Annotated in this window: 39 protein-coding genes; 1 reads left to right on the top strand and 38 read right to left on the bottom strand. The window is 28.9% G+C overall.

From position 1 onward, the window contains the following. Positions 1 to 261: 261 nt before the first annotated feature. Genes HZY83_RS03720 through malQ form a run of 4 tightly spaced genes read right to left on the bottom strand, consistent with a single transcriptional unit; the run spans position 262 to position 6,486 of the window. A complete protein-coding gene (locus tag HZY83_RS03720; RefSeq protein ID WP_179942730.1) occupies positions 262 to 1,842 on the bottom strand; it encodes an alpha-glucoside-specific PTS transporter subunit IIBC in 1,581 nt (526 codons plus the stop codon). Between the two features lie 14 nt (positions 1,843 to 1,856). Beyond that, entirely contained in the window at positions 1,857 to 2,648 is a 792-nt protein-coding gene (locus tag HZY83_RS03715) for an endonuclease/exonuclease/phosphatase family protein (protein ID WP_179942729.1), read from the bottom strand. A gap of 26 nt (positions 2,649 to 2,674) precedes the next feature. Then, on the bottom strand, positions 2,675 to 4,936 hold the full coding sequence (glgP, locus tag HZY83_RS03710) for a glycogen/starch/alpha-glucan family phosphorylase (protein ID WP_179942728.1): 2,262 nt from the start codon (positions 4,934 to 4,936) through the stop codon (positions 2,675 to 2,677). Between the two features lie 11 nt (positions 4,937 to 4,947). Next, positions 4,948 to 6,486, bottom strand: coding sequence for a 4-alpha-glucanotransferase (malQ, locus tag HZY83_RS03705; protein WP_228098455.1), 1,539 nt, complete (start codon positions 6,484 to 6,486; stop codon positions 4,948 to 4,950). A gap of 142 nt (positions 6,487 to 6,628) precedes the next feature. Here malQ and HZY83_RS03700 point away from each other — a divergent pair, with 142 nt between their 5' ends. Further along, a complete protein-coding gene (locus HZY83_RS03700) occupies positions 6,629 to 7,336 on the top strand; it encodes a UTRA domain-containing protein (protein WP_179942726.1) in 708 nt (235 codons plus the stop codon). 30 nt (positions 7,337 to 7,366) lie between these two features. Here the strand turns inward: HZY83_RS03700 and HZY83_RS03695 are convergent, their stop codons facing one another. The 34 genes from HZY83_RS03695 to HZY83_RS03535 all read right to left on the bottom strand — a co-directional run bounded on the left by HZY83_RS03695 (position 7,367) and on the right by HZY83_RS03535 (position 46,677). Then, positions 7,367 to 7,591: a KH domain-containing protein gene (locus tag HZY83_RS03695; protein WP_179942725.1), complete on the bottom strand. Its 225-nt coding sequence runs from the start codon at positions 7,589 to 7,591 to the stop codon at positions 7,367 to 7,369. Positions 7,592 to 7,601: 10 nt separating this feature from the next. After that, entirely contained in the window at positions 7,602 to 10,031 is a 2,430-nt protein-coding gene (leuS, locus tag HZY83_RS03690) for a leucine--tRNA ligase (protein ID WP_179942733.1), read from the bottom strand. 71 nt (positions 10,032 to 10,102) lie between these two features. Then, positions 10,103 to 10,696: a beta-class carbonic anhydrase gene (locus tag HZY83_RS03685; RefSeq protein ID WP_179942724.1), complete on the bottom strand. Its 594-nt coding sequence runs from the start codon at positions 10,694 to 10,696 to the stop codon at positions 10,103 to 10,105. An 8-nt stretch (positions 10,697 to 10,704) separates the two neighbouring features. Next, the gene (rho, locus tag HZY83_RS03680) at positions 10,705 to 11,976 is read right to left on the bottom strand and encodes a transcription termination factor Rho (protein WP_179942723.1); all 1,272 of its coding nucleotides are present in this window, start codon (positions 11,974 to 11,976) and stop codon (positions 10,705 to 10,707) included. 31 nt (positions 11,977 to 12,007) lie between these two features. Beyond that, positions 12,008 to 12,898, bottom strand: a complete 891-nt coding sequence (locus tag HZY83_RS03675) for a DMT family transporter (RefSeq protein WP_228098454.1) — start codon at positions 12,896 to 12,898, stop codon at positions 12,008 to 12,010. A 2-nt stretch (positions 12,899 to 12,900) separates the two neighbouring features. After that, entirely contained in the window at positions 12,901 to 14,253 is a 1,353-nt protein-coding gene (locus tag HZY83_RS03670) for a hypothetical protein (protein WP_179942722.1), read from the bottom strand. A 23-nt stretch (positions 14,254 to 14,276) separates the two neighbouring features. Beyond that, entirely contained in the window at positions 14,277 to 15,053 is a 777-nt protein-coding gene (locus HZY83_RS03665) for a 6-phosphogluconolactonase (protein WP_179942721.1), read from the bottom strand. Positions 15,054 to 15,230: 177 nt separating this feature from the next. After that, positions 15,231 to 16,670, bottom strand: a complete 1,440-nt coding sequence (locus HZY83_RS03660; RefSeq protein WP_179942720.1) for an amino acid permease — start codon at positions 16,668 to 16,670, stop codon at positions 15,231 to 15,233. A gap of 193 nt (positions 16,671 to 16,863) precedes the next feature. Continuing rightward, on the bottom strand, positions 16,864 to 18,306 hold the full coding sequence (locus HZY83_RS03655; protein ID WP_179942719.1) for an amino acid permease: 1,443 nt from the start codon (positions 18,304 to 18,306) through the stop codon (positions 16,864 to 16,866). A 311-nt stretch (positions 18,307 to 18,617) separates the two neighbouring features. Beyond that, entirely contained in the window at positions 18,618 to 20,273 is a 1,656-nt protein-coding gene (locus HZY83_RS03650) for a formate--tetrahydrofolate ligase (RefSeq protein WP_179942718.1), read from the bottom strand. Between the two features lie 64 nt (positions 20,274 to 20,337). Then, positions 20,338 to 21,642: an adenylosuccinate lyase gene (purB, locus tag HZY83_RS03645; protein WP_179942717.1), complete on the bottom strand. Its 1,305-nt coding sequence runs from the start codon at positions 21,640 to 21,642 to the stop codon at positions 20,338 to 20,340. A gap of 73 nt (positions 21,643 to 21,715) precedes the next feature. Continuing rightward, on the bottom strand, positions 21,716 to 22,951 hold the full coding sequence (gene purD / locus HZY83_RS03640) for a phosphoribosylamine--glycine ligase (protein ID WP_179942716.1): 1,236 nt from the start codon (positions 22,949 to 22,951) through the stop codon (positions 21,716 to 21,718). Continuing rightward, a complete protein-coding gene (gene purH / locus HZY83_RS03635) occupies positions 22,951 to 24,471 on the bottom strand; it encodes a bifunctional phosphoribosylaminoimidazolecarboxamide formyltransferase/IMP cyclohydrolase (RefSeq protein ID WP_179942715.1) in 1,521 nt (506 codons plus the stop codon). Before purH ends, purD begins: the two co-directional genes overlap by 1 nt. Then, positions 24,468 to 25,034, bottom strand: coding sequence for a phosphoribosylglycinamide formyltransferase (gene purN, locus HZY83_RS03630; RefSeq protein ID WP_179942714.1), 567 nt, complete (start codon positions 25,032 to 25,034; stop codon positions 24,468 to 24,470). The genes purH and purN overlap by 4 nt, the downstream gene beginning before the upstream one ends. Further along, the gene (purM, locus tag HZY83_RS03625) at positions 25,031 to 26,035 is read right to left on the bottom strand and encodes a phosphoribosylformylglycinamidine cyclo-ligase (protein ID WP_179942713.1); all 1,005 of its coding nucleotides are present in this window, start codon (positions 26,033 to 26,035) and stop codon (positions 25,031 to 25,033) included. Before purM ends, purN begins: the two co-directional genes overlap by 4 nt. Next, positions 26,028 to 27,485, bottom strand: coding sequence for an amidophosphoribosyltransferase (gene purF, locus HZY83_RS03620; RefSeq protein WP_179942712.1), 1,458 nt, complete (start codon positions 27,483 to 27,485; stop codon positions 26,028 to 26,030). The genes purM and purF overlap by 8 nt, the downstream gene beginning before the upstream one ends. Further along, positions 27,472 to 28,179 carry a phosphoribosylaminoimidazolesuccinocarboxamide synthase gene (gene purC, locus HZY83_RS03615; RefSeq protein ID WP_179942711.1) on the bottom strand — a complete coding sequence of 236 codons (708 nt, stop codon included), beginning with the start codon at positions 28,177 to 28,179 and terminating at the stop codon, positions 27,472 to 27,474. The genes purF and purC overlap by 14 nt, the downstream gene beginning before the upstream one ends. After that, positions 28,180 to 31,854 (bottom strand): phosphoribosylformylglycinamidine synthase, encoded by a 3,675-nt coding sequence (locus tag HZY83_RS03610; protein ID WP_179942710.1) that lies wholly within the window; start codon positions 31,852 to 31,854, stop codon positions 28,180 to 28,182. Then, positions 31,847 to 32,890, bottom strand: coding sequence for a 5-(carboxyamino)imidazole ribonucleotide synthase (locus HZY83_RS03605; RefSeq protein WP_179942709.1), 1,044 nt, complete (start codon positions 32,888 to 32,890; stop codon positions 31,847 to 31,849). Before HZY83_RS03605 ends, HZY83_RS03610 begins: the two co-directional genes overlap by 8 nt. Continuing rightward, entirely contained in the window at positions 32,887 to 33,363 is a 477-nt protein-coding gene (gene purE, locus HZY83_RS03600; protein WP_179942708.1) for a 5-(carboxyamino)imidazole ribonucleotide mutase, read from the bottom strand. The genes HZY83_RS03605 and purE overlap by 4 nt, the downstream gene beginning before the upstream one ends. 420 nt (positions 33,364 to 33,783) lie before the next feature. Continuing rightward, positions 33,784 to 34,242, bottom strand: a complete 459-nt coding sequence (gene rpoE / locus HZY83_RS03595) for a DNA-directed RNA polymerase subunit delta (RefSeq protein ID WP_179942707.1) — start codon at positions 34,240 to 34,242, stop codon at positions 33,784 to 33,786. 15 nt (positions 34,243 to 34,257) lie between these two features. Beyond that, positions 34,258 to 35,895, bottom strand: a complete 1,638-nt coding sequence (argS, locus tag HZY83_RS03590; protein ID WP_179942706.1) for an arginine--tRNA ligase — start codon at positions 35,893 to 35,895, stop codon at positions 34,258 to 34,260. An 11-nt stretch (positions 35,896 to 35,906) separates the two neighbouring features. Beyond that, positions 35,907 to 36,287: a DUF1934 family protein gene (locus HZY83_RS03585; RefSeq protein WP_179942705.1), complete on the bottom strand. Its 381-nt coding sequence runs from the start codon at positions 36,285 to 36,287 to the stop codon at positions 35,907 to 35,909. Then, the gene (locus HZY83_RS03580; RefSeq protein ID WP_179942704.1) at positions 36,287 to 38,203 is read right to left on the bottom strand and encodes an ABC-F family ATP-binding cassette domain-containing protein; all 1,917 of its coding nucleotides are present in this window, start codon (positions 38,201 to 38,203) and stop codon (positions 36,287 to 36,289) included. The genes HZY83_RS03585 and HZY83_RS03580 overlap by 1 nt, the downstream gene beginning before the upstream one ends. A gap of 150 nt (positions 38,204 to 38,353) precedes the next feature. Continuing rightward, positions 38,354 to 38,710 carry a TM2 domain-containing protein gene (locus tag HZY83_RS08580; RefSeq protein ID WP_370520044.1) on the bottom strand — a complete coding sequence of 119 codons (357 nt, stop codon included), beginning with the start codon at positions 38,708 to 38,710 and terminating at the stop codon, positions 38,354 to 38,356. A gap of 322 nt (positions 38,711 to 39,032) precedes the next feature. Beyond that, positions 39,033 to 40,349, bottom strand: a complete 1,317-nt coding sequence (gene eno / locus HZY83_RS03570; protein WP_179942703.1) for a phosphopyruvate hydratase — start codon at positions 40,347 to 40,349, stop codon at positions 39,033 to 39,035. Positions 40,350 to 40,376: 27 nt separating this feature from the next. Further along, positions 40,377 to 41,132, bottom strand: a complete 756-nt coding sequence (gene tpiA / locus HZY83_RS03565; RefSeq protein ID WP_179942702.1) for a triose-phosphate isomerase — start codon at positions 41,130 to 41,132, stop codon at positions 40,377 to 40,379. 14 nt (positions 41,133 to 41,146) lie between these two features. Beyond that, positions 41,147 to 42,343 (bottom strand): phosphoglycerate kinase, encoded by a 1,197-nt coding sequence (locus HZY83_RS03560; RefSeq protein WP_179942701.1) that lies wholly within the window; start codon positions 42,341 to 42,343, stop codon positions 41,147 to 41,149. A 92-nt stretch (positions 42,344 to 42,435) separates the two neighbouring features. Then, complete coding sequence (gene gap, locus HZY83_RS03555) at positions 42,436 to 43,443, bottom strand: type I glyceraldehyde-3-phosphate dehydrogenase (RefSeq protein ID WP_179942700.1); 1,008 nt, start codon at positions 43,441 to 43,443, stop codon at positions 42,436 to 42,438. 26 nt (positions 43,444 to 43,469) lie between these two features. Then, positions 43,470 to 44,174, bottom strand: a complete 705-nt coding sequence (locus tag HZY83_RS03550) for a sugar-binding domain-containing protein (RefSeq protein ID WP_370520045.1) — start codon at positions 44,172 to 44,174, stop codon at positions 43,470 to 43,472. A 14-nt stretch (positions 44,175 to 44,188) separates the two neighbouring features. Next, positions 44,189 to 44,512: a hypothetical protein gene (locus tag HZY83_RS08440; protein WP_228098453.1), complete on the bottom strand. Its 324-nt coding sequence runs from the start codon at positions 44,510 to 44,512 to the stop codon at positions 44,189 to 44,191. A 173-nt stretch (positions 44,513 to 44,685) separates the two neighbouring features. Then, positions 44,686 to 45,291 carry an exonuclease SbcC gene (locus HZY83_RS03545; protein WP_179942699.1) on the bottom strand — a complete coding sequence of 202 codons (606 nt, stop codon included), beginning with the start codon at positions 45,289 to 45,291 and terminating at the stop codon, positions 44,686 to 44,688. A 170-nt stretch (positions 45,292 to 45,461) separates the two neighbouring features. Then, entirely contained in the window at positions 45,462 to 45,635 is a 174-nt protein-coding gene (gene rpsU, locus HZY83_RS03540) for a 30S ribosomal protein S21 (protein ID WP_135156913.1), read from the bottom strand. Between the two features lie 139 nt (positions 45,636 to 45,774). Beyond that, on the bottom strand, positions 45,775 to 46,677 hold the full coding sequence (locus HZY83_RS03535; protein WP_179942731.1) for a class I SAM-dependent methyltransferase: 903 nt from the start codon (positions 46,675 to 46,677) through the stop codon (positions 45,775 to 45,777). Between the last annotated feature and the right edge of the window lie 14 nt (positions 46,678 to 46,691).

Genomic DNA, 46,691 nt, shown 5'->3' with positions numbered 1-46,691 from the left:
CTAATATAGTATAACTGTATTTATTATATATTATTGATTTATTTTTTATCATATTTTATTCTCACGTTTATATATTTATTTTAGGACTAAATCCTATCAATATCTTACTAACCAAACATAACATAAAAAAAGAATTTACGCAATATAAATTTATATTTAAACTATTTTTGTATGAGCTAATAATTTTTAAATTACCAATAAACAATTAAAAAAGTGATAATACAAAAGTATTATCACTTTTTATTTGGTTAGAAATATTTACTATAACAATTTCTCAAATTCTTCTCGAACTTGACCTACAGAGAATCCTATTATTACTTGAATAGCTTTATCGTTACGTGCTACTCCTAGAGCACCAGACTGTTTTAAGAAATTATCATCTTTTACTAAAGTTTCATCTTTAACATTAACTCTAAGACGTGTAACACAGTTTGTTACCTCTGCAATATTATCTTTACCTCCAAGACCTTCTAAAATAATTGCTGCTTGATCGGCATGTGTTGCTGAATCATCTTTAACAATAGTTTTATCTTTTTTACTATCTTTATTTCTGTAATCTTGTTTAGTATATAATTTAGTTTCACTATCTTCAGATTCACGCCCCGGTGTATTTAAGTTTAATTTTAAAATCAAGAATCTAAATACAAGGAAGTAAATTACTGAGAAAGTAAGACCTACTCCAATTTGAATAAACATTTGGCTAGAGTGGTTAGAGAACATTGGCAACCAGTTTAACGATAGGAAGTCTATTAATCCACTTCCGAAGTTACCAACAACTCCTAACGCATACATAATACTAGACATCAATGCTCCTAACACTGCGTGAGCTATGAATAATACAGGAGCCGCAAATAAGAATGTAAATTCAATTGGTTCTGTTATTCCTGTTAAGAATCCAGTAAGTGCTGCTGGTAATAATAATCCCGCAACTATTTTTTTCTTTTTATCTTTAGCTGTCACATACATAGCTAAAGCTGCTGCTGGCAATCCAAATACTTTAGAGTTACCATGTAGAGAGAATCCTCCTTGTGAGAATTGCTCTTTTAATGGAGCTGTATTGTTAGCAAACTCTTGAATATGAGTTGCCCAGTAAGCTGTAATTCCATTTTCTACTACTGCTGGTCCAAACATAAATGGTCCATAAATAAAGTGATGTAATCCAGTAGGAATTAATAACCTTTCTAGTAGTGTATACAAGAATACTCCTATTACTCCAGAAGCTTTTAATAATCCTTGTAAAGCTGCAATTCCTAATTGAACTTTTGGCCAAAGTAATGCTGTTAAAAATGCAACTGGTAACATTATTAAGAAACCTACTATAATAACAAAAGATGTACCTTGGAAAATTCCTAAAAGTTCTGGTAACTTTTTGTCAAAATATTTATTATGAATCCATACTGCTATAGAAGCAATTACAATAGAACCAATAATTGATGTATCTAATGTAGTTACTCCACCAATTTGAGTAAGTCCTGTAGGTAATTTTCCTTCTTTTGGTATTTCTATACCGAAGAATGTAAATTGTGTTAAGAAAGCATTTATAAAATAATTAAATGTCATATAAATAACAAATGCCTCTAACGCTGCACGACCATTTGCTTTTTTAGCAAGTCCTATAGGAATACCTAGAGCAAAAACTATTGGCATTTGATTAAATAATGTCCATCCCCCTTGCTCAACTACAAACCAGAACTTAAACCAATTAGTTCCCTCTTGTGCTATACTACCTACTAAGTCAGGATTTTTTAAAATAGACGTCAGTCCTACGACCAACCCGGCAAAAGCGAATAAAACTGATGGCATCAGCATCGCTCCACCAAAACGTTGTAATTTTTGTAACATTGTAATGTTCTCCTTTATTTTATTTTTATTCTTATTTCTAATCCATAGTGATCTGATACTACATTATAATTATATCCATTAAATATAACTTTACTATATTCTACATCTATTAATCTATTAGTAAATATATAGTCTAATCTTTTTTCTCCTTTACTATCTTTCCAACCATCTATATTATGACCAACCGTAACTCCTGAACATTTTTCTTCTGCTAAATTATACGTATCATAAATACCTAAATTTAAAATATTAGTATAAGCTTGTTTATTACTTAGTGCATCTGTATTGAAATCACCCATGAAAAATTTCAATTTGTTATCAGTTGTTCTACTTATAATATTAGTAATATTATCAAGCTGATTTTCTTTTTTACTAGTAGGAAGATTAATATGACAACTATAAAATTCAACACTTTCTCCTTCATAACTAAATGAAGCAGAAACTATTTTTCTAGCTTCTATAGAATTAATATCTGTAATTTTTGTGCAATAAAATTCATCATAACTAGCATTATGTTTAGTCAAAATCGCTATACCTTCATCATATTTATCATAACCTATATGAGAATTGCTCCAAAAATATTTATATGTAGTATCTGTATATTTTTTCAAGAATTCAAGAAGTACAAATAAATAATTATCTTTTTTTAAATTATTCTCAACTATTTCTGCTGTTATAGTTTGATTAACTTCTTGCAAAGCTATAACATCATAGTCATTATCTGCTATTGCCCTTGCTAAAGTGTCTATCTTTTCTAATTGATTATCTTCTAACCAAGCATGAACGTTTAATGTTAATAATTTCATATTTGTACTTCTTACTCCTTTTCAATTTATTTTGTTTTCCAAATTTCTTCGTCATATTGAGATATAGTTCTATCTGATGAGAAGAAACCAGCTTTTGCAATATTATTTATTACTTTTTCATACCATAAATCTTGGTTTTCATAATCTTCTAGCATTTTTTCTTTAGTTTTAACATACTCTTCAAAATCTATTAGTGTCATAAACCAATCTTTATTTATAAGTTCATTATAAAGTCTCGTAAGTCTCTCTTTACTACCAAGGGCTACAAGTTTTTCATCAACAATAAAATCAACTACTTTTTTAATATTATCTTTTTCATAGTACTCTTTAGATTTATAAGCTTCTTTTTCATATAAATCTATTATGTGATCACTATCTTTACCAAAAATATAAATATTATCTTTACCAGCTAATTCTGCAATTTCTACGTTGGCTCCGTCCATTGTTCCAAGAGTTAATGCACCATTTAACATAAATTTCATATTACCTGTACCACTTGCTTCTTTTGAAGCTAACGATATTTGCTCTGATATATCAGAAGCAGGTATTAATTTTTCTGCAACAGTTACATTGTAGTTTTCAACTAAGAAAACATTTAAATATTTATTAACTTCTGGATCATTGTTTATTAATTCTGACAAGCACAATATCAAATGAATAACATCTTGTGCTATTGTGTAAGCTGGAGCTGCCTTTCCTCCAAATATAATAGTTACTTTGCGTTTAGGTAAATTACCATTCTTAATATCTAAATATTTATTTATCACATAAAGTGCATTCATTTGTTGACGTTTATATTCATGGAATCTCTTAATTTGAGTATCAATTATACTATTCTCGTCTAATTCTATATTTTTGTTATCTTTCAAATATTTTTTCAAAATTAATTTATTATCATATTTAATTTTTTGTAATTTTTTATGAACTTCTTTATCATTAACGTAGGCAAGTAATTTTTCTAATTCTGTAGCATCTTCTAGATACTTGTCACCAATTAACTCTTTAATATATTCAGCTAACTCTTGATTTGAAAATTCTAACCATCTTCTAAATGTTATACCATTAGTTTTATTATTGAATTTTTCTGGATAAATTTCATAAAAGTGTTTTAATTCACTATTTTTTAAAATATCTGTATGAAGTCTTGCCACACCATTTACACTATTTGAAAAATGAATATCCATATGAGCCATATGAACTCTATTATTGTTATCTATTATTTGTAGATTTTCTTCACTATATTGCTCTCTAACAAGCTTATCAAGTTGTTTTATAATATCTACAATTTGCGGAACAACTTCTTCTAAATAGTCTAATGGCCATTTCTCCAATGCTTCTGCCAAAATAGTATGGTTAGTATAACCTACCATATTTTTAATAATTTCACAAGCCTTTTCAAAAGAAATGTTATGCTTTGTTGTTAATAATCTTATTAACTCTGGAATTACCATACTAGGATGAGTATCATTTATTTGAATATAAGCATAATCTGCTAAATCAAGTAAATTACTTCCTTTTTCTAATGCTTCATCTATAATTAACTGAGCTGCATTAGATACCATAAAATACTGTTGATAAATACGTAATAATTCTCCATTTTTATCACTATCATCGGGATATAAAAATAAAGTTAAATTTTTGTCAATTTCTAATTTATCAAACTCTATTCCATTTTCTATAAGTTGGTAATCTACACTTTCTAAATCAAATAGATTCAAGTAATTTTTTGTATCTTTATTATAACCTAATACATCTATTCTTTTTAATTTTGAACGTAGTGTAAAATTCTTAAACTGTACATCATAACTAATACCTGTATCTTTTAACCAACTTTCTTTCTCTATCCAAAAATTAGGAACTGCTGTTTGTTGATTCTTGTCAAATACTTGTTTAAACAGTCCGCAATGATAGTTAAGTCCAACTCCCTCTCCATTTATTCCTAGAGATGATATAGAATCAATAAAACATGAAGCCAATCTACCTAAACCACCATTCCCTAGTGATGGTTCTAATTCTACATCTTCAACTTCACTTATATTTTTGCCTGCTTCTGCTAGTTCTTTTTTTACTTCATCATATACACCTAAATTAATCAGATTATTTGATAAAAGTTTTCCTATTAAAAATTCAGCAGATATGTAATATACTTTTTTCTTAGAAGTATTTTTTTTCTTATTTTCTGCTCCTTCTTTAACGAAATTTAATAACTCTACATATATTTCTTCATTAGTTAATTTTTCTAAATTCTTATTTTTTTCTTTTAAATATGTTGTAAATTTTTTAGTCATTTAGTTTACCCCTAACGTTCTCTTTTATATAATATTGTTATTTCTTTCAAAAACTCTTTTTTATCTTGAGTTAAATCTTCTTTTTTCATTCTCCATCTCCAGTTTTGACCAACAGTAGAAGGAAGATTCATTCTTGAAGATTTATCTTTGTCTAGTAAGTCTTGCATAGTCGCTATTGCTGTATTACTGACACTAGAATATAATGTGCGTAACATAGCCTTAGTTATAGGCTCGTCTTTATGTCTATTTATATATTTATCTACATATTTTTTCGTTTCTTCTGATTGTTCTTCGTACCAACCATTAATAACGTCGTTATCATGTGTCCCTGTATAAGCAACACTGTTTGCAGTATAGTTATGTGGCAAATCAAAACTATCTTCTCCTCCAAATGCAAATTGTAATATTTTCATTCCTGGATAGCCACTATCTTCCAACAGTTTTTCAGCTTTAGCATCAATAAATCCTAAATTTTCTGCAATTATAGGTAGATTACCTAAACGTTCTTTTATTTTTTCAAATAATTCAATTCCTGGACCTTCTTGCCAACTTCCATACTTGGCACTCTGTGAATTTCTATCTATTTGCCAATAATCCGAAAATCCTTTGAAATGATCTATTCTTAAAACATCATAAATTTTGAAACTTTCTTCTATACGATATATCCACCATTCATAAGATGTTTCTTTATGTTTTTCCCAGTTATACAAAGGATTTCCCCATAATTGTCCCTCTGGACTAAAATCATCTGCTGGGCAACCAGCAACTGCCAAAGGTTCATTATTACTGTCAACTTTAAATAAATGAGGCATAGTCCACATCTCAACACTATCAGCAGATACATATATAGGCATATCTCCTATAATTTTTATTCCTTTCGAATTAGCATATTTTTTTAAATTTAAATATTGTTCAAAAAAGAAATACTGTGTAACCTCGTAATATAATATTACATTTTTTAAAGTATCCCTGTATCTTTCTAATGTATTAAAATCTCTATTTTTAGCTCGTAAATCTGGCCACTTCTGTAATGCAGCATGATTAAAGTGCTCTTTAATAGCCATATATTCAGCATAATCTACTAACCAATTTCTATTTTTATCTCTAAAATCATTTAACTTAGTTATGTTATCTTGAATAGATAAAAACTTAGAAACTGCTTTGTCTAAAATAGGTCTTCTAACTTCAAAAAGTAATCCGTAGTCTATATCTTCTACATTACTACCAAAATTTACATCAATATAGTCATCTTTGTCTAGTAAACCTTGTTCTGCTAGCAATGTAAAATCAATTAAATTAGTATTTCCTGCTACAGCAGAAAATGATTGATAAGGAGAATCTCCATAACTAGTAGTAGTAAGAGGTAATAGTTGCCAATAAGTTTGTTTCGTTTCATCAAGAAAATCTACAAAATTATAGGCTTCTCTCCCAAATGTTCCTATACCAAATTCTCCAGGTAAAGACGTAATATGCATTAAAACTCCACTCGTTCTAGATTTCATATTACTTATCTCCTTTCTATAATCTTTAATTACAACTATATTATACAACAATAAAATAACAAAATCAATAGTTTTACGTAAAACTATTGATTTTAAATAATATATTTACGTATTTATATGCGAGATTTACTTTTTTATTGTTATTTAGAAAAAAAAGTTATATAATGAAGAAGAAATTTAGGAGGGAATTATGAGTAAATATAAAAAAGTTTATAATGATATAAAAAATAAAATTGATAATAATATTTTGAAACGAAATGATGAACTTGCAAGTGAAAACGAACTAATGGTTGAGTACGGATATTCAAAAGATACTATAAGAAGAGCATTATCTCTTCTTGAAACAGATGGATATATCCAAAAATTAAGAGGTAGAAATTCCACAGTATTAGGTAGAGGGCGTACGAAAAACAACTATATTGCAGAACTCAAAACATCTTCTGAATTAAATAAAGATGGTAGATATAATATATCTACAAAATTATCAAATTTATACATAGTACAAGGAGAAGAAAAATTAATGTCTATCTTTAAAGTTTCAGATAGCGTTGATTTTTATCGTGTTTCTAGAACACGTGAAATTAATGGAGAAAAACTAGAATATGAAGTATCATATTTCGACAGAAGGATAGTTCCTTTTTTAAATAAAGAAATAGCTGAAAATTCTATATATAACTACTTAGAAAATGAACTAGGATTAAAGATAGCTCATTCGCGTCGTGAAATATCCTTTAGATACGCTACAGAAGAAGAAAAACAAAATATGGATTTACTTGATTTCGATATGGTTGCTGTTGTAGAAAGTACAACTTATTTATCTAATGGCACTATATTTCAATATGGATCTGTAAGTTATCGTCCAGACAAATTTACATTTGTAACAATAGCAAAAAGATAAAGAGAGCTGAAACTTCAGCTCTCTTTATCTTTATTCAACTATATTAAGATAAACTTTTTTTGAAAAATTTGTAGAATTTATTACTGTTCTTATTGCATTAATAGTCATCCCTTTTTTCCCTATAATACGACCACAATCATCTGGATTAACTGTAAGTAAATAATGTTCTCTTCCATTTTTTATATATTTATCTATTTTTATATCTTCTTTGTGTTCTACTATTTCACTCACAATATTATAAATTAACTCTTCCATAATATACTCCTTATTTTACAACTAGATTTACTAATCTATTAGGCACCGAAATTACTTTTACTAGCTGTTTTCCTATTATTAAATTTTGAATATCTTCATTTGCAAGTACAACTTTTTCTAACTCTTCTTTTGTTAAATCTTTTGTTACTTCTAATTTAGCTCTAACTTTCCCTAAAACTTGAACTACTATTTCTACGCTATTACTTACTAACTTGCTCTCATCATAACTTGGCCATGGCACATAAGATATTGTTTCATTGTTACCATAGATACTCCACATTTCTTCTGCTAAGTGTGGTGCAAAAGGTGCAAGTAGTTGAATAAATCCTAATGCGTATTCCCTAGGTATATACTCAGCCTTGTTACAATCATTTACAAATACCATTAATTGAGATATAGCTGTGTTGAACTGTAGATTTTCTATATCTTCTCCTACTTTTTTAACTGTAAAGTTATATGATACTTCTAAATCTTTATTATCTTTGTCAATAACTTTATCATTAATTGTATTAGTTTCTTCGTCGACAAATAATCTATAAACTCTATCCAAAAATCTTCTAGATCCATCAAGACCGTTTGTACTCCAAGCTATTGAAGCATCTAAAGGTCCCATAAACATCTCATAAACTCGTAATGTATCTGCACCATGCGATTTTACTATGTCATCAGGATTAACTACATTACCTTTTGATTTAGACATTTTTTCTGCTTTTCCATTTTTACTTTCTGCTAAAATCATTCCCTGATTAAATAATTTTTGGAATGGTTCTTTTGTAGGAACAAGCCCTAAATCATAAAGAACTTTATGCCAAAATCTCGCATATAAAAGATGTAATACAGCGTGTTCAGCACCACCTATATAAATATCGACTGGCAACCAATATTTTAATTTTTCATAATCTGCAAATACATTATCATTATGTGGATCTATATAACGTAAATAGTACCAACATGATCCTGCCCATTGTGGCATAGTATTTGTTTCTCTTTTACCTTTCATTCCAGTTTTTGGACAAGTAACATTTACCCAGTCAGTTAAATTCGCTAATGGAGATTCTCCTGTTCCTGAAGGTTTTATATTGTCTGTAATAGGTAACAACAGTGGTAATTCATCCTCTGGAACAGTTGTCATAGTTCCATCTTCCCAAATAATCACAGGAATAGGCTCTCCCCAATATCTTTGACGTGAGAACAACCAATCACGTAACTTGTAGGTAATTTTTCTTTCTCCTGAATTATCTTTTTCTAGATGTTCTATAGCTACTTTAATTGCTTCGTTAATATCTAAATTATTTAAAAATCCGGAGTTAATATGTTTTCCATCTCCAGTGTAAGCAGATTTTTCTAAGTCGCCACCTTCTATGACTGGTATTATTTCTAAATTGAACTTTTTAGCAAACTCATAATCTCGTTCATCGTGCGCAGGACAAGCCATTACAGCACCTGTTCCATAAGAATTTAATACATAATCTGCTATCCAAATAGGAATTTTTTTCTTAGTAAATGGATTTATAGCGTACGCCCCGGTAAATACACCCGTCTTATCTTTATTAAGGTCTGTTCTTGCTAAATCAGATTTTCTTTTTACCATTTCAACATAAGAATTAACTTTTTCTTTTTGATCTTCTGTAGTTATTTTTTCTACCAATTTGTGTTCTGGAGCAAGCACACAGTAAGTTGCTCCAAATAATGTGTCTGGTCTTGTAGTAAATGCTTTGAAATCTAAATCTGTATCCGCCACATTAAAGAATATTTCTGCACCTTCAGATTTTCCTATCCAATTACGTTGCATAGCTTTTAGACTTTCTGGCCAGTCTAAATCATCTAAATCATTAAGCAATCTTTCTGCATATTCTGTTATTTTCAATACCCATTGACGCATAGGACGACGTTCAACAGGATAGCCACCACGTTCAGATACTCCATCAATTACTTCTTCATTTGACAATACCGTTCCTAAAGCTTCACACCAATTTACAGGTACTTCATCTACATAAGCAAGTCCTTTATTATAAAGTTGGATAAATATCCATTGTGTCCACTTATAATAATCAGGATCTGTTGTATTTACTTCTCTATCCCAATCATAAGAAAATCCCAATTCTTTGATTTGTCTACGAAAAGTATCTACGTTTATTTTAGTAAATTCTCTAGGATCATTTCCAGTATCTAAAGCATATTGTTCTGCTGGTAAACCAAATGCATCCCATCCCATAGGATGTAACACATTATAGCCCTTGGCCCTTTTGTATCTACTTAAAATATCCGTTGCAGTATATCCTTCCGGGTGTCCTACGTGTAGTCCTGCTCCAGATGGGTAAGGGAACATATCTAAGGCATAAAACTTTTTCTTGTCTTGGTTATCTTCTGTTTTAAAAGTTTTATTTTCTTCCCAATAATTTTGCCATTTTTTCTCTATTACTCTATGGTTAAACACTATTTTCACTCCATTCAATAATTATTTTTTAATTATAACAATTTTTTTAGTCATTATCAATATGGCATAGTTATCTATGCATTTAATTGTGCATCGTTAAACCTTCTGTCATATCCATTTTCTACTAAATCAACTTTCCCCGTTTGAGGATCAATTACCAATCCATGAACATAAACATTTTTAGGTATTAGAGGATGATTCACTATAATATCTATATCATGCTTTACACTCTCTTTAACTTCATCAAAACCATGTAACCATTCTTTTAAATCTATTCCAGAATATTTCAATATCCTAAATGTTTCTGAAGTTACTCCTCTTTCCCACATTTCTTTTATTAATAAATTAGTATCAACATTTTGCATACCACAGTCATAGTGACCCATAACTATTATTTCATCTGCTTTTAACAAATAAACTGCTATTATTAAACTACGTATTATAGATCCATAAGGATGACTTAGTATGGCTCCTGCATTTTTTATTACCTTAACATCACCACTACTAAGGTTAAGTGATTTTGTAGAAAGTTCTACTAATCTTGTATCCATACAAGTTAGCATTACTACTTTTTTTGCTGGATATTTATCTTCCGTTTGGTATTTTTCATACTCTTTTTGTTCAACAAATTTTTTATTATACTCTAGTATTTCATCTAATAATCTCATTACATCTCCTAATCTTTATTAACAAATTTTATTAATTCTTCTACATATTCTAAATTTGAACTGTATTTTTTTAGGTGATTTAATACTCCTATCGTCGGTTCACTCACATTAGATAATTTATATCTAGTTTGAGACATTACTAAAGATTCAGCATTTGATAATAATAAAGCATCTTTTCTTGTAGAACTTTTAGCAAAGTCTATTGCAGGAAATACTCTTTTTATCGCTAATTCAGGAGATAAAAATAATTCCATATTCCCTGTACCCTTAAATTCTTCAAAAATCAAATCGTCCATTCTTGATCCCGTTTCTATCAATGCCGTAGCAATTATAGTTAAACTTCCGCCTCCTTCGACATTCCTTGCTGCTCCAAAAAATGACTTAGGTTTTTGTAAACTGTAAGGATCAACCCCTCCTGATAAAACTTTTCCACTACTAGGAGATACTATATTATATGCTCTAGCTAATCTAGTTATACTATCCATCAAAATAATTACATCTTGACCTAATTCAACTCTTCTCTTAGCATGCTCAATAACTAGCTCTGATACTCTAACATGATTTTCGGGTTTTTCATCAAATGTCGAACTAACGATATCTGCACCGTGCACAGAACGTTCCATATCAGTAACTTCTTCTGGACGTTCATCAATTAATAGTATAATCAACTTTTTATCAGGATAGTTTTTTCTAATAGCATTTGCTATTTCTTTTAATAAAGTAGTTTTTCCTACTTTAGGAGGAGCTACGATAAGCCCTCTCTGTCCGAATCCTATAGGGGCTACTAAATCTATAAAGCGAGTCGACAATCGTTCTTTTATAGTTTCTAATCTTATTTTTTCATTGGGATAAATTGGAGTTAGTGCTTGAAAATGGGGTCTTGATTTAATTTCTTCAGCATTAACCCCATTAATAAAATCTACTTGCAGTAGACCATAATATTTTTCATTTTCTTTAGGTTTTCTTACTTTTCCTGTTACTTCATCACCTTTTTTCAATTCAAAGCGCCTTATTTGAGAAGCTGAAATATAAATATCAACTTCCCCTTTATTATAATTAACTGTACGTAAAAATCCAAAGCCTTGTTCGGGGTGAATATCATCTAGTACACCAGTTAAATAATAATTACCATCATTTTCCATTTCTTTTTCTAATATTGCTAAAATTAACTCTTTTTTATTCAATGTAGAATAACGTAAAACTCCTAATTCTTTTGCTCTAAGTGTCAATTCTTTAGTAGTTTTAGTCTTATACATATCGTCAAAACTCTGATAATTCATATTCTTCTCTTCCTCAATTTATTTAATATTATTAGTTTCTATTTAAAATAACTACTCCTATCAATATAAAAAATGATCCTAATATGTCATAAAAATTAAATTTTGTACCTATAAGTAAAACAGAAAAAATTATTGCTGCAATTGGCTCAAAACAAGCGATAATACTACCTCTAACTGCACCAATAAGTTGCACTCCGTGCAAATAAAAAGTAAACGAAAGTATCGTACCAAATAATACTACCACAATAAAAGCTATCAATTCTTTGATACCAAAATATTGTGGAATATAAAAACTTTTAGTAAAAATTTGTACAATTACTCCCGATAAAAACATAGCCCATCCTACAGTTAACATAGCGCCATATTTTGAAATTAATTTAATTGATAAAATATTGTAAGTTGCTAGACCTATTGCAGAAAATATACCCCAAAATAATCCCTCTTTAGAAATAGATAAACTTTCAAAATTAAAATGTGAAACTATTATAATTGTTCCAATCAATGATAACAAAATAGCCAAAAGCTCATTTACCTTAGAGAATTTCTTTCTATAAAAACAATAATATCCCATTATTATAAGTGGTCCCAAATATTGTAAAACTGTAGCTGTTCCTGCATTAGTATATTTTATAGCCATAAAGTATGTAGCCTGACAAACTAATAAACCGCAAAAAGCAAAATATAAAAGGCTCACACTATCTGTTTTACTAGAAAATATTTCAAATATTCTATCTTTATTTTTTAAATAAAGCAATATGATCATTATTAATCCTGAATAAAATAATCTATTGCTTATTAACCACGTAGAATCCAACCTAGAAACATTAAGAAGGTATTCTCCTCCAACTCCTGATAATCCCCAAAAAGTTGCTCCTAAAAAAGTCATAACAATACCTTGTTGACTCATAGAAAGATTTTTCAAAATTACTCCCCCTTACTAACATTATTGTCAGCAAATAATTTTAAGTTCTTCAATACTAATTTATCACTATTTGATACTATATCTTCATAATTTAAATTCTTATTAACTAAAATAGTAGTAAATATCGTTATAATATTACTCAATGATACTAACATATTACCACAACTATAAAATTTACAATCTAGTTTACTATTAATAAATCCGAACGGATAATACCAAAAACCGTAACTACCGTCCTCTTTATCTATCAAAAATTTCTCTGTAACTTCTTTTGGATGTCCTTTTATTATTGATAAAGGGTATAATAAACTAAGTAGTTTTATATCTTTTATCGAATTCTTTCCTTTAGTAGAAAACATTGAGTAAACATCCAAATTACTTCCGATTAATCTTTTGTCTTTTTGAACAGTAAAATTGTATCCAGTTTTAGCTTCTAATCTATTTACAAATTCTTGCTCTATGTCTTCTTCATTAAAATCTATTGACAAATCGCCGTTAAACAAACTTTCTTTTTGTAAATACATATATATGCTTAAATCATCATCTTTTTTAGATAATGACAATAAAGGATTACTAGTAACGAACATGCTTTTTTTTGATTCAAAGGCAATATACGGTAATTTTTTGTTCAAAAAGTATTTCACTACAGACGGTAAAGAGATATCTTTTTCTAAAACTAATTGATTTTTCCTAGACAACGCTATACGTGAAAATGTATCAGCATTTATTTCCTCTAATGCTAATTTAATATTATTTTGCCAAACTTCAGGATAAATTTCTCTAACTACTTTTACTTCTGGATCTTCCAAAGAAAGTTCTTCTTCATCATCTAATTTTCCTAAAAAACTAACTATATCACGCCACTGTGTATATATATCAGTATCCTTTTTTTTCTTGAAAAATATAGTAAAATGTATATCTTCTTCATAAAAAACTGCTAAAATATTAGGAATAACAAACATAGTATCACTAAAATCAATCCATTCCTGAGACTTCTTATTATTTCCATCAGATACACCACCGTACAGGCCAAAATAATCATCTTTATGGTTATCGATTTCTATTACTGTTGTTTGATCTAGTAGATTAGCAAAATCATCTAAAACACTTGTATTATCATAAGTTTTCAAAAAATCATTAGTATCCAGATTCCATGTATATTCATGGCCTATTCCTACGATTATTTCTCTACTATCTGTTTTTTTTATAGAAAACCTCTCACCTTTTTTATCTTTAAACAAAGTTAAAAATTTATAAGCTGAAATGCTATTTTTAATTGTAAATTTTACTACTACCTTATCTCCAATTACGGATTCACCAAAATCATAATTGTAAATTTTTTCATATTGTTCCATAGCTAACCTTTCATAATTTGAATTTATTTTTCCAAATGACGAATTTCTTCTATCGCTTTCTTTCTATTTTTAGCTTTAATTAATCTATTTACTTCCTCTTCTGTTTTATATCCCGCGTCTTTATCAACAAAGACCGTTAAATTATTATGTGTTTTTAATAAAGATAATACTTCATTATTATTTTTTTCTTCCTCAAATATTTTTTCAACATATTTTCTTTTATCTTTTCCTAAAACTACCAAAAATATATTGCGAGCATTCATTATATTATCATAACCTATACTAATTATGTCATTTTCAAAAGTAAGATTATATTTTTGTCTAAGACTATTTTTTTCGCGAGCAGAAGTTTTATATATATGAATATTATTATTTTCATTAGTAACCTCTGTATAATTCAAAACTTCACCTAGACTATTAACGGTCAAAATAACCACATCTATTAAATTCTCTTCTAAAATATTTCTATAATCTTCTATACATTGATTATCAAAATATTTAGGATAAAAAATATTCTTATAATCAACATTTAAAGGGAGATACAAATTCTTTTTCATTAATTTATAAAAACTTGATTCCTCTTCTGGTTGTATAAAAGTAAACTCTTTTTGTCCTAAAAATATTATATGATTATACTTATATTTACCATTTTTATATTCATCAATCATTCTTTTAGTAAATTGAGTACCAATAAGAGATTCAGAAAAAGAAAATACAGCTCCATCTTCTATATATCTTTCTAGCTCATCATATACTCTATTATAAACCGCATTTTCACTATTACATACTACATATTTCAAATTTAGCACTCCTTTTCTTAAGGATATTATTTATAATTAACAATTATTATATCATATTTTATTATTAGTACAAAGCTGAGTATGTTTTCAATAATTAATTTATTGCATTAAAACAAAAATCAAAAAATGATGACATCTACAAAATAAATAAGTAAATATCATCATTAGTATAAAAAATTATTCAAAATTTTTGTCTAAATTTATTTTTTCTAATTTTATTATCTGCGTCTTATTAACAACTTTATACCCGAAATAAATTGCTACTATTATAATTACTGGTAATAAATTGTATAAAGATGCTAAGAATCCTTTTAAAATTATATCTGAATAAATTTGTAAAAATATTAACGTAATAAATACGCATAAAGCAATATATGATCCTGTTAAACCAAATTTTGCTTGATAAGGTAATAATTCCTCTAAATTTCTATTCTGCTTAACAATAGCTTTTCTAAGACGTATTTGCGCCAATATAGCTACTATCCATACACATATTGTTACTATTCCTACTAAAGATAAAAGCATGTAATATCCTGCAGAATTATAATGCTCAAATATAAAGCTTAAAATTATAAATATTACAGATATAAATACTGCTAAATTAGGGACAGAATTAGTGCTTAGCTTAGAGAATTGCTTAAGAGCAAGTCCTCTTGTACTTAAAGAAAATAACTGTCTACTAGCAAAATAAATCCCTGAATTTCCTGCTGATATAACCGAAGAACATATAACTGCATTCATAACAGCTGCTCCTAATAAGAAGCCTGCATTTTCAAATACTATAGTAAATGGAGAAGCTAAGACACTAGACGTATTCAAGAGTCTTTCGTCTGTAACTGATACAACTGATGCTATTATGAAAATTGTACCAACATAAAAAAGTAATATACGCCAAAATACTTTATTTACTGCTTTTGGAATAGTATTTTTAGGATCTTGTGATTCACCTGATGTTATAGCTACTGATTCTGTACCACCAAATGAAAATGCTGCTGTAGATAAAATACCAAATAAGCCTAAAAATCCTTGAAGTGAGTTTCCTTTTGCATTAGCTACAAATGTATTTAAACCATAAGTATTATCCCCTAAAATACCAAATATCACTGATACTCCTACTATTAAAAATACTACAACTGTTAAAACCTTAATAGTAGTAAGCCAATACTCCACTTCTCCAAAAATTTTGACACTTGTTATATTTATAATAAGAAGTATTAATAAAAAGAATAACTTCAATGTACATACAGAAAATTGCTGAAAAAAATCCCAAAACTGTAAAATTCTAGATAAAGTTATTATATCTATACCTGCTACTAAAATCCACATCAGCCAATATAGCCAACCTAACGCAAACCCTAACGCAGGGTCTACAAATCTTTCTGCATATGAACTAAAAGAACCAGAAACAGGATAAAAACTTGCTAACTCGCCAACTCCTGACATAAGAAAATAAACAAAAATTCCTATGAATGTATAAGCTGCAACAGATATGTACGAGCCTGCCTGACTAACCATTGATCCAGTCGCCATAAAAATACCTGTTCCTATAGATCCTCCTATTGCCATCATAGAAACGTGGCGAGAGCTTAAATTTCTCCTCATTTTTTTGTGTACCATTAAAACAACTCACATCCTCTTTAGAAAAATAAGAATAATTATACATTAATTATAGTATAATGTAAAGTTTTAAATATAATAAAAAGCACAACTAAAGTTAGATAACAACTATAACTTTGGTGTGCTGATATAAGAGCATCAATCACTCTTAAATTTATATTTTTCATACAATTATGTATTATAAAAAATCACTTTATTCTTCTAAACTTTTCTGTAAATCTATATCTTCTATTTTAACTATCTTACTTTTAGTTATTAATTTATAACCAAAATACAAAGCCAAAATAAATATAATAGGCAGTAAATCATATATACCTGCTAATACACCTTTAGCTACAAAATCTGAATATGTCTGTAAAACTATTAAAAGTATAAATGCTATTAATGCAACATAAGATCCTACAATTCCAAATTTAGCTCTATATGGTAAAATATCTTCTATATTTTTGTTTTGTTTAATAATAGCTTTTCTAAGTCTAATTTGAGAAAATATTGCTATTATCCAAACACAAACAATTATTAATCCTACTAAAGATAACAACATATAATATCCTGTAGCATTATATTTTTCAAAAAGAAAAGTTAGTACTATAAAAATTATACACAACAAAACTGCTGACTGTGGACTTGAATTTGTACTTAATTTAGAAAACATTTTTGGTGCTAATCCTCTTGTACCCAATGAAAACAACTGTCTACTAGAAAAATAAATTCCTGAATTAGCCGCAGATAACACAGAAGCACAAATTACAGCATTCATTACAGAAGCCGCTAGTAAAAATCCTGCATTCTCAAATACTAAAGTAAAAGGTGAAGCTGATATATTAGATGTATCTAACAATCTAGGATCAGTTATAGGTATTACTGCCGCTATAATAAATATCGTTGCTACATAAAAAATTAGTATACGCCAAAACACTTTATTTACTGCTTTAGACATAGTTTTCTCTGGATTTTTTGATTCACCAGAAGCTACTGCTACCGATTCCGTACCACCAAATGAAAATGCTGCTGTTGATAAAATAGCAAAGAAACCTAAAAAACCTTGTAATTCTGCAGACTTGCTATTATTTACAAAAGTATTCAAGCTGTGAGTTGTTCCACCCAAAACACCTAAAATTAATCCCACACCTGCAAGCAAGAAAAATATAACTGCTAAAACTTTTATTGTAGTTAACCAATATTCTACTTCCCCAAAAAATTTTACACTTGCTATATTGATAATACAAAGAACTAATAAAAAGAATAAACACAGACTCATAATAGAAAATTGTTGGAAGAAAGACCAAAACTGTAGAACTTTTGCTAATGTTATAATATCTATCCCCGCAACTAAAATCCACATTATACAGTATAACCATCCTAAAGCAAAACCTAAAGATGGATCAACAAATCTTTCTGCATAAGAGCTAAATGAACCAGAGACAGGATAAAAACTTGCTAATTCACCAACAGCTGACATCAAAAGATAAATAAACACACCTATAAAAATATATGATGCTACTGATAAATACGATCCTGCTTGACTAAACATGGCTCCCGTCGCCATAAATAATCCTGTTCCAATAGATCCTCCTATTGCCATCATAGAAACATGACGAGAATTTAAATTTCTTTTCATTCTTTTCTGTTTCATAAAATCACTTCCTTTATTAAAAAAATTAAAATAATTATACAATAATTATGCTTCATTGTAAAGATAATTATAACTATTAATAATTGAAAATATTTCAATATTAATAACTATCTTTAAAGAAAATATTATTATTTAAAATAAAATTTCCTAGGGTATATTTTTCATAATTATTATCTATATAACTAGCATAATAAAATTCAATTTTATAAATATACTTATATTATTCTAAAAATATAAACTAGAAGAAACTCAACATCCTTCTAGTTTATTATAATTTAATATTAAAATTTTGATGTATAGAAATGTTTATTCTAAAAAATCCCTAAAATATTTTCATTTTCTTCATCAATTTTAATATTTAATGCATTTGGAACTTTAGGTAATCCCGGCATTGTTAATACTTTATTAGCATATGCAACAACAAATCCTGCTCCGCTTCTTAACTTCACATCATTAATAGTAATTTTAAATCCACTAGGTCTACCTTTTATTTTCGCATTGTCACTTAGTGAAGCTGGTGTTTTTGCCATACATACAGGTAAATTTTTAAAACCTAATTTTTCTATCTTTATTATTTCTTCTTTTACACTATCTTCTATATCAATTCCATCAGCTCCGTAAATTTCTTTACATATTTTTTCAATTTTATTAAGAATTGATTCATCATCTCTATAAAGCAATTTTAAATCTTTATTATTGTTTTCTGCTTCTTCGATAACTTTTTTAGCAAGGTCTAGACCACCTTCTCCACCTTTTTCCCAAACTTCTGTTCGTGATAACTTGACTCCTTGTTCAAAAGCCCAATTTTCTATGAAGTCAAGTTCATTTTCTGTATCTGTAGTAAATACATTAAGAGCTATAACTACTGGTAAATTATACTTATTAAGATTTTCTATATGTTTTTGTAAGTTTTCAATACCTTTTGATAATGCATCTATATTTTCTATTTTCAAGTCCTTTTCTTCAACATTACCATGAAGTTTTAATGCTTTTATTGTTGCTACAACAACTGCAACTTTGGGTTTTAAACCAGATTTACGACATTTAATATCCAAAAATTTCTCAGCTCCAAGATCAGCTCCAAAGCCAGCCTCAGTTACAACATAATCTGCATATTTTAAAGCTGTTTTAGTTGCTATTATTGAATTACAACCATGTGCTATATTCGCAAATGGTCCTCCGTGAATTATAGTAGGATTATTCTCTAGAGTTTGAACAATATTTGGTTTTATTGCATCTTTTAATAGAGCCGCAATTACATCTTCTATTTGCAAATCTTTTAGATAAATTGGTTCTCCTTTTGAATTATATGCTAATAAAATATTTTTTAATTTCTCTTTTAAATCTCCCAAACTTTCTGATAAACATAAGATAGCCATTATTTCACTGGCAACTGTAATATCAAAACCATCTTCTCTTTCTAAATCTGTTCCTACATTAATTTTTATATGACGAAGATCTCTTGCATTCATATCCATTACACGATTAAATAATACTCTATCTATATCTAATTCATTGCCTTGGAAAATATGATTATTTATCAAGACTGATATTGCATTGTGCGCTGTCGTAATAGCGTGCATATCTCCAGTAAAATGTAGATTAATTTCTTCCATAGGTACAACTTGAGCATATCCTCCTCCAGAAGCACCTCCTTTTTTCCCTAAAACTGGTCCTAATGATGGCTCACGAAGTGCAACACACGATTTCTTTCCTATTTTATTTAAAGCATCAGATAGTCCTATAGTTACTGTAGACTTTCCTTCTCCACTTGATGTAGGATTTATAGACGTAACTAAAATTAACTTTGCATTATCGTTAGTTTCATTATTTAAATCTTTTATTTGAATTTTTGCTTTGTAATTACCATAAAGAATTAAATCTTCTTCTTTAATACCTAGCTTTGATGCAACTTCTACAATATGTTTTTTCTCACATTCATTTGAAATTTGAAAATCTGGTTTCATTTTATTACCTCTCTTTTTTATTTTATATCAAACTTAACCTTAAATAGTAACATCCTTAATTTTGTTAACTCTCTAATCCTGGAATACGATTATAAATTTTATTAATGTTTTTTAAATGAATATCTAAATCAAAGCAACTATCTAACACTTCTTTTGATATAAATTCTTTTATTATTTTATTTTCTTCTAGTAAAGTTTTAAATGGAATATTTTCAAACCAAGATTTCATTGCTATTGGTTGCACTAAATCATAGGCTTCTTCTCTAGAAAAATCATATTTTTCTATCAGATTACTCATTACCATCTGAGCAAAAATAACACCATTAGTTGCGTAAATATTTTTTATCATATTGTCTGTAAATACTGTTAAATTTTTTATAACATTTGTAAATCTATTTAACATATAATCTAATAAAGTTGTAGCATCATTACTTAGTATACGCTCTGCACTTGAATGTGATATATCTCTTTCGTGCCATAATGGTATATTCTCATAAGATGCTAACATATATCCCCTCATTATTCTTGCACAGCCTGCCATATTTTCGCTTGAAATAGGATTTCTTTTGTGAGGCATAGCGCTAGAACCTTTCTGATTCTTAGAAAAGAATTCTTCTGCTTCTCTTACTTCTGTACGCTGAAGATGTCTTATCTCAACTCCAATTTTTTCTATTGAACTAGCTATTAATGCTAAAGTTGAATAATAGTCTGCATGTCTATCACGTTGCAACGTTTGTGTCGATACATTACTAGATTCTATTCTTAATTTTTCACATACATAATCCTGTACTTCTGGAGGCGTATTAGAAAATGTCCCTACCGCTCCAGAAATTTTACCTACTTCGATAATTTTTCTAACTTCTTTAAATCTTTTTATATGTCGATTAAATTCGTCATAGTATAGAGCAAATTTCAAACCAAAACTACTTATATCAGCGTGTACTCCATGTGTCCTACCAATACAAGGAACAAATTTGTACTCAAGTGCTTTTTCTTTCAAAGCTTCTTGAAATTTCAATAAATCATCTAATAAAATATCATTAGCTTGTTTATATAAATAACCATAAGCAGTGTCAACAACATCAGTAGATGTTAGTCCATAATGAATCCATTTTTTTTCTTCTCCAAGATAACTAGATACATTTCTTGTAAAAGCTACTATGTCATGCTTTGTTTCCTTTTCTAACTCTAATATACCATCTAAATCAAATTTGGCATTTTCAAACAACTTATCTACATCTTCTTTTGGAACGATCCCTAATTTACTCCATGCTTCAGTAGCATAAAGTTCTACTTTTAAATACGCATTAAAGCGATTTTTGTCGTTAAATACTTCTCGCATAGCTTCTCTACTGTATCTCTCTATCATAAAATATCTCCTAATTTTATTTATATTATTATATTCACATTCCTTACTAAAAGATTCATCAATAAGACTACAATTACAATGATAAGTGCCCTATGTCTGTTCGGAAAAATAAATCATCACTTTCTATTTTTTGTATTTCATTATATACTTTTTGTCTTGCTTCTATTAAATTTTTTCCACTTGCACAGACCAATAAAACACGCCCACCATTTATAGTAATATTATTATTTACTTTTTTTGTTCCCATATGAAATACAGGAACTGATAATTTATCTAATCCTTTGATTACTCCACCTTTTGGGCTTTCCTCTGGGTAACCTTTTGCTGCCATTACTACTCCTATAATAGTATCATTATTCCATTTTAGTTCTATTTCTTTTCCGTCTATTATATTAGTAGCTATATCATACAAACTGCTTTCTAACTTCAGTAATATTACTTCGCTCTCAGGATCTCCAAAGCGAACATTAAACTCTATCGTTTTTACTCCATCACTACACTTCATAAGACCTGCATAAAGTATTCCATAAAATGGCATACCCTCTTCACTCATAGCATTAACTATTGGCTGAACTACTTGTTCAACACCTTGATTTATATCTTCTCTAGTTATTTTTCTTAATGGTAAATAAGCTCCCATACCTCCCGTATTTAAACCTTTATCATTGTCAAATGAACGCTTATGATCTTGTGCAATTTCCATAGGATAAACTTTTTTATCTGACACAAAACACATTAATGAAAATTCTTCTCCTTGAAGAAACTCCTCAATTACTACACTAGTACCAGATTCATTAAATTTACAATTACACATCATTTCTCTAAGTTCATGCTGTGCTTCTTCCATACTGTAAGATATAATTACACCTTTACCTGCTGCTAATCCATCTGCTTTTAATACTACTGGCATATTTTGTTTTGATAAATAATTTTTTGCCTCTTCATAATTATTAAAGCTTCTATATTTTGCTGTAGGTATATTATATTTTTCCATCATCATTTTAGAAAATACTTTACTACCCTCTAATTGTGCTGCTTTTTTACTTGGCCCAAATGCTTTTATATTTTTTTCTTTTAATTTATCAATTAAACCATTTACTAGCGGAGTTTCTGGCCCAACAAAAACTAAGTCTATTTCATTTTCTAATGCATAGTTTGGTATTTTATCTTCTTCTAAATATACACAAACTCCAAATTCCTCTACTGCTGGATTTATACCAATCATGTAGATATCATGACCTTCTTTATAAAATTTATAAGCTATAGCGTGCTCTCTTCCACCACAGCCTACTACTAGGACCTTACTCATTAGTGTTTAAAGTGACGAATTTCACTAAACATCATCGCCACACCTTTCTCATTACAAGCATTAATACTCTCTTCGTCTCTTATAGATCCTCCGGGTTGTACTATTGCTGATATTTTATATTTTGCTGCAAGATCTACACTATCACGCATTGGGAAGAAAGCATCTGAAGCTAACACAGCACCTTTAGCTTTATCTCCTGCTTGTTCAAGAGCAATTTTACAAGATCCAACACGATTCATTTGTCCTGCGCCTATTCCTAATGTTTGTTTGTTTTTCACAACAACTATTGCATTAGACTTAACATGTTTTACAATTTTTAATCCAAACTCCAAATCTTCTATTTCTTCATCAGTAGCTTTTTTATCAGTAACTGTAACATAGTTATTAGTTAATTTATCGTTAAAATCTTGAACTAATATTCCACCACGAACACTTTTAATTTGTATTTCTTTATTTTTATTTTTTTTACCTAGTTTATAAATACGAAGATTTTTTTTCTGAGTTAATATTTGTAATGCATCATCATCATAATCATTTGCTAATATAATTTCTAAAAATATACTATTCATTTTTTCTGCTGTTTTTTTATCTATTTTCCCATTTATTGCAACTATTCCTCCAAAAATAGAAACTGGATCCGCTTCGTAAGCACGAGTATACGCATCAAAAACATCGTTTCCTATAGCTACACCACAAGGATTAGTGTGTTTTACTGCAACACATACAGTTTCATCAAATTCAGATAAAATATCTAATGCAGCAGAAGCATCTTGAATATTATTATAAGACATATCTTTACCATGCAATTTAACTGCATTTTGAATTGCATAACTTTCATTATTATCACTTACATAATGGTATGCTTTTTGATGTGGGTTTTCTCCATACCTTAATGTATTTTCTAATTTATATGATAAAGTTAATTTTTCTGGAATTAAATTATCTTTTTTATTAAAATAGTTTGAAATAGCAGCATCATAACTAGCTGTTGTGCTAAATGCCTTTATAGCTAATTTTCTACGAGTTGCTAACGTAATTTCTCCATTTGATAACTCATCTAAAATTAAGGAATAGTCTTTAATATCTGTAACAACTACTACATCATTGAAATTTTTGGCTGCACTTCTTAGCATACTTGGTCCACCAATATCAATGTTTTCAATAATTTCTTCTTCACTTACATTATCTTTTTTAATCGTTTCTTCAAAAGGATAAAGATTAACACACACTAGATCAATATAATCAATATTATTATCTTTAATATGTTTATTATGTAATTCATTTTTTCTTTTAGAAAGTAATCCCCCATGTATTTTAGGATGAAGAGTTTTAACTCTACCTTCTAAAATTTCTGGAAAATTAGTAATATCTTCAATGCTTATACAATTTACACCATTATTTTTTAAATAATTAAAAGTTCCTCCTGTACTTATAATCTCAAAATTTTGATTTTCTAAACCTTTCGCAAATTCTATAATATCTGTTTTATCACTTACACTTATTAAAGCTCTTTTTTTCATAATTCCTCCTTTATTAATTTTAAAATAACGTATGGATAAAGTTCATGCTCTATTTTATGAATTTTTTCTGTTACATACTCTAATGTATCGCTTTGAGATACCTCAATAGATTTTTGTGCTATTATATCTCCTCCATCTACTTCTTCATTTACGTAGTGTATACTAACTCCTATCTCTTTTTCATTTGCGTTATACGCTTTTTCTATAGCATTTTTTCCTTTATATTTTGGAAGCAAAGAAGGATGAATATTAATAATAGTATTTTTATAATTTTCTAAAAAATACGGAGAAATTATTCTCATATATCCTGCTAAGAAGATATAATCTAAATTGTGTACTTTTTTCAAAATTTCTCTTTCGTAATCTTCTTTACTATCAAAATCTTTAGACGAAAAAACATAAGTGGGAATATTCCTAATTTCTGCTTTCTGTATTACTGGAGCATCTTTGTTATCACAAACTAGAATTTCAATTTTTATTTTATCTTTTAAATCTTTATTATCAGCAATTTTTTCAAAGTTGCTTCCTTCCCCTGATGCAAATATAGCTACTCTTTTTTTCATAATATCTCTATTTCTCCACTATTTGTTACTTCACCCAGTACGAAAGCGTTGTTCAACAATGATAAAGCTTCTTCAACATCTTTTTTATCAACTATAAGAACTAGTCCTACCCCCATATTGAAGATATTATACATATCTTTTTCGTCTATATTTCCTTTTTCCTGAAGATAATGAAATATCTTAGGAACTTTATAAGAATTTTTATTTATTTTCATACCTAAACCTTTGTCTAAACATCTAGGTAGATTTTCATAAAATCCCCCTCCTGTTATATGAGAAATACCAGCTACTTTTATTTTTTCTAAAACTATTAATACTTCTTTAGCATAAATTTTAGTAGGTGTTAATAGGACTTCTCCCACTGTACTATCTTCAAATTTTTCATATAGACTAATATTATTATCTTTTAAAATTTTTCTGATTAATGAAAATCCGTTAGAGTGTACACCGCTAGAAGGTAGACCTATAGCAATTTGTCCTGCTTTTGTGTTTATAGGATTTAGTAATAATTCTTTTTCTTGAGCACCTACACAAAATCCTGCAATATCGTATTCTCCATCTTCATAAAAACCAGCCATTTCTGCTGTCTCTCCACCTACAATAGCACATCCTGCTTGAACACAACCTTCGGCTACTCCCGATACTATTTCTTCTATCTGTTTAGGATAATTTTTTCCTACTGCCAAATAATCCAAGAAAAATAACGGAATTGCTCCTTGAGCTAAAATATCATTTACACACATTGCTACTACATCAATACCTATTGTATTATGAATATTCAATTCAAATGCAAGCTTCAATTTAGTACCAACTCCATCAGTCCCACTTACTAATACTGGATTCTTAAATTTATAAGCTCCTAAATCAAAACACCCACCAAAACTTCCGATAGTAGAAAGCATTCCTAAATTCTTTGTTCGTGCAACATGTTTTTTTATAAGCTCTACTGAGTCATATCCAGCCTTTAGGCTAACTCCACTTTCTTCATATTTTTTACTCATTATTTCTACCCCTTTCTTTCAAAAATTCTTTTTGAATTTCTGTCATAGAGTTTATATAAGATTCTCTATAATCATATAATCCTGCGGAATAGTCTCCATTAAAACAATCCATACATAATCCTTTATACTCAGTATCATAATCTAATCCTATAGATTCTATTAGACCGTCCTCACTCAAAAATCCTAAAGAATCTGCACCAATTATTTTACAAACTTCTTCTGTAGTTTTATTAGCAGAAATTAATTCTTCTGTAGTTGAAATATCTATCCCGTAAAAACTCGGGAATATTAATGGAGGTGCAGCTATTCTTACGTGAACTTCTCTTGCCCCTGCTTCTTTAAGAAGTTGAACAATCCTTTTACAAGTAGTCCCTCTAACAATAGAGTCATCAACTAAAACAATACTTTTTCCATTTACTACACCTTTTACAGCAGACAGTTTCATTCTTACTCCTTGTTCACGTAATTCTTGTGTAGGTTGAATAAATGTCCTTGCTATATACTGATTTTTAATAAGACCCATTTCATAGGGAAGTCCACTTTCTTCTGCATAGCCACTTGCAGCTGATAACGATGAATTTGGAACTCCTATTACCATATCTGCATGTGGCGCAGGGTGTTCATTTGCTAGTCTTTTACCTGTTTTTTTGCGAACTGTATGGACATTCACTCCAGCTATATTTGAATCAGGTCTTGAAAAATATACGTATTCCATAGCTGCAATAGAAACCTTAGTATCTTCTGTATATTTTTCTATACGAATTCCTTCATCATTAATAATTACTAATTCCCCTGCTCCAACATTACAAACAAATTCTGCACCTACTACATCAATTGCACAAGTTTCACTAGCTGCTACATATGCTCCATTTTTCATTTTTCCGATTGCTAATGGTCGCAAGCAGTTTGGATCAACAGCTCCATAAAGGGTTTCTTTAGTAAGTAATAAATAAGTAAAACCACCTTTAATTATTTTCAAACTTTCTTTTAACTTTTCCTTAAAAGTTGATTTTTTACTTCTACGAATTAGATGAATTAGTACCTCTGTATCAGAAGAGGAATGAAAAATTGCCCCATCTTCTTCTAGCTCTTTTCGTAATGATTTTGCATTAATTAAATTTCCATTGTGGCAAATTCCAACACTCATATCATAAAAATGAAACAAAAATGGTTGAATGTTCTGTATACAATTGCTACCAGAAGTAGCATATCTAACATGTCCTATAGCTGCAGTACCAACTAAACTCTCCAGTTTTGCATTATCACGAAATACTTCTGATACTAACCCTAAATCTCTATAACCTCGTAATTTTTTACAATCAGTTGAAACTATACCCGCTCCCTCTTGACCACGATGTTGCAAACTATGTAATCCGAAATATGTAATATTACTAGCTGATTCATGCCCCCAAATTCCAAATACTCCACATTCTTCATTAAGACTTCGCATTTTTCAATCTCCTTAAAACTTCTTCATAAGCTTCCATTACAGAACCTAAATCTCTTCTAAATCTATCTTTATCTAATTTTTCATTAGTATTTACATCCCACAAGCGACATGTATCAGGAGAAATTTCATCTGCTAAAATAACTTTTCCACTTTTTGTTTTTCCAAATTCGATTTTGAAGTCTACTAATATTAAATTTGATTTTAAATATAATTTTTGAAGTAGATTATTAATAATTAATGCTTGTTTTTTTATAATATTGAGTTCTTCTTCTGTAACTATTCCTAGCGCCACTGCATGATCATCATTAATTAACGGATCATTTAATTCATCATTTTTATAACTAAGCTCAAACACTGGCTTTATTAATTTTGTTCCTTCTTCTAAACCATATTTTTTAGCCATTGAACCTGCAACAATATTTCTTACTATTACTTCTAATGGAATAATCTTTACATGTTTACAAAGCTGATCTGTTTCATTTATTTTCTTTATAAAATGTGTTTCAACTCCTTCTCTTTCTAAATATTCAAAAATTAAAGAAGTTATATTATTATTAAAACTACCTTTAAAATCAAACTCCTCTTTTTTCTCGCCATTAAATGCTGTTGCACTATTTTTGTAATGCACATAAATTTCATCCTTATTTTCACATTCAAAAAGTTGTTTTGCTTTTCCTTCGTATAATAGTTTCATTTATTTTTCCCCTTTAAAATAATTAACACCATTTTTAAATATATCTTGTTTTATATTTAATGTATTTGTTTTATACAAATTTTCTCCAAATCTTTCGCTATGCCCCATTTTACCGAGAATCAGTCCATCTTCACTTATTAATCCCTCTGTTGCCAACAATGAACCGTTAGGATTAAATTTTCCATTAAGTGTTGCATTCCCATTGAAATCACAGTATTGAAAAGCTATTAAATGTCTAAATTTTTCTATATTAATCCCTACTACCTTTCCTTCTCCATGACTAAATACAACTTCATGCTTATCCCCAATATTAAAGTCTTGTAACCAAGGTGAATTTGTATTTGCTACACGAGTAAATGCAGTAGTTGAAATATGCTCATAGCTATCATTTCTGTATAAGGTTACATCATCTGTTGTTAAATCTTGTATTTTCCCATATGGAAGTAATCCTGATTTTAGAAGTGCTTGGAATCCATTGCAAATTCCTAAAATTAATTTTTTCTGTGATAAATGGCTATGAATTGCATTTTTAACTTTGTCATTTTTCAAAAAATTAACTATATATTTAGCACTACCATCTGGCTCATCACCACTTGAAAATCCTCCAGGGAACATAATAATATGGGCTTTTTCTACTTCACTAACAAATTCATTTATAGATTTCTCAATATCATTGTTCTTAGTATTTTTTATAACTACTGTTGTTGGAGTTGCCCCTGCTTCTATAAATGCTTTTTCACTATCGTATTCACAATTTGTTCCTGGAAATACTGGAATAACAACTTTAACATCTTCTACAAATTCAGGATAGTACCTTTTCTCTTCATTTTCTGTATGTACATTTTCCACATTACCTTTATCTTCATTTTGATACATTGGATAAATGTCATTTAATGTAGTTGTATATGCGTCGTAAATATCCTTGTTAGTAAATACTTCATTATTTATAATAATTCTATCGCTAACTTTACCTAATTTCTCAAATGGTAATTCTTGCGTTGCTTCTACTACTATAGAAGCTGGATCAAAGTTTAAAATATCTTCTTTCTCAACTTCAAACCCTAATCCACTACCTAATGACATTTTCACTAAAGAGGAAGCTAAACTACCTTCTTCTTGAACATATGCTGAAACTATTTTTCTTTCTTTAATGTATTTATGTACTAACTCATAATTTTCTAATGTTTTTGCGATATTAGGATAACCTTTTTTATCTTTAATAACCGGGATGTAATACAAGATATTGCCTATATTTTTTAGTTCTGGTGTAATTACATCACTTATTTTTACTGGTGAACAAGTAAAAGAAATTAATGTTTCAACAACATTTAAATCATTAAATGTTCCCGACATACTATCTTTTCCTCCAATACTAGGTCTACCTATTTCTTTTTGTGCATAAATACTTCCTAATAAACTCTGTGTAACTTTTCCCCATTTTTTACTATCTTTTCCAAGTTTTTCGAAGTATTCTTGGAATGAAAAATACAGACTTTCTTTACTTCCTCCTACTGCATAAACTTTAGCTACTGATTCTAAAACAGCATATATAGAAGATAAAAATGGAGAATAACATGAAATTTTAGGAATAAATCCATAAGTTAGTATTGTTGCCGTATCACTTGTTGAATGAAGTGTAGGTAACGCCTGTACACTTGCTTGCACTGGTGTAAGTTTGTTTTTTCCAGCGAAAGGCATAAGTACTGTAGTAGTACCAATTGAAGAATCAAATTTTGAAACCAATCCTTTTTGGCAAGTAACATTTAATTCTCCTAATTCTCCTAATAAACTTTTTCTACTGAATATTTTATTTTTAAATGGATTTTCTAAACTATTGTCGTTTAAACTAGCTACTGCATGTTGTTTTACTCCACTAGTTTCTAAAAAATCAGCACTCATATCTACTACTTTTTCACCGTAATAATACATTTCTAATCGTCTTTTATTAGTTATTGTTGCTACATGAGCGTATTCAATATTTTCTTTTTCACATTCACAAATAAATTTTTTATAATCATCTTTGTCTATTACTACTGCCATTCTTTCTTGTGATTCACTTATAGCTAACTCTGTTGCATTTAACCCTTTATATTTTGTTAAAATTTTATCTAAATGAATCTCAATACCATCAGACAACTCCCCAATAGCAACACACACTCCACCTGCTCCAAAATCATTACATTTTTTTATAAGTTTCGTGACTTTTGCATTTCTAAATAATCTTTGCAGCTTTCTTTCTTCTGGTGCATTTCCTTTTTGAACTTGACTCGACATAGTTTCTAAAGACGAATCGGTATGTTCAATACTAGATCCGCTTGCCCCTTGTATTCCATCTCGTCCAGTACGTCCCCCAATCATAACAACAATATCTCCAGATTTTAAACTTTCTCGTTTATAATTGTCCTCTCTAACTGCTCCTACTACCGCTCCTACTTCCATATGCTTAGCAACGTAACTATCATCATATATTTCTTTTACAAAAGTTGTTGAAATTCCTATCTGATTTCCATATGATGAATTACCATGAGCAGTACCTTTAGATATATCTACCTGTGGTAATTTATGAGCTAAAGTATCTTCACGTTTTTGTAGAATATTACCACTTCCCGAAATACGCATAGCTTGATAGACGTAGCTTCTTCCTGATAAAGGATCTCTTATAGCTCCCCCTATACACGTACTAGCTCCTCCAAAAGGTTCTATTTCACTAGGATGATTGTGTGTTTCATTTTTAAACTGAATTAACCAGCGTTCTTCTTTTCCTTTATTTTTTATTGTAGTGAAAAACGAAGAAGCATTAATTTCTTCACTAACTTCAATATTTTGATCATTCAATATTCTGACATGATATTTCCCTATTATACTTGCCATATCCATTAATGTAATTGGCTTGTCAGATTGACCTAAATCTTCTCTAATTTTTAAATAATAATCAAAAGCATCTTGCATTTCTTTCTTAAATAATTGTGATTCTATATTAATCTCATCAAGAATTGTTTCAAATGTAGTATGTCTACAGTGATCACTCCAATAACAGTCAAGAACATGAATTTCAGTTTCAGTAGGATTTCTATTTTCTGTCTTAAAATAATCTTGAATAAATTTTAAATCTTCTAAGTTCATCGCTAAAGAAAATTCTACTTTTAATTTTTCCAATTCTTCAATCGAATATTCCAAAAAGCCACTTAAATCTCTTAACGACTTAGGATTAGAGTCTAAAGAAAATTCTAAAATATCTAGATTTTTCTTTCTAGCTTCTATAGGATTAACTAAGTAATTTTCTACTAATTTCATCTGCTTGTCAGTTAACTTTTTATTAAAAGTAATCAGCTTTCCACTTCTTACACTAGCATTGCTGTTCATATTCAACAATTTAAGACACTGAGTAGCACTATCAGCTCTTTGATCATATTGAGCTGGAAGTACTTCGTAAGCGAAATATTTCCCATCTTCTAACTCAATATTTTCAAAAACTTCATCTGTTACAACTTCAGAAAAAACAGACTTTTTAGATAACCTATAAGTTTTTTCATCAATATTATAAATATCATATATCACATAAATATTTATAAATTCTAGTCCTAAATTATACTCTGCATTTAAAATATTTTTAAGTTGTAATTCTTCTTGATTATATCCTTCTCTTTTTTTTACAAAAATTCTTTTTTTATTCATCATTTTCTCCTAAATATACATCTCCATAAAAGTTAATATGTCCAATTTTCCTATTTTGTTTTGCTTCTTTTTCATACAAATGCAAATACCCTTGTTTTTCGGTAATTAAGTTTTTGAAATAATGTTCATCTTGACCTAATATATTGTAAAGTGTTGTTTCTCTGTTTATAATATTCCCTACTCTCAATCCACAAATTGCTTCAATATGTGCTCTAAATTGACTCTTATTCGCAGATTGCATAGTAATATGTCCTGAATTATGAACTCTTGGTGCAATTTCATTAAAAATAACTTTCCCATTGCTTATAAAAAATTCAACTGTAATTACTCCATAATAATCTATATTATTTAAAATTCTTTTTGTATACTCTACTGCTAAATTTTCTTGTTCTTCGGTGGCTGAAGTTGGTATTTTAGAACGATATAGAATATTATTTCTATGCTCATTCTCGACAACTGCTACTATTTGAATATCAAATTTATCTTTAGATGCTATAACAGAAATTTCCTTATCTAAAGAAACAATTTCCTCCAAAATAGTATATTGTTCTATTTCCTCTTTCTTATTAATTATTTTTTGACCTTTTCCATCATATCCAAATCTTAGAGTTTTCATAAGATAAGGTTGCTCAATGCAAATATTAGTATTCTTTTCTATATGTATGTAATTTACAGTTGGGATATCTAAAGTCTTAGCAAATTCTTTTTCTAAATATCTATGTTGCGTAATTTTTAAAAGCTTAGAGCTTTGAACCAAGTTATATTTCTCTTCTAATATAGCTAATACCTTAGCATCAATATTTTCAAATTCAAATGTTACAACATCACTTAATCTACACAACTCTTCAATTTTTTCAAAATTATCAAAATCTGCATTAATAAATTTATCACTAAAAATTTTCGCACAACAATCATAATTAGGATCTAAAATGATAATCTTATAGCCCATTTCTTTGGCACTCATAGCAAGCATACGTCCGAGTTGTCCACCACCAATAATTCCAATTGTACTTCCTGGTAAAACTGTTTTCATCATAATTTCATTTCTTCCAATACTATTCTTTCTTGCTCTTTTTTAAACTCTGCATATTTTTCTGAGTATTCTTCATTCATAATTCCTAAAATTGATAATGCACTTATGGCTGCATTTCTAGCTCCAGATATTCCAATAGCCATTGTTAAAACAGGTACTCCCGCTGGCATCTGAACTATCGAATACAAAGAATCAACACCACTTAAAACACTAGATTTTATTGGCACTCCTATTACAGGAAGAGTGGTCATTGAAGCAACCATCCCAGGTAAATGTGCTGCTCCACCTGCAGCTGCAATTATTAAAGAATAACCATTTGATTTAGCATTCTTAGCAAATTCAACTAATAAATCTGGTGTCCTATGTGCACTAACAACTTTTTTATCATAAGAAATTCCAAATTTATCCAACAAATTGCAAGTTTCTTCCATTGTAGTATAATCCGATTTTGATCCCATAATAACTGCTATTTTCATTAAATTAACTCCTTTTTTATTATAAAGTTCGTTTAAAGTACAAAATATTACAAAAAACTAAAAATAACGTACGTTTATATTTAGATTATACTCCTTTATTAAAATCAAATCAAGAGATAATCCAATAAAAATCGAATTTTATATTAAAAATAAATTATTTTATCTTTATAAACTGAACTTTAAAACCGTTTTTATAAATTTTTTTATTATTAAATTATAAAAACACAAACATTATCGAATAGTACTAGATATCCTAACTAACATATTAAAACTAAATAATTAATTTTAAATAAAATAAAAGTATAACTCTTTTGAAATTTTCTTTCTTGAAATAAAAAAAGACAACCTCTTTCGGTTGTCTTTTAAATTTATATATTTAATAATATACTAATTTATATCACGCTATTTATAATTTTATGATTAAAATTCTTCATCTTCAGGATTAATTTTGTATTTAGACACTATCCCCTCATCATTTAATTCATAATAATCATCTTCTGAATCGTCACCTTCTTCATCTTCAAGTAGCTCATCTACATCATCAGTAACGTCCTCTTCATCTTCTAATAGTTTGATTTCCTCTTCATCTTCTAATTCAAACTTATGAATACTTGGCTCTACAAAATTCATAAAGTCCTCTACTGATAAACTATCTTTTAATGTCCAACTTCCATCTTCAACACATACAAAACGCCCATCTAAATTCAAATCTGTATAAAAATATGACATTTGAATTTCAAATTCTTCCTCTGGTAAATTAAGTTGAGGCTTTATATAATCAATAAAATCATATACATTTAGATTTGTTATATTATTATCAACCATATATTGATAACAACGATCTACTATTGATAAACTATTTTGTCTTAATTCTGTCATTTATATATCTCCTAGTTACATTTTTTCTGGTGCACTAACTCCAACTAATTCAAGTGCATTTTTTATTGTAATTTTTACTGCTGTTATTAATGCTAAATAACTTTCTGTTTGTTCTTTGTTTTCTGATATTACCTTATTATTACCATAAAATTTATGGAACGCTGATGCTAAACTTTGAACATAATTACAAATTCTATGTGGTTCATAATGTTTAGCAGCTTGAGCTACAACTTCTGGAAAATAAGCTAAAGCTTTTAATATCTCTACACTGTATTCATCTGTCAATAAGTTATTATCGTAGACTTTATTATTATATTTATTACTGTCCACTTGGCGTAAAATAGAGCATATTCTAGCATGAGCATATTGTACATAATAAAGTGGATTATCACTAGACTGTTCTTTTGCTAATGAAAAGTCAAAATCTAAATGTGTATCAGCACTTCTCATAGCTAAGAAATAACGTGCAGCGTCTGTCCCTACTTCATCTATTAAATCTCTTAGAGTTATAGATTTTCCTGTTCTCTTACTCATTTTAACTTCTTGACCATTTTCTAAAAGACGAACTAACTGCATAATAAGTACTTCTAATTTACTAGCACTGTATCCTAAAGCATTAACAGCTGCCTTTAGACGCGGAACATATCCGTGATGATCTGCACCAAATAAATTAATTAACTTATCATAACCACGATCTAATTTATCTTTATGATATGCTATATCAGGTGTAAAATAAGTGTAACTACCATCAGCCTTAATAAGAACACGATCTTTGTCATCTCCAGTACCTAAGTCTGTTGTTCTTAACCAAGTAGCACCATCTAACTCATATATATGATTCAAATTCTTCAATGTTTCTAAAGTATCTATTATTTTTCCACTATTATATAAAGACGTTTCACTAAAGAAATTATCAAATTCTACTCTAAAATCTGCCAAATCTCTTTTTAATTTTTCTAATTGATACTTTACTGAATATTCACGTAAAAATGACATATAATCTTCTTGAGATTTATCCAAAAGACTATTCCCATATTCTGCAGCAAGAACTTCTCCTAATCTTATTATATCTTTTCCGTTATATCCATCTTCTGGCATAGCTATATCAAATCCTAGCGCTTGTTTATAACGTGCATCTGCTGATAGAGTAAGATTATTAATTTGATTTCCTGCATCATTAACATAAAATTCTCTTGTAACTTCATATCCTGATTTCTTCATTATTCTTACTAATGAATCTGCAACAGCTCCATTTCTAGCATGTCCAACGTGCAAATCACCCGTAGGATTAGCAGAGACATATTCTAATAAAACTTTTTCGCCATTACCTGTATTATTTTCCCCAAATTTGTCTCCTAACTCAAAAATCTTATCTAATATATTACCTAAACTAGCTTTTTTTACATAAAAATTAATAAATCCTGGTCCTGCAATCTCTACTTTTTCTACAAAATCATTTTGCTCAATATTATTAACTATTTCTTCGGCAATAATTTTAGGATTTTTTCTTAGAATTCTTGTTAATTGCATAGCAATATTAGTAGAAAAATCCCCATTATCTGAATTTTTAGGTGTTTCTACATAAATATTTACTACTTCATCTGTAACTTTAGCTACCGATTGTTCAAGTAACTCTATTACTTTAGCTTTCATTTTCTTCTCCTTTAAGAATTAATATTTATTAGTATTTGCAATTTATTTTCTTGGCTATCAAATTTTGAAAAATATAATTTATAAATTATTTCAAACCTTACAAAGTTATTACGCTCCAATTTTTCTACATTCAAAAGCTTTGTTTCCAAATTAATAACTCCGTAATCAGTTCCATAAACAGACAAACTTTTAGCACCAGAAATATCCATACTATTTCCTTCTTTTATTATACTAACATTATCTTTATTTTTGTCAATAACTATTTTATATTTTTTTTTATTTTTATCTGTATATTCTAATATATATTTTTTATCACATTCTATATATATACCATCATACTTTTCTGATAATAATTTCTTATTATCAACGTAAGTGATTATCTTTATATTCATTACTCGGCTACCTCTTCTAATTTTTCTTCAATTTCTAGCCATTTATTATTAAGATTAGTTAGTTCTTCATTTATTGATTGCAATTCTTCATTATAATATTTAGTTTTCTCAAAATCAGTATACACTTCTTCTTTTATTAACTCTTCATTTATTTGCTTAACATTTGTCTCTAAGTTATCTATTAGCTCAACAATACTATCTCTTTCTCTTTCTAGCTTACGTATTAATTTTCTATCTTCTTTACTAATAATGTAATTATTGACTTTAGACTTATTGTTAGATTTATCTTCTTTTTCCAAAGATGCCAAAATTTTCTCTTGCTCTTTCTTTTCAAAATAATAATCATAATTTCCTAGGTAAATATTAAAATCATTATCTTTTATTTCTAGAACTTTATTAGCAATTTTATTAATAAAATATCTATCGTGGCTCACAAATACTAACGTACCTTCATAATGTTCTAAAGCTTCTTCTAAAACTTGTTTACTCGCTATATCTAAGTGGTTTGTAGGCTCATCTAATACTAAAAGATTATTCTCTTCAAGCATAAGTTTTGCTAATTGTAGTCTGGCTTTTTCACCCCCAGAAAGATCTCTAACAATTTTTAAAACATCTTCTCCTGTAAATAAGAATCTTCCCAAAATCATTCTAATTTCAGATTCTTTCATTGTAGGATAATTATCCCACAATTCATTCAAAATAGTTTTAACAGATTCAAATTCTGCTTGTTTTTGATCGTAATAACCTAAAGATACTTTACTTCCATAATAAATATCTCCACTCAATGCAGGTTGTTTTTTAGCTATAGTTTTAATCAAAGTAGATTTTCCTATACCATTTTCTCCAATAATTGCTATTCTATCTCTTTTATAAACATCAAAGTTATACGTTGTACCAACATTACTATTATTATATCCTACACTTAAATTATTAACACGAAGAACATCACGTCCACTTTGCTCTTTAATATTAAATTCTATATTAGCTGTTTTATTATCTTTTTTGGGATTATCTATTCTTTCAATTTTGTCTAAAATTTTTTGTCTACTTTTTGCCCTACCACTAGTTGATGATCTAGCAATATTCTTTTGAACAAATTCCTCTAATTTTTTTATATCTTTTTGTTGACTAATATAATCTTTTAACTGTTTCTCATAATCTTCTTCATATTGCTTAATAAATTTACTGTAATTACCTACATATTTTTTCACCCGACCAAATTCAACATTATAAATAGTATTAGCTATCTTATCTATAAAATAACGATCATGACTAACTATAACTACAGCACCAGAATAAGAATTCAAATAACTTTCTAACCAGGAAACATTTTTCATATCAAGGTGGTTAGTAGGTTCATCAAGAATAAGAACATCTGGCTCACTTAATAAAAGCTTAGCCATAGAAAGTCTAGTTTTCTCACCACCAGAAAAATTACTTACACTTTTATAGAAATCAGCTTCCGAAAAGTTAAGACCAAACAAAACACTTTTTATTTTACTTTTATAGTGATAATCCTTGTGCATCAATACTTGATTTTGTAATTTATCGTATCTATTCAATAAAGTAGAATCTTTGTTTATATTTTCTTCAGTTAGTTGTAATGACATACTAGTAAGTTCTTCTTCCAATTTAATAATATCATCAAAACAACTCATCATCTCATCCCAAACTTTTTTATCTTCTTTAACAATAAATTCTTGAGATAAGTATCCTATAGTTGTATTTTTAGAAACTGTTCGTACCCCTGAATCATAACTATCAATACCTGCAATAATTTTTAATAAAGTAGATTTCCCTGCGCCATTGCGACCAACTATGGCAATTTTATCATTATTATTTATTTCTAATTTTACATTAGAAAAAACTTCTGTAACAACAAAGTATTTACTTATATTATTAAGTTGAATTAACATAGCTTCTCCTTTCCTTATTATTTTTTTTATAACCATAGTATTATATCAAAAATAGTAGGAATTTTCTAGCATTTGAGGAAATAATAAAAAAGATATTAGGCATATGCACAATATCTTTACACATAAATATTTCCATTTTTATCTGATTGCTTAGTTAATCCTATTATAGCTTCTATTAGAGCTATAAAAGCGGGGATAAATGTAAAACATAATACAAGATACAAAATACAAAATACCTAAACCTATTTTCCCTGCATAAAACTTATGAGCTCCTATACCTCCTAGAAGAAAAGCTAATAAAACATATGATACTTTATTTACCGCTTTTCCTGTATTATTGGTATTTTCTATTTTATTAACATATATTTTAGAATCTGACTTAAATCCTTCCACCTCATCATCTTCTTTGGGAATAAAATCTAAGCTAGGAGTATCAATCTCTAGTATTTCTCCATTATCTAATCCTATTGTTGTAGTAGTTACATTAACCTTTAATATTTTTGCCATAATAATCCTCTCAAATAAAAAATAATTATTATATATATTGTCAAGCTATATCTGAAGAATTTTATAAAATAAAAAGAAGACATAGTCCAAAGACTATATCTCCTTTTTTATTTGGATACAAAAAAAGACAACCTTTCGGTTGCCTTTGACTTTTTATTATCCAGTATACAACCTTAAACAACTTTATGTTGTTTTGTTGATATACCTTATGTTTTTCGCTTTATATTAGGTTTTATATCAATAGTAAAATATTTTTTGCTATGTACAATATATCAACGTATATATTGTACACCCCTTTTTTATTAAATATTATTTATATTAATTAACGTTTTACGTTATAGAATACGTTTAATCCTGCGTAAACTTGTGTAGCATCTAATTCGTCTGCTATACGTAATAATTGGTTGTATTTAGCAATACGATCTGTACGGCTAAGTGAACCTGTTTTGATTTGTCCAGCATTAGTTGCTACTGCTATATCAGCGATTGTTGAATCTTCTGTTTCTCCTGAACGGTGAGAAATTACCGCAGTATAACGAGCACGTTTAGCCATTTCAATAGCTTCTAATGTTTCAGTTAATGTACCGATTTGGTTAACTTTAATTAAGATTGAGTTACCAACTCCACGTTCGATTCCTTGAGATAATTTAGTAGTATTTGTAACAAATAAGTCATCCCCTACTAATTGAACTCTATCACCGATACGTTTAGTTAATAATTCCCATCCGTCCCAATCATTTTCATCCATACCATCTTCTATAGTTAATATTGGATATTTATTTACTAATTGCTCTAAGTAGTCTACTTGCTCAGCTGAAGTACGTTTTGCTCCACCTTCACCTTCAAATTTAGAATAATCATAAACTCCGTCAACATAAAATTCTGAAGAAGCACAGTCAAATCCTAAGAATACATCTTTACCTGGTTCTAAACCTACAGCTTTAATTGCTTCTAAAATAGTTTCAACTGCATCTTCTGTTCCTTCGAATTTAGGTGCAAATCCACCTTCATCTCCAACTGCTGTAGCTAGTCCACGTGATTTTAAAATTTTAGCTAAGTTGTGGAATATTTCTGCTCCCCAACGTAATGCTTCTTTGAATGATGGTGCTCCTACTGGTAAAATCATAAACTCTTGGAATGCTATTGGAGCATCAGAGTGTGATCCACCATTTACAATATTCATCATTGGAACTGGTAACTCTTTAGAGTTAACCCCACCTAAATAACGATATAAAGGTACTCCTAATGAATCTGCTGCTGCATGTGCAACTGCTAAAGATACACCTAAAATTGCATTAGCTCCTAAACGTCCTTTATTTTCTGTACCATCTAATTCAATCATAGCACGGTCAATTGCTACTTGTTCGAATACATCAAATTTACCTTCTAATAATGGTGCAATTTCTTCATTTACATTAGCTACTGCTTTAGAAACTCCTTTACCTAAGTAACGATCTTTATCTCCATCACGTAACTCTACTGCTTCGTATTGTCCAGTTGAAGCTCCTGATGGTACTAATGCACGACCAAATGCTCCTGTTTCTGTTGTAACTTCTACTTCTACAGTTGGATTACCACGTGAATCCAATACTTCTCTTGCATATACTTCTGAAATAATATCGAAAGTTTTTTGTAACATTTAAGTTCTCCTTTTAAATAATTTATTTTATTTCAAACCTTCTAATAAGGCTACAAATGAATCTGGTTGTAATGATGCTCCTCCTACTAAAGCACCATCTACATCTGGACAAGCCATATAATCTTTAATATTTTCTGGTTTAACTGATCCTCCGTATTGTACACGTACTTTATCAGCTACTTCTTGCCCAAAATCTCTAGCTATAACATCACGAACAGCTTTACACATCTTTTGTGCGTCGTCTTGAGTAGCAGATTTCCCTGTACCTATAGCCCAAATTGGCTCATAAGCTATAACAGAAATTTCTACTTGTTCTGCTGTTAATCCGTTTAATGCTTTTGATACTTGATTAGATACTACCTCTACTGCTTGTCCTTTTTCATATTGCTCAAGAGTTTCTCCACAACAAATTATCGGTAACATTTCATTACGGAATATTGCATGTGCTTTTTTATTAATATCTTCATCTGTTTCATGGAAATAGTCACGTCTTTCTGAATGTCCTATAATTACATAGTCCACACCTAAAGCAGCTAAAGATTTAGGAGAAGTTTCTCCTGTAAATGCTCCTTCATCTTCAAAATAACAGTTTTGCGCAGCCGTTTTTAGAACACTTCCTGTACTAAAATGCTTTACACCATTTAATAATAAAGCTGGCGCTCCTATCACTGAATCAACTACATCTTCTGAAGGTAATCTATCCTTAACAGCGTTAACGAATTCAATAGCTTCTGCTACTGTTTTATTCATTTTCCAATTTCCTGCAATAATTGGCTTTCTCACGAAAAAACCTCCTTTTATTTATTTGATAATGAATCTATACCTGGTAATACTTTTCCTTCTAAATATTCTAAAGAAGCTCCACCACCAGTAGAAATATGTGAAAACTTATCAGCATATCCTAATTGAATAGCTGCAGTAGCACTATCTCCGCCACCAATAATAGTAGTAGCATCTGATAAATTAGCTATAGCTTCACAAACACCTATAGTTCCTTTGGCAAAATTTGGCATTTCAAACACACCCATAGGTCCGTTCCAAATAACTGTTTTTGCGTCTTGTAATACTTCCTTAAATAATTCTACAGAAGCTGGTCCAATATCAAGTCCCTCTTCATCAGCTTGTATATCATTAGTAGCTACACGGCTAGGTGCATCGTTAGAAAACTCTTTAGCTACTACTGTATCAACAGGAAGTACTATTTTATCTCCTGCTTTATCTAAAAGTTCACGAGCATAATCTACTTTATCATTTTCACAAAGTGATTTACCTATCTCTTTACCTTGTGCCTTAAGGAATGTATAAGCCATTCCACCACCGATAATAACTTTATCTGCTTTTGATAATAAGTTTTCAATAACTGCTATTTTATCAGAAACTTTTGCTCCTCCTAAGATAGCTACTAATGGTCTAACAGGATTGTCTAAAGCTTCTCCAATAAATTTAATTTCTTTTTCAATTAAAAATCCATAAGCTGAATTACCTTCTCCTATGTTCGAAGCTATTCCTTTATTAGAAGCATGTGCACGGTGTGCAGTTCCAAAAGCATCATTAACGAATACATCTCCTAATGAAGCCCAGTACTTACCTAAATCTTCATCATTTTTAGATTCTTTCTTTCCATCAACATCTTCAAAACGTGTATTTTCAAACATTAAAATTTCTCCATTTTGAAGATTTTTTATAGATTCTTCTAATTTTTCACCACGTGTTTCAGATACAAAAGTTACATTTTTTCCTAATACTTCTGATAATCTCTTAGCAACTGGTGCTACAGTTTTAGATTCTTTATCCGCTTCTTCTTTTACACGACCTAAATGAGTAAAAGCTACAACTTTTGCTCCTTGCTCTAAAGCATAGTTTATTGTAGGAACAGCTGCAGTTATACGATTATCGTTAGTAATAGCTCCATCTTTCAAAGGAACATTAAAATCAACACGCATCAAAACTGTTTTTCCTTGTAAGTTTCCTAAATCTTTTATAGATTTTTTCATAGAAAGCTCCTTTTATTTTTTTATATAATACAAAGAGGGTCGGGGAAAGATATATTACCCCTAACCTCCAACATATTTTTCTCTAAAATTAATTATTTAATTAATCCTGCAAAGTATTTTAATGTTCTTACTAATTGTGCAGTGTAAGACATTTCGTTATCATACCATGATACAACTTTTACTAATTGTTTATCTCCTACTGTAAGAACTTTTGTTTGAGTTGCATCAAATAATGAACCATATTCAATTCCTACGATATCAGAAGATACTATTTCATCAGTGTTATATCCGAATGATTCAGTAGCTGCAGCTTTCATTGCTTCGTTTACTTCTTCAGCTGTTACGTTTTTCTCTAATACTGCTACTAACTCAGTAATTGATCCAGTAGCTACAGGAACACGTTGTGCTGCTCCATCTAATTTACCATTTAATTCTGGAATTACTAAACCTATTGCTTTTGCTGCTCCAGTAGTATTTGGAACGATATTTTCTGCTGCTGCACGTCCACGACGTAAATCTCCTCCACGGTGAGGTGCATCTAGTGTGTTTTGATCTCCAGTGTAAGCATGGATTGTTGTCATAAGTCCTTCAACAACTCCAAAATTATCGTTTAATGCTTTAGCCATTGGCGCTAAACAGTTTGTTGTACAAGAAGCACCTGAAATTACCGTTTCAGTTCCGTCTAAAGTTTCGTGGTTTACATTGTAAACGATAGTTTTAATATCATTACCACCTGGTGCAGAAATAACTACTTTTTTAGCTCCTGCTTGAATGTGTGCTTCTGCTTTTTCTTTAGAAGTAAAGAATCCTGTACATTCTAATACTACGTCTACTCCTAGTTCTCCCCATGGAAGTTCAGTAGGATTAGCGTTAGCAAATGCTTTTACTTCTTTTCCATTTACAACGATAACTCCTTCACCTTCTGAAGCTTCACCTTTGAAACGTCCTTGAGTTGTATCATATTTTAATAAATGTACTAATTGTTTAACTGGAGTTAAGTCATTGATAGCAACAACTTCAATTCCTTCTACTTCTTGAATTCTTCTAAATGCTAATCTTCCGATACGTCCAAAACCATTAATTGCAACTTTTACTGTCATATTAGTAAATCCTCCTAAAATAATATTTAATTTTGTATGACTTTGTTTATGATTTTTTTACAAATTGATTCATCAATAATAAGTGTAGTGTTGGCTGGATTACTGTTTAAATAACTATAAACTGCATCTGCCTTACATTCTCCTCCTACTATTGTGAAGATATTTGCCACTTTTAATACATCTTCATTATTCATACCTATAGTTTTTGTAGCATATACTAAATTACCTTCATTATCAAAATAACTTCCAAACGCTTCACTCTTTGCTCCACTTTCTCGTAATTTATTTATTAAATTATCGGTAAGTTTTCTTCTACTAGCCATTTCAAAAGCATCACCTATACTATGAATAATTATTGATGTTTTGTCGATAATATCTAAAGCGTACTTTACAATAGGTTCCTTTATTAATTCATCTAGAGTACTACTCTCAATATTATCTGGTGCGTGTAATAGCTGATAATTGTGATTAGAATTTTCTGCCATTCTTGTAGCTATATCATTTGATTGATATCCAGTATTAGAAATAGTCAAAGCTCCTCTAATAGGTGTTATTACTATATTCTTATCATACCCGAAAGTTTTATCAACTTTACTTGCTACATATTGCATAGTACTACCACCACTAACTCCTATAACACACTCTTTAGTTAGTATACCATTTATTTTATCAAAAAGTAATTGCACCATTTCTTGACGCGTAACTTCACTTTTTGTAAAATCTCCTTTAATAACATATACTTCCTTTATCCCAAAATGTTCTCGAATTGTTTTTCTACACGTACAAACGGATCTTCTAAGAACAACTCCTTAACATCTTCTAAAAAAGTTTCTCCCTCTGAAGTAACTGTCATTCCCGTGGTATTTTTTGATATTAGTCCTAGTTTATGCAGAACTTCACATTCTGTTCTTAATTGACGTTCTGTCATACCTATAACATCTATAAGAGATTTTCTCCCTACGGGTTGATTTATCTTTATAGACAATAACAACTCATATCTCTTATTGAATTTTTCGAACAAATCTGGGACAAGTTTACTTTGCATATGCAATAATTGTAAAATATCCATTTCTTCGCTCCTATACTTTGAAATCAATCTTGGACGACTCTCGTCCCTCTCGGACATTTTAAGTCCATTTAAGGATAAAAAAATTTGCCAAGATTAAACTTCCACTTGTAATTATAACATTTGAATATTTAAAAATCAAGATATAAATCAAAGGAAATTAATTTTCTGGCAAATTACTTCAAAATAGATAACAACTCAATAATAATTATAAAATAAAGGACATATATCATTTCTTTTTCTTTATAATTCAACGGTAAATTTTCATAAACATATTGAGATGGATAATTTTGTTCAATTTCTTTTTCTAAAGAAAGCAATACTGCTTTTTGAGGTGTATAACGTTCTATTAAATTTTCTAATTCTTTGTGATTATAAGATGAAATTTTTTTTGACTTTGTTTTCAATACATTATCTGCATATAAAATATTTTCTATTATTTCAAAAACCGAGCAAAAAACATAACTATCTTTATTATCATTATCTATAAGTAATTTAATATTATCTATAACTTTTACCGGAATAGTGTTTCCTAATCTAGTATATATAGATAATAAATCTTTACTTTTATTATTTACTACTTTTTTATTTTCTTTATTATTTAAGACAACATACTTATCTTCTATTTCAATTATATTCTCTTTATTAAAATCAATAAATTTATTATCTAATTTTAGTTTTTCTTCTGTTAATAATTGATCTAGTCTACTAAAAGGCTTCTTAAATTTATTATCATCTAAAAGATAAAAACCTCTATATCCTTTATGAAACTTGAATTTCATTATTATATCTCTCCTTCAAAAGTACTCACTATATACTATCATAACTAATTTTATTTTACAATACTTTATAATACTTATAATTTAAAATAAAATAAGCTCTGTAAAAATTACAGAGCTATAATCTAAAAGAGGGAAATCTTTAGATTTTATTTTATTATCGAAATTAATAATTAAAATTTACGTTTTCTAGCCGCTTCTGATTTTTTCTTACGGCGTACACTTGGTTTTTCGTAAAACTCACGTTTACGTACTTCTTGAATAGTACCATTTTTAGAAACGGCACGTTTAAAACGACGTAATGCATCTTCTAGAGTTTCGTTTTTACGAACTACAGTTTTTGACATTGGATTTCCCTCCCTCCGAACTTTAAAATCTAAAATTAAGTATAATATTATATTAATACCATATTGTTGAATTTACTATGCAATTCACTCTAAGATTATATTATATTTTCTATAATGTGTCAACTCTAATATAGTAAATTTATTTTGCCTCTATCCATTTTTTAATTTCATCTAAAAAATTTAAATATGCTGACTTGTTTTGATAACTAGGTATCTCTGCCAAAAATACTTGCTTAGGTAGAATACTTTGATTTTTCTTAGTTGCTAGAACTATAACTTTTTGATTATCTTTGTTTTTAAACATGTTTTCTGGTAGCATAATAAATGCATTTAAATTAATATCTTTCTCTAAAAATTTCTTAATTTGTTCATCAATATTCATTATTTCTTTTGGCATCACTAGAACTGCAACTCCATTATCTTTAATATAACTAGTAGCTTGTTCTAAAAATAATAAAGCATTCAAACTATATCCTTCTTGACTACAAAGTTTATAATTCAAACTATTCTCTTCATCAGCATAATATCCATAAGGAATATCACTAATAACAACGTCTTGCTTAGCTACATTAATATCCTTTAGAGCATCTTGATTTATAATATTAATTTCTTTTTCTAATAAATTAAAAATATTTTGTTGTAATTTAGCATAATTATAATCAACATCTACAGATGTGAATTTACTCTTCTTAGAAATTTGCTCGCTAAGAGAAATAAGAATATTTCCGCTTCCACTAGCTAAATCCAAAACACTTATATCTTCTTTATTTTCAAAAATTATATCTACTATGTTAGATATATAAACACCTATTATTTCAGGAGTAATGTTATAATTAATATCTTTTAATTCTTGCAATGCTTTTAACACTAAAAATTGGTACACTTTTTTTATTTCTTCTTTTGTATAATTATCCACTATATCAAAATATTCTCTATCATCTTTTAATTCCAAATAATTTGCTAACCCTTGTAAATAATTACCTTTTTCTTTTGCAATATTAGATAATACTTTATCATCTATCTTATGAAATAAATTTTCTATATAATTTGCTAACC

Source organism: Gemella sp. GH3 (genome assembly GCF_013415425.1).
Taxonomy (GTDB): domain Bacteria; phylum Bacillota; class Bacilli; order Staphylococcales; family Gemellaceae; genus Gemelliphila.
This window is presented reverse-complemented; position numbering and strand designations above follow the sequence as displayed.

What these genes read in the sequence shown, in the direction of transcription:
- HZY83_RS03700 (WP_179942726.1), top strand. Translation starts at nt 6,629, where the DNA reads ATGAGTAAATATAAAAAAGTTTATAATGATATAAAAAATAAAATTGAT.
- HZY83_RS03715 (WP_179942729.1), bottom strand. Translation starts at nt 2,648, where the DNA reads ATGAAATTATTAACATTAAACGTTCATGCTTGGTTAGAAGATAATCAA.
- HZY83_RS03545 (WP_179942699.1), bottom strand. Translation starts at nt 45,291, where the DNA reads ATGAAATTCAAGTTTCATAAAGGATATAGAGGTTTTTATCTTTTAGAT.
- rho (WP_179942723.1), bottom strand. Translation starts at nt 11,976, where the DNA reads ATGAATTATCAGAGTTTTGACGATATGTATAAGACTAAAACTACTAAA.
- rpoE (WP_179942707.1), bottom strand. Translation starts at nt 34,242, where the DNA reads ATGACAGAATTAAGACAAAATAGTTTATCAATAGTAGATCGTTGTTAT.
- HZY83_RS03685 (WP_179942724.1), bottom strand. Translation starts at nt 10,696, where the DNA reads ATGAGATTATTAGATGAAATACTAGAGTATAATAAAAAATTTGTTGAA.
- purE (WP_179942708.1), bottom strand. Translation starts at nt 33,363, where the DNA reads ATGAAAATAGCAGTTATTATGGGATCAAAATCGGATTATACTACAATG.
- HZY83_RS03580 (WP_179942704.1), bottom strand. Translation starts at nt 38,203, where the DNA reads ATGTTAATTCAACTTAATAATATAAGTAAATACTTTGTTGTTACAGAA.
- purF (WP_179942712.1), bottom strand. Translation starts at nt 27,485, where the DNA reads ATGCGAAGTCTTAATGAAGAATGTGGAGTATTTGGAATTTGGGGGCAT.
- HZY83_RS03660 (WP_179942720.1), bottom strand. Translation starts at nt 16,670, where the DNA reads ATGGTACACAAAAAAATGAGGAGAAATTTAAGCTCTCGCCACGTTTCT.
- HZY83_RS03560 (WP_179942701.1), bottom strand. Translation starts at nt 42,343, where the DNA reads ATGAAAAAATCTATAAAAGATTTAGGAAACTTACAAGGAAAAACAGTT.
- purM (WP_179942713.1), bottom strand. Translation starts at nt 26,035, where the DNA reads ATGAGTAAAAAATATGAAGAAAGTGGAGTTAGCCTAAAGGCTGGATAT.
- purD (WP_179942716.1), bottom strand. Translation starts at nt 22,951, where the DNA reads ATGAGTAAGGTCCTAGTAGTAGGCTGTGGTGGAAGAGAGCACGCTATA.
- HZY83_RS03720 (WP_179942730.1), bottom strand. Translation starts at nt 1,842, where the DNA reads ATGTTACAAAAATTACAACGTTTTGGTGGAGCGATGCTGATGCCATCA.
- gap (WP_179942700.1), bottom strand. Translation starts at nt 43,443, where the DNA reads ATGACAGTAAAAGTTGCAATTAATGGTTTTGGACGTATCGGAAGATTA.
- rpsU (WP_135156913.1), bottom strand. Translation starts at nt 45,635, where the DNA reads ATGTCAAAAACTGTAGTTCGTAAAAACGAAACTCTAGAAGATGCATTA.
- argS (WP_179942706.1), bottom strand. Translation starts at nt 35,895, where the DNA reads ATGAAAGCTAAAGTAATAGAGTTACTTGAACAATCGGTAGCTAAAGTT.
- HZY83_RS03610 (WP_179942710.1), bottom strand. Translation starts at nt 31,854, where the DNA reads ATGAATAAAAAAAGAATTTTTGTAAAAAAAAGAGAAGGATATAATCAA.
- HZY83_RS08580 (WP_370520044.1), bottom strand. Translation starts at nt 38,710, where the DNA reads ATGGCAAAAATATTAAAGGTTAATGTAACTACTACAACAATAGGATTA.
- HZY83_RS03650 (WP_179942718.1), bottom strand. Translation starts at nt 20,273, where the DNA reads ATGAAACCAGATTTTCAAATTTCAAATGAATGTGAGAAAAAACATATT.
- HZY83_RS03695 (WP_179942725.1), bottom strand. Translation starts at nt 7,591, where the DNA reads ATGGAAGAGTTAATTTATAATATTGTGAGTGAAATAGTAGAACACAAA.
- purH (WP_179942715.1), bottom strand. Translation starts at nt 24,471, where the DNA reads ATGAAAAAAAGAGCTTTAATAAGTGTAAGTGATAAAACAGATATTATA.
- HZY83_RS03655 (WP_179942719.1), bottom strand. Translation starts at nt 18,306, where the DNA reads ATGAAACAGAAAAGAATGAAAAGAAATTTAAATTCTCGTCATGTTTCT.
- HZY83_RS03585 (WP_179942705.1), bottom strand. Translation starts at nt 36,287, where the DNA reads ATGAATATAAAGATAATCACTTACGTTGATAATAAGAAATTATTATCA.
- HZY83_RS03605 (WP_179942709.1), bottom strand. Translation starts at nt 32,890, where the DNA reads ATGATGAAAACAGTTTTACCAGGAAGTACAATTGGAATTATTGGTGGT.
- eno (WP_179942703.1), bottom strand. Translation starts at nt 40,349, where the DNA reads ATGTTACAAAAAACTTTCGATATTATTTCAGAAGTATATGCAAGAGAA.
- purN (WP_179942714.1), bottom strand. Translation starts at nt 25,034, where the DNA reads ATGAAAAAAAGAGTAGCTATATTTGCATCAGGGGAAGGAAGCAACTTT.
- HZY83_RS08440 (WP_228098453.1), bottom strand. Translation starts at nt 44,512, where the DNA reads ATGGATATTTTACAATTATTGCATATGCAAAGTAAACTTGTCCCAGAT.
- purB (WP_179942717.1), bottom strand. Translation starts at nt 21,642, where the DNA reads ATGATAGAGAGATACAGTAGAGAAGCTATGCGAGAAGTATTTAACGAC.
- glgP (WP_179942728.1), bottom strand. Translation starts at nt 4,936, where the DNA reads ATGACTAAAAAATTTACAACATATTTAAAAGAAAAAAATAAGAATTTA.
- HZY83_RS03670 (WP_179942722.1), bottom strand. Translation starts at nt 14,253, where the DNA reads ATGGAACAATATGAAAAAATTTACAATTATGATTTTGGTGAATCCGTA.
- purC (WP_179942711.1), bottom strand. Translation starts at nt 28,179, where the DNA reads ATGAAACTATTATACGAAGGAAAAGCAAAACAACTTTTTGAATGTGAA.